The organism is Campylobacter sp. BCW_4321, from assembly GCF_001763075.1.
Lineage (GTDB): Bacteria > Campylobacterota > Campylobacteria > Campylobacterales > Campylobacteraceae > Campylobacter_D > Campylobacter_D jejuni.
On the sequence record NZ_MJYA01000060.1, the window covers coordinates 115,183 to 172,203 of the forward strand.

Below are 57,021 nucleotides of genomic sequence, written 5' to 3' on the forward strand. Positions count from 1 at the left end.
CTTTTGTGATTTATGTGAGCTAGAGCTTTCTGAATTTTCCTTAAATGTAAGAAAGCTTGATAATAATTTCAAAGTCTATTCTTTTTATAAATACCATGAGATACAACACTTGCTTCACTCTAAACATTATTTTTATGGTTATTTCGTTTATAAAATGCTTGCTAAATTAAGTTTTGCAAAATTTAAAGATTTTTTTGATCCTAGAATGACAATTAATGTTATAGCTTTAGATGATAAGGTTGAAGATATGCTTTATTCACATTCTGCTATTTTAGCTAGATATCTTAAAACAAAATTTGTAAAACCTGTTTTTAATATTTTAAAAGCACAAAATCATATTAAATATTCTGGAAAAAGTTTAGAATTTCGTCAAAAACATAAAAGAAATTACAAACTCTTAAAAACCATTCACGAACCTGTAATTTTAGTAGATGATATTGTAACGACTGGTTCTAGCCTTTTGGAAGCTAAAAAAGTTTTAGAAGAAAATAAAATTTCTGTACTTTTTGCTCTTGTTTTAGCTGATGCAAAAGTTTAATATGCTATAATCAAAACTTTGAACTAATAGAAGGATTTTTATGGAGAATATTTTTAGCAAAGATTCTGATATTGAACTTGTAGATATAGAAAATTCTATAAAAAGTAGTTATTTAGACTATTCTATGAGTGTTATTATAGGTCGTGCTTTGCCTGACGCAAGAGATGGTTTAAAGCCTGTTCATAGAAGAATTTTATATGCTATGCAAAATGACGAGGCAAAAAGTAGGACAGATTTTGTCAAATCAGCCCGTATAGTGGGTGCTGTTATAGGTCGTTATCACCCACATGGAGATACAGCAGTTTATGATGCTTTGGTTAGAATGGCTCAAGATTTTTCTATGAGATATCCAAGTATTACAGGACAAGGCAACTTTGGATCTATAGATGGCGATAGCGCTGCTGCGATGCGTTATACTGAAGCAAAAATGAGCAAACTTTCTCATGAACTTTTAAAAGATATAGATAAAGATACGGTCGATTTTGTTCCAAATTATGATGGTTCAGAAAGTGAACCTGATGTTTTACCTTCTAGGGTTCCAAATTTATTACTAAATGGTTCAAGTGGTATAGCTGTAGGTATGGCGACAAACATCCCACCTCATAGTTTAAATGAGTTGATAGATGGAATTTTATATTTGCTTGATAATAAAGATGCAAGCTTAGAAGAGATTATGCAGTTTATCAAAGGTCCAGATTTTCCAACAGGTGGAATAATTTATGGTAAAAAAGGTATTATAGAAGCTTATCGCACAGGGCGTGGTCGCGTGAAAGTGCGCGCTAAAACTCATATTGAAAAAAAGACAAATAAAGATGTTATTGTTATAGATGAGCTTCCTTATCAAACCAATAAAGCTAGACTTATAGAGCAGATTGCAGAGCTTGTTAAAGAAAAGCAAATTGAAGGAATATCTGAAGTAAGAGATGAGAGTAATAAAGAAGGAATCCGCGTTGTTATAGAGCTTAAACGTGAGGCTATGAGTGAAATTGTTTTAAATAATCTATTTAAATCTACCACTATGGAAAGTACTTTTGGTGTGATTATGTTGGCAATTCACAATAAAGAACCTAAAATTTTCTCTTTGTTAGAACTTTTAAATCTTTTCTTAACCCATAGAAAAACAGTTATTATTAGAAGAACGATTTTTGAACTTCAAAAGGCAAGAGCAAGAGCTCATATTTTAGAAGGTCTTAAAATTGCACTTGATAATATAGATGAAGTGATTGCTTTAATTAAAAACAGTTCTGATAATAATACCGCAAGAGATTCTTTGGTAGCTAAATTTGGTCTTAGTGAGCTTCAAGCCAATGCTATTTTAGATATGAAACTGGGTCGTTTAACAGGACTTGAAAGAGAAAAAATCGAAAATGAACTTGCAGAATTAATGAAAGAAATTGCAAGACTTGAAGAAATTTTAAAAAGTGAAACCTTGCTTGAAAATTTAATTCGCGATGAATTAAAAGAAATTAGAAGTAAATTTGATGTGCCACGTATTACTCAAATTGAAGATGATTATGATGATATTGATATTGAAGATTTGATTCCTAATGAAAATATGGTTGTAACTATTACGCATCGCGGTTATATTAAGCGTGTGCCTAGTAAACAATATGAAAAGCAAAAACGAGGCGGAAAAGGAAAATTAGCCGTTACGACTTATGATGATGATTTTATAGAAAGTTTCTTTACGGCAAATACACATGATACGCTTATGTTTGTAACAGATCGTGGACAGCTTTATTGGCTTAAAGTTTATAAAATTCCTGAAGGCTCAAGAACGGCTAAAGGAAAAGCAGTGGTAAATCTTATCAATTTACAAGCTGAAGAAAAAATCATGGCTATTATTCCAACCACGGATTTTGATGAGAGTAAATCTTTATGTTTCTTTACTAAAAATGGTATTGTAAAGCGTACAAATTTGAGTGAATATCAAAATATCAGAAGTGTAGGAGTTAGAGCGATCAACTTGGATGAAAATGATGAGTTGGTAACTGCTATTATTGTTCAAAGAGATGAAAATGAAATTTTTACCAGTGGTGGTGAAGAAAATTTAGAAAATCAAGAAATTGAAAATTTAGATGATGAAAATTTTGAAAATGAAGAAAGTATAAACACACAAGGTAAAATGCTCTTTGCAGTAACCAAAAAAGGTATGTGTATCAAATTCCCACTTGCCAAAGTGCGTGAAATCGGCCGTGTAAGTCGTGGGGTGACGGCTATTAAGTTTAAAGAGAAAAATGACGAATTAGTAGGTGCAGTTGTTGTAGAAAATGATGAGCAAGAAATTTTAAGCATAAGCGCAAAAGGTATAGGAAAACGCACCAATGCTGGAGAATATAGATTACAAAGCAGAGGTGGTAAGGGTGTAATTTGCATGAAACTTACAGAAAAAACTAAAGATCTTATTAGCGTAGTTATAGTAGATGAAACTATGGATTTGATGGCTCTTACAAGTTCAGGCAAGATGATACGTGTTGATATGCAAAGTATTAGAAAAGCAGGGCGTAACACAAGTGGCGTCATCGTTGTTAACGTGGAAAATGACGAGGTGGTTAGCATCGCTAAGTGTCCTAAAGAGGAAAATGATGAGGATGAGTTAAGCGATGAAAACTTTGGTTTAGATTTGTAATAAGTTTAAAGTTGGAACGCTTATTGCTTTTTATTTTACTAATTACAATATTTTGAAGGTGTAAAAATGAAAAAAATTTATTTTATGCTAGCAATAGCAGGAATTTTCGCTGGTTGTGTACCAAGTGCAAACAGTGCAACTAAAAATTCAAGTGCAAATAGCACTGCTCCATCTCAAGATGTTATCGTGCAAAAAGTCGATAAAGATGATGTGCGTGATATTATCAGAGAAGAAAAAATGTTGGCTCCAGATGCTAGCGAAACGGAACTTAGTTTTACAGCAGTTGGTGAAGGGATTGCTCCGATGAATACAGTTTCTACTGCTCAAGCCCTAGCTTTAGCAAAAAGAGCAGCGATTACAGATGCTTACAGACAGCTTGCAAGTAAGCTTTATGGTGTGAAAGTGAATGGTAAGGATACTGTAAAAGATGCAATGCTTAGAAGTTCAACTATTACTGCGCAAGTAAATGGTTTGATTAAAAATGCAAGTATTATTGATGAGAATTTTAATCAAGGGCTTTATAGAGTAAACTTAGAACTTAAAATCGATGCAGACAAGTGGAAAGAATTGTTTGCTTATTAATCTTTCTTAGCTTTAAGCTTTTTGCCCAAGATGAATTTATTTTTTGGGCAGAGCTTTCTAGTAAAAATTTCATTCTCTTTCATCAAAATCGAAATTTATCCTTAGCAATGACGCAAAGTGAAAATGTTGAAGAACAATGGGTATGTGAAATTTCTTATAGTGATCAAGATTTAAAAGTTTTACCTCGAACTTCTTTAGGATTGATTGATGATAATATGCCAAAAACAATTAAATTTAATTTTTTAAATTCTCATAAAGATGAGTTAAGTGATTGCTTTATAGGAGCTAAAATCAGTGTTAAGGATATTGTTAATACTGACTTATTACGTGCTCAAAGTGAAACCTATGTTAAAATTTTACCCTTGCGTTTTACCGTGGAATTTGGCGAACAAAATGCGATAATTTATTATCTTAAAAAAAAGTAAATTCAAAATTAAGCGCAAATTGGATACTATAGCAGAAATTTTTTAAAAGGTTTAGGATGAATTTAGTCATAGTAGAAGATGATATTAATATGCGTAAATCCTTAGAAATTGCATTAGCAGAGTATGAAGAATTTAATATTAAATCTTATAAATCTGCCACTGAGGCTTTAAAAAAAATAGATGAGAATACAGATTTGATTATTACAGATATTAATATGCCAGGAATTGATGGCATAGAATTTGTTAAAGCCTGTGAAAATAAATATGATTTTATTATTATGACAGGAAATGCTACTTTAAACCGTGCTATAGAAGCGGTTCGTTTGGGAGTAAAAGATTTTCTAACCAAGCCTTTTGATGTTGATACTTTAGTCGAGGCTATTAAGCGTGCTAAAATCATAAGAGAAAAAACAGCCGATAAAAAAAGCAAAAAAAATGAAAAAAAAGAAGAAAATAAAGATTTTTTTTCAACTTCTCCTAATTTAGAAAAAACATTAAATTTAAGTCAAAAAGCGGCTAAAACTGATGCCTCTGTAATGTTTTTTGGAGAGAGTGGAGTAGGAAAAGAGGTATTTTCTCGTTATATTCACACTCATTCTAAACGCTCTAATAAGCCTTTTGTTGCTATTAATATGGCAGCCATTCCTGCAAATTTGATTGAAAGTGAGCTTTTTGGTTTTGAAAAAGGTGCTTTTACTGATGCCAATGCAACTAAAATAGGGCTTTTTGAAATGGCTAATGAGGGTACTTTGTTTTTAGATGAAATTGGCGAAATGCCTTATGAAATTCAAGCCAAACTTTTAAGAGCTTTGCAAGAAAAAGAAATCACACGACTTGGAAGTACGAAAAACATCAAAATAGATGTAAGAATTATCAGTGCAACTAATGCAAATTTAGATGAAAAAATAAAAAATGGCGAATTTCGTTCAGATTTATATTATCGTTTAAACACTGTTCCTATTAATATTCCGCCTTTAAGAGAGCGTAAAGAAGAAGTTTTGGGTATAGCTCAAAAGGTTTTAGAAGATACTTGTAAAGAATATGATTTTAAGGAAAAACAGCTCAGCCAAGAAGCTAAAAATGCTTTACTTGAATATGATTTTCCTGGTAATATTAGAGAATTAATATCTGTTGTACAAAGAGCTTGTATTTTAAGTGAAAATGATGAAATTTCAAGTGAAGATTTGTTCTTAGAAGCTAGAAGTATAAAAAAAGATGTAAAGAATTTAGAAAAAGAATTGATTTGTGAAGTTCTTTTAAGTGTAGATTATGACAAGGATCAAGCTTCTCAAATTTTAGGTATGGATATAAAAATTTTAAATGAAAAAATTAAAAAATATCAAATAAAGGATAAGTAATGTCAAAAAAACAAAAAATAGCCATTGTGGGTGCTACTGGTGCGGTTGGGGAAGAGCTTTTAAATGTTTTAGATGAACTTGATTTCCCAGTGGAAAGTATTTTACCTTTAGCAAGTGCAAAAAGTGTAGGTAGTGAAGTAGAATTTAAAGGCAAAGCTTATAAAGTCAAAGAACTTACTGAAAATGTATTTAAAGAAAATCCTATTGATATTGCTTTTTTTAGCGCAGGTGGAAGTGTGAGTGAAAAATATGCTAAATTTGCAGCAGAATCTGGTGCTGTTGTTATTGATAATACAAGTCATTTTAGAATGGAAAAAGATGTTCCTTTGGTGGTTCCTGAATGCAATCCTGAGGATATTAAAGATTGGAAAAAAACAGGGATTATTGCTAATCCAAATTGTTCTACCATACAAATGGTGCAAGTTTTAAAACCTTTAAATGATGCATTTAATTTAAAGCGTGTTGATGTAAGTACCTATCAGGCTGCAAGTGGAGCAGGAAAAGAAGGAATGCAAGAATTGGTCGAAGCCATGCAAAGTTTTTTTGCTTTTAAACTTGATGAGTTTAAATCTCAAACTTTTCCTTATACTTTAGCACTTAATCTTATTCCACAAATTGATGTTTTTATGGATAATGATTACACCAAAGAAGAACTTAAAATGGTCAATGAAACTCAAAAAATTTTACATAAAAATTTAGAAGTTTCAGCAACTTGTGTAAGAGTACCTGTTTTAAGAAGTCATAGCGAAGCCATTACTATGCATTTTGAAAAAGAAATAGATGTAAAAAAAGCTAAAGAAATTTTAGAAAAAGCACCAAGTGTTGTTGTCATAGATGATCCTAAAAATAAAAAATACCCTATGCCTTTAATGACAAGTGATACTAATGAAACTTATGTAGGAAGAATTCGCGCTGATGTGTATGATAAAAAAATACTCCATCTTTGGTGTGTGGCAGATCAAATTCGTGTAGGTGCTGCAACAAATGCTGTGCGTATTGCGCAAAAATGGTTAGAATTAAAAAATAAATAAGGAAAAAAATGTTAGAGAAAATATTTGAATCTTTACTTGTTAGAAGTCGTATTGTTACAATTTTACCCGTAATTTTTGGTTTAATTGGAGCTTTTGTATTGTTTTTTATTGCAAGTTATGATGTTTTAAAAGTTATATTTTATACTTATAATTATTTTTTTGATGCAGGTTCTAATGTGGATTTGCATGAGGATGTGGTGGCTTTAATTATAGGAGCTGTTGATCTTTATCTTATGGCTTTAGTTTTGTTTATTTTTTCTTTTGGAGTTTATGAGCTTTTTATCAGCGAAATAGAAGAATTTAAACAAACAAAACAAAGCAAGGTTTTAGAGGTGCATAGCTTAGATCAATTAAAAGACAAGCTTGCAAAAGTTATCATTATGGTCTTAGTGGTAAATTTCTTTCAAAGGGTTTTGCAGATGAAATTTGCTACTCCTGTGGATATGGCTTTTCTTGCTGGATCGATTTTAGCTCTTTGTGTAGGACTTTATTTTTTACATAAAGGTGGTCATTAACAAGGATTATCTTTTTTTGATATAATCGTTTTTTGTGTTTAAAGAATAAAAATGAAAAAAATATTTTTAATTGGTATGATTTTAAATCATTTTGTTTTTGCAGCTCCGTTAGATGAAGTCTTTAAAGATATAGAAGTTTCAGGGACTGTTCGTTATCGCTATGATATTAAAAAAGAAAAAAAATACAATAAAAAAACACATAGATATCAAAATAAAACACAAACGGAAATTACAATAAAATAAGGAAAATCATGATTATACGATGGTTGTTTATTAGTTCAATATTTGTTGTTGCGCTTTTTGGTATTAACTTGAAATCATTTTTTACTTATACCTTTGATGCAAATAAGCAATATGATATGGAAAAAGCGAAGGCTTTGTATTTTCAAAATAAATGCAATACTTGCCATGGAGATAATGCTGAAAAGAGTGTTATAGGATCTAGAATTTTAAAAGATATGTCTCCTGAGGATATTAAAGGAGCTTTGATAGGTTATACTCTTGATAGTAGTAGCTCTACAACAGCTTCTCAAATGGCTTTTTATGCTAGAAATTTAAGCCACGAGGATATAGATAATATTATTGCTTATATTAAAGGTGGAAATTTTGCTCTTGATTTGCAAGTAAAAGACCTTCTTGAAGAAGAACCTGCGCAAAAAACAAAACATAATATATTTCTAAAATAAAATGTAAAAACTATAATTAAAAGGAATGCTATGAAAAAACTAACTTTAACTTTAAGTGTTTTAACTATGGTAAATTGCTTATATGCTAAGGATATTAATATAGGAGTAGTTTTACCTTTAACTGGAACTGTGGCAGCTTATGGGCAAGATGTTTTTAACGGAATTGAACTGGCTAATAAGCTACAACCAAAACTTTCAAATGGAGATGTTATTAAACTTATCACAATAGATACAAAAGGAGATAAACTTGAAACTTCAAACGGAGTTAATCGTTTAATAGCAACAGATAAAGTCCTTGGGATTATTGGTGAAGCTACAACTCCAAATACCATTCAAGCTATTTCTATAGCAGAAGAGAAAAAAATTCCTCTAATAGCTCCAGTGGCATCTGGAGATAAATTGCTAGATAAAAAGAAATATGCAAGTAGAGTTTGTTTTAAAGACAGTTTTCAAGGAGATAAATTTGCTACTTATGTATCTAAGGATTTAGGGCTTAAAAATGCCGTTATCATCATAGATCAAAGCAATGTTTATTCTTTAGGTTTGGCAAGAGCTTTTGAAAATTCTTTTAAGAATAATGGTGGGAAAATTATAAAAAAACTTGTTATTAATTCAGGAGATAAAGATTTTAGAGCTGTGGTTTCTCAACTTAAGAGTTTAAAGCCTGATTTTGTTTATATGCCTATTTATCATCCTGAAGCTGCTTTAATTGCGAGACAAGCAAGACAAATTGGTTTTGATAAACTTTTAGCAGCAGGAGATGGTGTTAATAATCAAACTTTTATAGATCTTGGCGGAAGTGCTGTTAATGGAGTAATTTTCACTGATAGTTTTGATTATAACAATCCATCTACACAATTAGGAAAAGATTTTGTTGCAGCTTATGAGAAAGTTAAAGGAACAAAAGAACTTCCAGCATTTTCGGCTATGGGTGCTGATGCGTATTTTGTAATGTTGAATGCTATGAATGCTTGCGTTGATAATCTTAGCAGTGAATGTATTAATAGCAAAATTCATCAAACTAAAGATTTTCAAGCTGTTGGTGGTGTGATTAGCATAGATGAAAGCGGTAATGCTATTCGTTCTGTTGTGATTAAAGAAATTCAAAATCAAAAACAAAATTATAAAACAATTATAAATCCATAATTATTAAAATAAAGGTAGAGAATGAAAAAAAGTTTAATTTTAGCAAGTATTCTAAGTTTAAGTTTAAGTGCTGCGGAAGTCAAAATAGGAGTTGTTTTACCGCTTAGCGGAGCTACTGCAGCATATGGACAAAGTGCACTAGAAGGGATTAAACTTGCAAATTCAATGCAATCAACTTTAAGTAATGGAAATAAGGTTTCTCTTGCTATTATTGATACTAAGGGTGATAAATTAGAATCTTCGAGTGGAGCAAATCGTTTAATTTCTCAAGATAAAGTTATAGGTCTTATAGGGGAAATGGTTACTGCTAATACATTGCAAGTTATGCGCGTAGCAGAAGATAATAAAATTCCATTGATCGCTCCTGCTGCAACTGGTGATAGATTGCTTGATAAAAAAATATATTCTTCTCGAGTATGTTTTATGGACAGTTTTCAAGGTTCATCTTTAGCAAAATATGTTTTTTCAAAACTTAATTACAAAAGTGCTGTTATTGTAGTAGATCAAAGCACTGACTATTCCTTAGGTTTAGCAAAAGCTTTTGAAAAACAGTACAAGTCTAATGGCGGTCAAATTCTTAGAATTTTAAGAGTTAATTCAGGTGATAAAGATTTTAGAGCTATTGTAGCTCAAGTTAAAAGTTTAAATCCAGAATTTATTTTTTTACCGCTTTATTATAGTGAAGCTTCTTTATTTGCAAGACAATCAAAACTCGCAGGTTTAAATATTCCTATGGGCTCTGCAGATGGAGTTGCTGATCAAACTTTTATTAGTTTAGCTGGAGATGCAAGCGAGGGTTATATTTTCACAGATAGTTTTGATGCTAATAATCCAACTACAAAATTAAGCAAAGAATTTATCAGTGTTTATGAAAAGGCTAAAGGAACAAAAGAAGTTCCAAATTTTTCGGCTATGGGTGCTGATGCGTATTTTGTAATGCTAAATGCTATGAATGCTTGCGTTGATAATCTTACTAGTAAGTGCGTCAATGAAAAAATTCACCAAACTAAAAATTATCAAGGTGTTTCTGGTGTTATTAGCATTGATCAAACAGGAAATGCAACTCGTTCTGTAGTGGTTAAAGAAATTAAAAATCAAAAGCAAAATTATAAAGATATTATCAATCCTTAAAGGAAAAATAGAAAGATTATGGATTCTACTTTATTTTTACAACAACTTGTTAATGGGCTTAGTTTGGGTAGTATGTATGCTCTTATTGCTGTTGGCTATACTATGGTTTATGGTGTGTTAAGACTTATTAATTTTGCTCACGGCGATATTATGATGGTTGGTGCTTATGCAGCTCTTTTTTGCATGACTAACCTAAATGTTCCTTTTCTAGGAGCTTTATCTTTAGCAATGATTTTTGCTGCCTGTGTTGGAATGGCTACAGATAGAATTGCTTATAAACCTTTAAGACAGGCTCCTAGAATTTCATTGTTGATTACAGCAATTGGTATTAGTTTTTTCTTGCAAAATCTTTTTAATATGCTTTTTACTTCAACACCTAGAACTTTTACACCGCCAAGTTATTTTGAGGAAAGTGTTAATTTTGGTGGAGTGATAACAACTTATGGTTCTTTAATGGTTCCTGCTCTTACATTTGTTATTTTAATAGCAGTGTTATGGATTTTGTATAAAAGCAAATATGGTATAGCTATTCGTGCTTTAGCATTTGATATACAAACAGTAAATTTAATGGGTATAGATGCAAATCGTATTATTGCTATAGTTTTTGCCCTAGGTTCAGCTTTGGCAGCAGTTGGAGGTGTTTTTTGGGCTGCAAATTATTACTCTGTTGAACCTACTATGGGAACTTTAATAGGTTTGAAAGCTTTTGCTGCTGCCGTTTTAGGAGGTATAGGTTCTGTAGTAGGTGCAGTTTTGGGTGGACTTATTATAGGATTTACTGAAGTTGTTGTTGTGGCTTTTTTCCCAGATTTATCAGGCTTTAAAGATGCATTTGCTTTTATTTTTTTGGTGTTTATATTGTTATTTAGGCCTACGGGAATTTTAGGTATAAATTTTGAAAAGAGTAGGTTTTAATGATGGTTAAAATTAAGGTTTCACATTTAATCTTTTTAATTGCTTCAATTATTTTTATTTTCATTTCTCCTTATATTTTTGGGGACTATGGATTAAATATTGTTAATCAAATTGCTATTTTTATTATTTTGGCTGTGAGTTATAACCTTATTAATGGTGTAACTGGACAATTTTCACTAGAACCCAATGGATTTGTTGCAATTGGAGCTTATGCAGCTGCTTTAGTTCTTTTAAGTGCTGATGCAAAAAATGATCAGTTTTTTTTAGATGGTCCTAGTTCTTTTATTTTAGCTATCCATTCAAATTCCTTTATTCTAGCTTTAATTGTAGCTGGAATTTGTTCATCTTTGCTTGCCCTGATTTTAGCTTTTGCTGTATTTCGCGTGAGAGGGGATTATTTAGCTATTGTAACTTTAGGCTTTGGAATAATTATTAAAATAGCTGCTATTAATTTTCCTTCTATTACTAATGGCTCAAGAGGACTGGTAGATATTCCACAATTTTCCACGATCTATTGGACAGGTGGTATTGCTATTGTAGCGGTTATTTTAATTTTAAATATAGTTTATTCTAAATATGGTCGTGCAATGAAGGCTATAAGAGATGATGAAGATGCTGCAAGTGCTATGGGAATAAATACTTTTTGGATAAAAACTTTAGCTTTTGGCACTTCAGCATTTTTAGAAGGCGTAGGTGGTGGACTTTTAGCTTGTCTGTTGACTACCGTATCTCCAACTCAATTTGATTTTTTACTTACTTTCCAACTTTTGATTATTATTGTTTTGGGTGGACTTGGTTCTACTACAGGTGCTATCATAGGTGCGATATTGGTTATTGGTGGAAGCGAGTGGCTTAGATTTTTAGATGAGTTAAATATAAAAATAGATTCTTTAAATCTTGATATCCAATCAACACCAGGACTTAGAATGGTTGTTTTTTCTATTGTTCTGATTTTAGTAATGCTTTTTGCAAGAAAAGGCATAATGGGTTATTACGAGTTGAGTGATGTGATTAGAGGGATTAAAAAGCGTTTTAAAAGGAGTGAAAAATGATTTTGGAATTAAAACAAATTTCAAAAAGTTTTGGTAGTGTTAAGGCTATTAATAAAACTTCTTTTAAAATCAATGAGGGTGAAATTTTTGCTTTAATTGGACCTAATGGGGCTGGTAAAACAACTCTTTTTAATATTATCACGGGTAACTATAAACCTACTTCAGGTTCGGTTGAATTTCTAGGAGAAAGAATTGATCACTTAAAACCTCATAAGATTGTGCATTTAGGAATAGCTAGAACATTTCAAAATATTAGACTTTTTTCAAGTATGAATGTGCTTGAAAATGTTCTTATTGGTTTTAATAAACAAATGAAATATAATATTTTTGAAGCCTTTTTGCATTTAGGGCGTTTTGGAAAAATAGAACAAGTATTTAAAGAGAAGGCTTATGCAATATTAGAAGAACTTGGTATTGCAGAATTTGCTCATGAAAAGGCTACTAGCTTAAGTTATGGGCAACAAAGAAAAGTTGAGATTGCAAGAGCAATGGCTACTCAGCCAAGATTGTTATTGCTTGATGAGCCAGCCGCTGGGATGAATAGCTCCGAGAGCGATGAACTTGCTGAGCTCATTTTTAAATTACGAAAAGATTATAAAATTAGCGTTTTGCTTATAGAGCATGACATGAAATTTGTAAATAAATTGTGTGATCGCGTATTGGTGCTTGATTATGGAAAAACAATTTTTGAAGGTAAACTTTGCGATGCTGTAAATCATAAAGAAGTAATTGCTGCGTATTTAGGGGATTTTGATGCTAATAGTTAAAGATTTGCATGTTTATTATGGATTAATTGAAGCTGTTAAAGGGATTGATTTTAAAGTGGAAACAGGTCATATTGTTTCTCTTATAGGTTCAAATGGAGCAGGTAAAACTTCAACTTTAAATGCGCTTTTAAACTCAGTTAAAAGAACTGGTGGGGTTAATTTCTTAGGTTATGATACTAAAAGGCATTTAACTCATACTTTAGTTCAAAAAGGTATAGCTTTAGTTCCTGAAGGAAGACGTGTTTTTATCAATTTAAGCGTAGAGGAAAATTTAAAAATAGGTGCTTTTAATAATGCTGAAAATTATGAGCATTTAAGAGAGCAAATGTATAAACTTTTTCCAAGACTTGCAAGCAAAAAGCATGCTTTAGCTGGAACATTGAGTGGAGGGGAAGCGCAAATGCTTGCGATTTCAAGGGCTTTAATGAGTGAACCAAAACTTTTGATGTTGGATGAGCCTTCTTTGGGACTTGCTCCAAAGATTGTGGGTGAAGTTTTTGATATTATTGTGCGTTTAAAAGAAGAGGGTATAACTATTCTTTTGGTAGAGCAAAATGCTTATTCTGCATTAAAAATAAGTGATTACGCTTATGTTTTGGAAAATGGTCGCATTGTAATGGAAAACGAGGCTAAAAATTTAATAGGTGATGATGAGATTAGAAAGAAATATTTAGGGCTTTAAAATTTAAAGGAAAAAGAATGAAAAATATAATAAAAAGCATAGGGGATTTAAAAGTTTCGGTTGTATTGTTTTTGCTTTTTGCGCTTTTTTGTGCTTTGGCAACTTTTATTGAAAGTGCTTATGGAACTCCTACGGCTTGGGCAATGGTTTATGATACTTTTTGGTTTGAATATATACAACTTTTACTTGGTATTAATTTACTATGCGGGATGTTTCGTTATAAAATGTTTGGGCTTAAAAAATTGCCTTTAATGATTTTTCATATTTCTTTTTTATTTATTTTAGTGGGTTCGGCAATGACAAGATATGCTGGTTTTGAAGGTATTTTACCTATTAGAGAGCATACTCAAAATTCACTTATAGAAAGTTCTAAGACTTCTTTGCGCATTTCTGCTATAAAAGATGGAGAACGCTATAGTGCGGTTAATGATCGTTATATAGGAAATTTGCCTTTTGCTAATTCTTTTAAACTAAAACTTAATTTAGGTGATGATCAAGCTGTATTAAAATATAAAGATTTAATCTTAAATGCTCATTATACTTATAAAGAAAATAATAATTCTGATCCTTTATTGGTTTTAATGCTTTCTCAAAAAGGATCTCAAGGTGTTGATGTTAAATTTGAAAAAGGTGAAGTTAAGAATATAGAAGGGGTTAACTTTGCTTTTATGAATGATAATGTTAAAGCACCTTTTGTAAAAATTGACGAAAATTTAACTTTAAGTTCAAGTGAAAACTTACATTTTCTAAGTATGTTAGATGGACAAAATTTAGACCTTAAAATTGGAGAAAAGGCAAATGCTAAGGAAAGAAGGCTTTATGAAATTAATGATATTAGTTTTGTAGTTAAAGCTGCTTCTTTGCATGCGCAAGAAGCTTTAGAAGGCTCCAATAGACCTCAAGATGAAAGTTTTTGGTTATGGTTTAAATCTGCTTGGTTAGAAGTGGGTAGAACTATGTTGATTTCTACTTTTGGCGAGCCTCAAAATTGGAAAAATTCTTTATTATTACATTTTAAAGATTTTGCTTTAAGCAATGAGAATAAAAACTTAGAATTAACTGGCTCTAATGCTTTAAAATTAGAATTAAGCTATAAAAATGAAAGTAAAGAATTTTATATTTTTGAATATAATAAACCTATTATGATAGAACTTGCAGGTCAAAAATTCTTTATTTCTTGGGCACTTTCTTATGAACAATTGCCTTTTGATATTTATTTAAGAGATTTTGTATTAGATCGTTATCCAGGTTCTATGTCTCCGGCTTCTTATGCAAGTGAAATTACCGTAAAAAATAATAATGAAAATTTTAATTATAGAATTTTTATGAATAATGTTTTAGATTATGATGGCTATAGATTTTATCAAAGTTCTTATGATCAAGATGAAAAAGGGACTGTTTTATCTGTAAATAAAGATCCAGGCAAAATACCAACTTATATAGGTTATTTTTTGCTTTGTCTTGGAATGTTTATGAATTTTTTAAATCCTCATTCTAGATTTAGAACTTTGGCAAGATTAATCAATAAAGACACTTTAAAACATACAAGTGTGATTATTTTTATTTTATTGCTATCTTTTGGTTCTGAAAAGACTTTTGCTCAAGATTTAAATTCAACCTTACCTGTGGTAAATACTAATCATGCTAAAGCTCTTGCTACTTTAATAGTTCAAAAATCAGCAGATGGAAGAATGGTGCCTTTTGATACGCTATCAAGAGAAATTTTAGAAAAAATTCATCAAAGCGATAGCTATAAGGGTCAAAATTCTAACGCTGTTATGCTTTCCATGCTTGTTGATGTAAATAAATGGCAAATGGAACCTTTTATTTTAATGCCACAAAATCAAGCAGTTCGTGATGCTATTGCAAATATTTTAGAAATTCCTAGCGCTAAATATATTTCTTATAAAGATTTCTTTGATGAGAATAATCGCTATAAACTTCAAAAATATGTTGAAAATGCAAATCGTAAAAACCCAAATGCAAGAGGAGTTTTTGATAAGGAAATTATAAAACTAGATGAAAGAGCTAATGTTGTAAATTTAGTTTTTAGTGGTGAATTATTTAAATTTATTCCTGTTCAAAATAATCCAAATAATGTTTGGCTTGCACCTTTTTCTGCTGTAACTACTCTTAAGGGGGATGAAGGGCATATTGTTTGGGCTTTAATACAGAATTATTTTAGTGCCGTGGAAAATGCTTTTAAAGATGGCAATTGGACTAGAGCTGATGAAGGCTTGAAATTTATCAAAGAATATCAAGAAAAAATAGGATATAAAGTCATGCCTAGTAAAACCAAGGTTGAAATGGAAATTTTTTCTAATAAGGCTGAAATTTTCGTTAAACTCGCTCCTGTATATTTAATTGCGGGTTTTTTACTTTTGATTCTTGTTTTTTCTAAAATGGTCATACCGAATTTAAAAATCTCTTTTATATTTAAAGTGGTATATGTTTTAAATGTTTTAGCTTTTGTAATTCATACATTAGGTCTTGGACTTCGTGCTTATTTATCAGGTCATGCTCCATGGAGTAATGGCTATGAAAGTATGGTGTATATAGCTTGGGCATTGTCTTTGTCGGGTATATTTTTCTCTAGAAAAAGTCCTATAGCCTTGTCATTAACTTCTATTTTATCCGGTGTTGTATTAATGGTTGCACATTTAAGCGAAATGAATCCGCAAATTACAAATCTTGTTCCTGTGCTCAATTCTTATTGGCTTAGTATTCATGTATCTGTTATTACTGCTAGTTATGGATTTTTAGGACTTTGTGCCTTACTTGGTATCTTTACACTGTTCTTAATGTGTTTTCTTAAGAAAGATGGAAAATATAATCTTAATATTTTGAGAAATATTACAGAGGCTACAAGAATTAATGAAATGGCAATGATTTTTGGACTTTGTTTGCTTACTGTAGGAAATTTTTTAGGTGCAATTTGGGCAAATGAAAGTTGGGGGAGATATTGGAGTTGGGATTCTAAGGAAACTTGGGCTTTGGTTAGCATTTTGGTTTATGCAGCAATTTTGCATCTTAGAATGATTCCAAAATATTGTAATCAATTTGTGTTTGCTTTATGGAGTATGTTTGCTTATTGGGTTATTATTATGACTTATTTTGGAGTAAATTACTTTTTAACAGGACTTCATTCTTACGCTGCAGGCGAAGCGGCTCAAATTCCTAATTATGTTTATTGGGGATTTGCGTTGATGGTGGTTTTAGCTCTTTTTGCAAGAAGGAATCGAAATTTTGTGGGCAAACTTTAAATGAGCCATATTTTTTTGGTTATTTTTTGTGCTGCTTTAGCGCTTTTATTGTTTTTAGGCATAATTGCTTATCTTATTACAAGTGATGGCAAAAAAACAGTTAAAAAGCAAAAAACTAGCCAAAAGCAGCATGTAGCTGAAAAGACTAAAAAATTTGATACAGACTTAGATAAAATGATAATTGCTGCTTCCGATGTTAAGCTAACAGATGTTGAATTAAAAGAACTTGCCAAACTTTATGTGCAGACACATAAACTTGGTTCAAAAACTTCTAAAGAATTAGATGAAGCAACAAAAAAGAAACTAGAATTTGTTTCTGCTTTGGCTGCAAATATTAATGCAAGTGCACAAACAGTCAGTTACTTAAATAAAGAACTTAAGAAAATTTCTGGATCTTACAAAAAAGAAATTGATGCTTACGAGCATATGGGATTAGCTAAAAGAAAAATTAAAGAAGATAAATAATATGGTGCGCTCAAGAGGATTCGAACCTCTGGCCTTTTGAACCGCAATCAAATGCTCTATCCAGCTGAGCTATGAGCGCAAAAATAAGTTAAAATTATATATAAATATTCTTAAAATAAGCAAAATTTTGCTTATTTTGTTTGTTTTTTGGCTTTTTTACCTTCATCTAAATCAAATTCTTTAGTCTTTTTTGAATGATAAAATATAAAACCCACAATCAAAATACAGCAAATCAAAGAAAAAATATAAAGTGTACCATAAGGGCTATCTTTAAAAAAAAGATTATTAGTATTCATTCCAAAAAATCCTACGATCAAATTTAAAGGCAAGAAAATAGAAGAAAGTATACTTAAAAGATAAATACTTTTATTCATTTTTTCATTTTTAATTGCACTTGTTAATGCATAAAGAGTATCAACTCTTGCTAGATGTTCTTTGGTGTTTTTGCTTAAGATGCCGATGGATAAATTTAAAATTTTTAAATGTTTTTTGTATTGTGCTTGTTCACTAAGCAAAAGACTGAAAGCTTCACTTAGAAGATTAATTTGCTTTAGATTTTTGTTGATTTTTTGTCTTAACACAAAGGATTTTTTGTAAAAATTTTTAACAAAACCACCTTTTAAGATAATACCTTCTTTGTGTTCTAAAAGGTTTTGAAAATGAGTATTTTGTACTTTAAAATCTTCTAAAATGGATTTAATAAAATTTGAAAATTCTTCTATGCTAGAAAGCTTAAATTCTTCATTTTGAAGTTTATAAATTTTTTCATCATTAAAAAGCCAAGTTTCCAAATTTAATCCCACGTAAACAAAAATTTTTTGTCCATAAATTTCGCTATAGAAAGTTTCTAAATTCTTTGCTTGCAGGATTTTTTTTAGATTTTCGTGTAGCTCTAGCATTTTATTTGCCTCTTAAGTGATAAAAATTTCTTTTAAATTGCGTAAAAGAATTGTTTAAAATTGCCTCACGCATCTTTCTTGCAAGTTCAAGATAATAATGTAGATTGTGTAAACTTGCCAAACGAAAAAAAGTAAGTTCTTTAGCTTTAAAAAGATGGTTTAAATAACCCCTTGAAAAATTACGACAAGTATAACATGAGCAAGTAGGATCTATGGCTTCATGATCGTTGATAAATTCTGCTTTTTTGATATTAAATTTTCCAAAACTTGTGAAAAATGTTCCATTTCTTGCATTTCTAGTTGGCATCACACAGTCAAACATATCTACTCCTCGCTCAACATTTTCCACCAAATCTTCAGGCGTTCCTACACCCATTAAATATCTTGGACGATTTTCATCTAGATAAGGGTTTAAGTTTTGTACTGTTTCATACATCAAGGCGTTTTCTTCGCCCACGCTAAGTCCACCTATAGCTAAACCATCAAATGGCATTTCGTTTAAACTTAAAGCACAACGCTTTCTTTCTTCATAATTTGTACCACCTTGGATAATACCAAAAATATTTTGCCCTATACCTATACCTTTATTTTGCATACTTTTATGATAAGCAATAGCCTCTTTTGCCCAAAATATAGTACGATCAACAGAAATTTTAACCCTTTCTTTGGTTGCGGGTAGAGCTACTAAATCATCTAAAATCATCATAATATCAGAGTTAAAATCATATTGAGTATCTAAAACACTTTTTGGAGTAAAAAGATGACGACTCCCATCGATGTGACTTTTAAATTCTATGCCTTCATTAAAATGTTTGGAATTTTTACTTAAAGAAAAAGCTTGAAAACCACCACTATCGGTTAAAAAACTTCTATCAAATTTCGTAAAACCATGCAAACCTCCAAAATCTTTTACCACTTTGGAAGTTGGACGCAAGTACATGTGGTAGGTATTTGCTAAAATAATTTTTGCATCAAGCTCGTTTTTTATATCATTAGCATCAAGACTTTTAACCGCTCCTACTGTGCCAACAGGCATAAAAACAGGGGTTAAAAAAGTGCTGTGTGCGGTAGTGATTTCACAAACCCTTGCCATTCCATCTTTATGCTTTAATTTAAATTCCATTTGTTATAATTTCCTTTTTGGAGTTTAAAATGAATAATATTTTAATTATAATAGACGGTATTTTAGCAAAGCATTTCTTAGAAAGGCTTTGTTTTGAAAAAGGCTTAGGTTACTTTTTTACAGTAGTGTGTCAAAATAGTGAAAAAAATAACTTAAATATTTCTAGTGAGTATATTGACTTGCATTATTTTGATCCTACAAGCACAGCGCGTCTTGAAAATATTATGAGTAAAGATTTTAAACAGGCTTTTATTTATATGCAAGATGAATTTGAAACTAAAAAAAGTTATGAGGCTTTGCGTTCTTTAAATCCAAATTTAGAAATAGAAATAATGGATTTTTGGGGGTTAAGTGTTAATGATACTCATGCAAATTTAGCTGATGCTAGAATGACTTTAAGTCGTAGATTTATGGATTTTTTACCAGATATTGCTTTAACAGCTCAGTATATAGGGCTTGGGGTTGGAGAGATTATGGAAGTAAAAATTCCAGCAGGGTCTATTTTTGCTTATAGGCACATAAGTTCAATACAACAAAAAAGGTGGCGCATAGTCCTTATTTATAGAAATTCTAAGATTTATTTTGTAAAACCATCTTTTGTTTTAGAGCCAAATGATAGCATTTTGATCGTTGGAGATCCTGTTGTTTTACAAAGTATTTTTCATAATATAAGAGGCAAAGCAGGGCAATTTCCTATGCCTTTTGGAAGTAATGTTTTTGCTTTAATTGATATGAAAAATATGAATCAAAATATGCAAGAAAGAGTGCTTGATACTACTTTAAAATTAACTCAAAAAAGCAATGCAAAAAGATTTTTTATACATGTTATCAATCCTAAATTAGGGGTAATGTATGAAAAATTAAAAAAACTTTCTGAGAATAAAGAAGGTGTTTTTTTTGATTATTTCAACACGGATTTTAAACAAATTTCCACATGGTTGCAAAATAATGATATAGGATTAGTTGTAACCGATATAAAAAATTTTGAGAAAGAAAAACAAGCTTTTTTTGATTTAAAAATTCCTATTATGAAGGTGGGTGAAGCTTCTTTTGATGAGCTTAAAGAAGCGATTATTTTAAGTGCCGATGAGAGTGAACTTGAAAATAATGCAAATGTCATTACTGATTTAAGTAAACAGCTTGATTTTGGAGTTATTTTATATTATTATAATCCAAATTCTCAAAATACTACAGATATGGAGGAGTATTTTAGAAGTTTATCTAAGCTTTATGATAAAAATATACAAATTATTAATAAAAATGATGAAAACCCTCTTTTAAATTTGCAATATCGCGAAGATTTGTTACAATTTGTGAGTTTTCAAAAAGAATTACTAAATAGAGATTTTGGCAGAAATTTAAGTACAAATTTAAATAGGCATTATTATAAAATGAGACAAAATTACCAACTTTTCATACCAGTAGAATAAATAATTAATTAAATGTGATAGAATAAACGCAAAAAGAGTAGTTCAATGCAAGTAGAAGTTAAGTTAAAAGAAAATGCTTATAAGGTTTATATTGATGAACTTGAAGAATTAAAATTTGATAGTAAGGTTTTTATACTTTCAAATCCTAAGATTTCAGGTCTTCATTTGAAAACATTACTTTCTAAAATTAAGGCAAAAGAAATTTTTATTGCTACTGTAAAAGATGGTGAAGAATATAAAAATTTAAGCACCATAGAAGAAATTTTAAACCAAATGTTTAATTCTAAATTGGATAGAAAAAGCGTGCTTATAAGTTTTGGTGGTGGCGTGATTAGTGATATGGGCGGATTTGCTGCTAGTATTTATCAAAGAGGTATTGATTTTATAAATATTCCTACTACACTTTTAGCTTGCGTTGATGCAGCAGTAGGTGGAAAAACAGGTGTTAATAATAATTTTGGTAAAAATCTTATTGGCACTTTTTATCAACCTAAAGCTGTATATTGTGAGAGTTCTTTTTTAAAGACTTTGAGTTCTAGGGAACTTGCTGCAGGTATGGCTGAATTTATTAAAATGGCGACAATGTTTGATGATAGTATACTTGATTTTATAGAAAAAATTGATGAAAAAAGTTTCTTAAATGCTACTTGCGAGAATGAAATTTTTACTCAAATTATAGCAAGAAGCATAGAACTTAAATCAAGGGTTGTTGAACAAGATGAAAAAGAATCAGGGCTTAGAATGCTTTTAAATTATGGTCATACTTTTGCTCATGTTATAGAAAATTTTACAGATTATAAGCTTTATTTACACGGAGAAGCGGTGGCTATAGGTATGGTTATGGCAAATCAATTGGCTTTAAATTTAAGGCTTTTGGATAAAATGCAAAGTCAAAAAATAAAAGATATTTTACTTAAATTCAGTTTACCAATATCATATAAAATCAACAATGTAGATGAATTTTATGAAGCTTTTTTCATGGATAAAAAAAGCTCTAATAAAAAAATCAATTTTGTCCTTGCTAGTCCTTTGGGTAAGGGTTTGATAAAAGGTGATATTTCTAAAGAAGATATAATTGCAACTTTAAGAGAATTCCAATGAAAAAAATTATTATTTTAACCTTTTTTGTTGTTTTTGCTTTTGGTGATGTAAATCGGACTATTATTAATAATATAAATGAGAAAATTAATACTTTAAATACTGTAATCAGTGCTAGTATTTGGAATATACGTTATGAAAATTTTATAAAATATCAAGATATAAATGATGAATTAATCATTTTAAATCTTAATTTAAAAAAGACTTCCGATATTCACCAACAAGAAGAACTTAAACGCAAGATAGCAAATTTAGAAGAGCAATTGAGCTTGCTTAAAGAATACAAAGATTTAAATTTTGCACAAAGTCTTAGCGCCCCTGATAATATAGAAACTTTATCTAAGCTTACTAATCCTTTGGCTATTATAGGAGCTTTTTCTCATATTAAGAAATTAAAAGGAGAAAAGGAAGAATATATATTTAAATTTAATGATTTTAAAAATTTAGTAGATAAAATTAGAGAAAAAAACTCAGAACTTAAAGAATTGGTTGAGCTTAAACCAAGTGTTGAGAATATAGAAGCTTTAAAAGCTTCGGATAAAAAATTAGAAGAATTTGAGCAAGCTTTAAATTTTGCTAGTGTTTCTTATTCTGTTTATGAGAAAAAAATTGATGAAGAGCTTTCTCGAGTAAGTGCTGAGATTAAAATTCAAAGCTTAAGGGCTGTAAATATACTTGTTGCTATTGTTATTGTTATAGCTATAGCTTTTATGTTGAAATTTATTGCTAAAAAATATATTAAAGATAGTGAAAGATATTATACCGCTACGAAGATTATTAATTTTATTAATATAAATATTATTTTTCTTATTTTGCTCTTTGCTTATATAGAAAATATTACTTATCTTGTAACTATACTTGGTTTTGCTTCTGCAGGCTTAGCTATTGCTATGAAAGATATGTTTATGTCTATGCTTGGATGGTGTGTGATTATTTTTGGTGGAAGTTTTAGAGTAGGAGATCGTGTAAAGGTTTTTCAAAATGATACTACCTATATAGGAGATATTATAGATATTTCTTTTTTACGCATTACTCTTTATGAAGAGCTTACGCTTGAAACTTATAGTAAACATCGTCGCAGCGGACGTATTATATTTATTCCTAACAACTATGTTTTTACAAATTTGCTTGCTAATTATACTCATCATGGTATGAAAACCGTGCTTGATGGCATTGATATAAGTGTTACTTTTGATAGTAATCTTGATAAGGCGCAAGAAATTGTGGAAAATATTGTTACACGCCATGCCAAAGGTTATACTGAGCTTGCTAGAAAAAATATAGCTCGTTTACAACATGAATATAGTATTAAAAATCCTAAAGTGGAGCCAAGGTTTTTTATGTTTTTTGAACATTGGGGAATGCGAATTTCTGCATGGTATATGACCAATGCTTATGCGGCTTTGGTATTAAGAAGTACGATTAGCAAAGAGATTATAAAAGAATTTAATAAGCATAAAGATATAAAAATTGCTTATCCATCGCAAAATTTATATTTGGGAAATTTAAATCAAAATCATTTTGAACAACATCATGAAAATATGCATTTTCATGCAAGGAATAAAGATTGAAAGAAAAAGTTTTTTTTAAAACCTTTGGGTGTCGCACAAATATTTATGATACAGAGCTTTTAAAAAGTTATGTGAAAGATTATGAGATTATAAATGATGAGAATAAGGCACAAATTATCGTTGTAAATTCTTGCACGGTTACAAATGGAGCTGATAGCGGGATAAAGTCTTATGTAAATACCATGCAAAAAAAAGGCATTAAAGTTATACTTACAGGTTGTGGTGCTGTAAGCAAAGGTAAGGAGCTTTTAGATAAAAAGCAAGTTTTTGGAGTGCTTGGAGCGTCAAATAAAGATAAAATCAATGAATTTTTAGGAGCAAAGACAAGTTTTTATGAACTTGGAAATTTAAATTTTATTGATAAAGATATAGTTTGTGAATATGAAAATCATACCAAAGCTTTTGTGAAAATTCAAGAAGGTTGTGATTTTGCTTGTTCTTATTGTATTATCCCTAGCGTGAGGGGAAAATCAAGAAGTGTGGATGAAAAAGCTCTTTTAAAACAGGTTGAAATTTTGGGAGCTAATGGTTATAGTGAAATTGTTTTAACAGGGACTAATATAGGTTCATATGGGCTTAAAAATGGCACAAGTTTAGGCAAGCTTTTGCGGAAAATGGGACAAATTTCAGGTATAAAACGCATAAGGTTAGGTAGTTTAGAACCCGCACAAATTGATGAGAGTTTTTTAGAAATTTTAGATGAAACTTGGCTTGAAAGGCATTTACATATTGCATTGCAGCATACAAGTGAAAAAATGCTTCGTATAATGCGAAGAAGATCGCATACGGATAATGATTTAAAGCTTTTTAATACTATAGCAAGCAAAGGATATGCTTTAGGGACGGATTTTATAGTAGCTCATCCAGGTGAGAGTGAAGAGCTATGGCAAGAAGCTTTGAAAAAATTTAAAGAATTTCCACTCACTCATATTCATGCTTTTATTTTTAGTCCTAGAAACAACACGCATTCTGCTACCATGAAGGATGTGATAAATGGAACTTTAGCTAAAGAAAGGCTAAACACTTTAAAATCCATAGTAGAAAAAAATAATTATGAATTTAGGAAAAAAAATCAAGTTTCACTTGAAGTTTTGATAGAAAATCAAAAAGATGGTTTTTTTGAGGGTTATGATCAGTTTTTTAACAAGATCAAAATTAAAAGTGATAAAGATATAGCTAAAGAATGGATTGTTATATCTGAATATGAAGTGCAAGAAAAGTCTAACTTTGCAATTTTAAAAGGCTAGATAATGAAAAATAAAAAGATAATTTTAGCATCTTTTATGGTTTTATGTATGCTTTTGGGAATTTTATATTTTAAAAATGAACCTAAATATATAGATGAAAATCTTTATCAAAGTCTATTAAGCCAAAATTTAATCCAAAAAGCTGTGATTGATAAAGACGAAATTTGGCTTAAGGCAGAAGGTGAAAATTACGTAATTATAAAAGATGGCATAGATATAAAAACACTTTTAGCAAAAGTTCCTATAGAGGTTAAAAAAGATAACACGCTTTGGGTGTTTTTTATTTTACTTGTTTTTATTATCGCACTTTTTATAAGTCTTGGTTATTTTGCCCGTAAAAAAGAATTGGCTAAATATCCTATATCAAATAAGAATCACATTCAAGCTCAAAATTCAAATATTAATTTAGAAAGTTCTCATATAAAACCTGTGATTTCAGATATTACTTTTAATGATGTAGCAGGTGTTGATGAAGTTAAAATGGAACTAAGCGAACTTGTAGATTTTTTACAAAATCCTAAAAAATATAAAGAATTTGGTGTAAAAATGCCAAAAGGTGTTTTAATGGTAGGCCCACCAGGTGTAGGAAAAACATTGATAGCAAAAGCAGTTGCAGGAGAAGCAGGGGTGCCATTTTTTTATCAAAGTGGTTCAAGTTTTGTTGAAATTTATGTAGGTATGGGTGCAAAAAGAGTTAGAGAGCTTTTTTCAAAAGCTAAAATGATGGCTCCTAGTATTGTTTTTATCGATGAAATAGATGCTGTAGGTAAAGCAAGGGGAGAAATGTCAAATGTTGAAAGAGATAGTACTTTAAATCAACTTTTAACCCAAATGGATGGTTTTGAGGACAATAGCGGGGTTATAGTTATAGCTGCGACAAATAAAATCGAACTTATGGATTCTGCTTTATTGCGTTCAGGGCGTTTTGATAGGAGAATTTTTTTATCTTTACCTGATTTTAAAGACAGACTTAAAATTTTAGAAATTTATATGAAGGATAAAAATAATAATGTTAATTTAAATAAAATCGCCAAAGCAAGCGTAGGTTTTAGTGGAGCAGGACTTGAAACTTTGGTCAATGAAGCGGCAATTAATGCTTTAAGAAGAAATAGTGCTTTAGTTGAGGAAAGTGATTTTTATGCTGTATTAAATAAAGTTCTTTTAGGCAAGAAAAAGATTTTAAGTTTTAATGATGAAGAGAAGAAAATTCAAGCCACTTATCAAGCTGCAAAAGCTTTGAGTGCGTATTATTTTGACATAGGATTTGAAAAAATTACTCTCATTGAAGATCGTTTTAAAGAATATGAGCATAATATAAGATCAAAATCAGAGCTTATTAATCGTATAAAAGTTTATTTGGCTGGTTCTAGAGCTATGAAATTAATTTACAATGAAAGTTATACCAACTCGCAAGATGATTTTTTAAAGATTAAAGAATTGCTTGATTATATGTTGAGTTTTGATATGTTAGAAGAGTCAAATTTAAATGAACAAAAAAAAGAAATGGATGAATTTTTAAATTCTATGAAGGATAAAATTTTAAAATTATCAGAGCTTTTGCTTGAAAAAGAAAAGATAGAACATGATGATGTTAAAAATATAATGCAGATTTGATTATATTTTAATCATCAATTTCTTTGTGCAAGATAGTTCCATTAAAATCTATAAGAATTTTTACATCGTTATCAAATTTAATCTTGTAATGGTTGATTTTTCTTTCGATTTCTCTAGCTTTTGTATTTGGAAATTCGTTTTTAATGATATTAGCTAAATTTTGAGGTAAAAAATCTAGTTCAAAAGGAAAGGCTTTATTTTCAATTTCTTTCCAAGCTCCATCTATGTCAAATTCAAGTTCTGTCCCATCGCTAAGATAGACTTCATAGGAATTTTTGTCTTTTTGTACAATCCCTATAGGTGCTTTGAAATTATGTTGTAAAAATTCTTTAGAAACACTTGGCAAATTATCAGCAGAAATTATTATATCAGCGTTTAAAGATAAACTTAAAATAGTAATAATACTTAAAAATTTAATTTTCAATATTTTTCCTAATTATTTTTTAGTAAAATTGTAAAGAATTTATGTGAATTTTATGTGAATTTTAAGACAATATTATAAAAAATAAAGGTTTTATACTTTGCTTACAATTTTTTTAATTTTTTTAAATATTTTATGTTATTTTTTGATTTCTTATGATTATTACAATATCCTTGGTTTGAATATTTTATTTTTTAATGGAGCTTATTGGCAACTTTTAAGTTCAATATTTTTACATGGAAATTTAACTCATCTTATATTAAATATGATAGTTTTACTTCAATTTGGGCGTATATTAGAAACTTATTTGGGTGCTTTGCGTTTTATTTTTATTTATTTTATTGGCGGGTTGTTATGTTCACTTTTAAGTGTTTTTTATGTGTATTTTGATTTTAAATATTTTGGAGAAAATATAAATGTCATAGGTGCTAGTGGTGCAATTTGTGTTTTAATGGGTTTTTATGCTGTTCTTGATAAAAATAGCACAAAAGGACTTATAGTGGCAATTTTACTTATGAGTTTTGCGCCATTGCTTATGGGGGTAAATGTTGCTTGGTATGGTCATATTTTCGGGTTTATATGTGGTTATATTTTAGCTAAAATAAAAGAGGTAAAATGAAAAAAATTTATATTATAAGACATGCAAAAGCAAGTAAGAGAGGAGATATCGATGATTTTGAAAGAAAGCTTACTAAGAGTGGAAAGGAAGATTTAAAAAAACTTTTTAAAAATCTTGCCTTGCATGAAATTCATCCTGATTTAGTGTTATCAAGTCCTGCTGTTAGAACCGCTAAAACAGCGAAAAAAATAGCCAAATTTTATAATTTTGATAAAAATAAAATTTGTTTTGATGAAAGATTGTATCTTTGCAATGTTGAAAATTTGCTAAAAATTTTGCAAGATATTGATGATGAGTTTAACGAAGTATTTTTAGTGGGTCATAATCCTGGTTTAATGGAGCTTGGAGAGTTATTAAGCTCGCTATGTTTAGCTTCTTTTCCAACTTCTTCTATCTTGTGTTTAGAATTTGATATTAAGGAATTTAAAAATTTAAAAAAACATAGCGGAAAATTAGTTTTTTTTGAACATGTGCGCAAGTTAAAAGAAGAAAAAGATTTGGGTTTTTAGTAAGAGATTGACTCTTACTTCCAACCTTCTATATAATTTTTTAGTTTTCTTCCTACTTTAGGGTGTTTGAGTTTTTTTATAGCTGAGCTTTCTATTTGTCTCACTCTTTCTCGAGTGACATTAAGCTCTTTCCCAATTTCTTCTAAGGTTCTATCGCTTTCATCATCCATTAAGCCAAAGCGCATTCGAATTACCGCTTTTTCCCTATCGTTTAATTGATCTAAAACTTCATCAATTTGTTCTTTTAAATCATCCTTTAAGATATGATCCATTGGAGAAAGTGAATTTCTATCTTCAACAAAATCTCCAAATTTACCATCATCTTCATTTCCTATTGGAGCTTCAAGGGAAATTGGTTCTTTTGTGATTTTAATGACTTGTTTAACCTTATCTACGCTTAAACCTACTTCTTTAGCTATAACACTGACATCAGGTTCTTTTCCATCTTTTTGCAGATGTTCGCGGATAATTTTGTTAATTTGATTGATGGTTTCTATCATGTGGATTGGAATTCTTATGGTTCTTGCTTGGTCAGCTATAGCCCTTGAAATAGCTTGTCTGATCCACCAAGTTGCATAAGTGGAAAATTTATAACCCCTTTTGTATTCAAACTTATCCACAGCTTTCATTAAACCTATATTTCCTTCTTGAATAAGATCTAAGAAAGGTAGACCACGATTTGTGTAGCGTTTAGCTATGCTTACAACAAGACGCAAGTTTGATTTTGCCATTCTTCCTTTTGCTTCATCAGAGATTTTTTTACCGCGTTTAATTTGCTCTAAAATTTCTTTTAAACGTGATTTTTCAAGATCAAAGCTTTTTTCACTAGCTTCTTTAGTTTGAAATAGTTTTTTAATTTCCATATAAGTGCTTACCATGGTTGTTTCTAAAGCTCGCTCTGTGATTTCTTCTTTGCTCAATTTTGTAATATCTTTTAAAATATCTGCATGGCGTTTTTTAAGTTCATCAGAAAACATAGGTAAGCGGTATTCTAAACGCTTAAGTTCTTTGTCAAATTCTTCATCACTTTTTAGTGCAGTTTCCATTGATTTTACGATTTCACTAATAAGTTTTGAAGTAGGGCCTAGATCCATTAATTTTTCTTTTAAAATATTTTTTTTGAATGCAATGCTTAATTTATCTAAAAGCTCATCTCCACTTTCCTTGTCTTTGGATGTTTTTAGCCAATCTTTTTTAGCTTTTTCTAGAGCTTTAAATTTTTCTATAACTTTTAAAGTTCTTTCATCTTCTTTTTTGCTGTTTTTTTTAGTATTTTCTTCATCTGTTTCTAATTCTGTTTCGTTTTCTTCATCTTCGTCTATATCAAGTTCATCAAGTTTATCATCATTTTTTTCTTCATCGTCAAAGCTTTTAAATAATTCTTTTACTCTTCTTTCTCTGTTTATTAAAGGTTCTTTATAATCTAAAATAAAATCTATCAAATAAGGTACAGAACAAAAAGCATCAATGATAATATCTTCACCAAGTTCTATTTTTTTAGAAATTTCAATTTCTTCATCTTTGTTTAATAAAGCAATTTGTCCCATTTCTCTTAAATACATACGAACAGGAGAGTCTGATCTGCTCCATTCTAATAAATCGTTTTCATTGGCTAAATCAAATTCGTTCTCAAGGCTTGTATCTTGGAGTTTTTGTTTTTCTTCTTGAAGTCTTTTTGCATCTTCTATGTTTTTCATTTGTGCAATTTCAGCTGCTGAAAAAAGTTGCACTTTGTGTTTTTTCACTAATGCTTGCACTTTTTTAGCGGTTGATGCACTTGGTTGTTTTGTAAGATATTTTACCAATTTTTCATATGTGATATAATCTTTTGCATTTTCTTGAAATAATTCTTCTAATTCAGCTTCTTGAGTTTTGGCGTTCATTGATTATCCTTGAAATTTATATAAGCTTTAGATTTTATCTAAAAATTGCTTAACTTTCTATATAAATCGGTTATTATGCTTATGATTTAAATATTTTTTCAAATTTTTCTAAAGCTCTGTTAAAATTATAATTTTTTCTTTTTAAGGTATAAAATTTACGCTTTAGGTTGATATTTTTTAACTTGATTTCATAAAGTGTTGAATTTTTTAATTCTTTTTCTATGCTTTTTTTGGAAAAAATAGAGATTGCTTTTTTTTGTAAAACAAGTTCTTTAATCGCAGCCATTCTATCAAGCTCAAGAAAAATATTAAGCTTTTTTGAGCTTGCACCAATTTCATTTAAAAATTTATCCCTTAAGCCTGAGCCTACTTCTCTTAAAATCCACTTTTGTTCTAAAAGTTCATCGATATAAAATTCTTTTTCATTGAGTTTTTTATCACTTGTGGCTACTATAAGTTCATCATCTTGCCAAAAATTTATTTCTAAATTTTCATACTCCACTAAAGCTGGATCAAGTTCTGCTTCAATGATTGCAAATTCTATATTTCCGTTTTTTAGCAAATTTAAACATTCTTTTGAATTCTGCGTTTGAGAGTGAATTTCTATGTTTTTAAATTCTGCTTTAAAATCAAATAAAATAGGAGCTAAAAAATGTTCAGAAATGCTTTGAGTTGAGGCTATTTTTATTTCCCCTAAGAGCATGCTTTCGTCGTTTAATTTTTCTAAGCTTTGGTAGTAGGCTTGTATAATTTTTAACCAATTTTTTCCTAGTTCTAAAGCTTTTGGTGTAGGTAAGAGTTTTTTTCCAAGTCTTTCAAATAAAATGCCATCAAATTTATTTTCTAAATTTTTAATTACTATTGAAACATTAGGTTGAGTTATGGAAAAATTGTTGGCTGTATGAGTTGGACTTTGAGTGTTTAAAAGATCTAAAAATATTTCCATATCTTTGATTTTCATGAGTGATTCCTTTATTTAATAAAAAAAAATTATTATAAAAATTAAAATAATATATTTTTATAATTTTAATAAAAAAAATATAATAACACAAAATTTAGAAAAAGGAAAATAAATGAAAACAAGTTTTTTAGCACATAGCATGGCTATAGTGCGTTCAAATTTTAAGGGTTTGCTTTTTACTGCTTGTATAGTGATTTTTGCTATGTATTTTTCTAGTGTTCAAAGTATCAAAGATACTACTCATTTGGCAGCGACTGCTTTTGCTATCATCATAGGAGTGTTGCTCTCTCCTTGGTTTTTTAAATACCAACATCATTTTCAAGCTGGAGTGCATTTTAGTGCAAAAAAGCTTTTAAGACTCGGTATTGTTTTATATGGTTTTAATATTACTTTAACTGAGCTTTTAAGTGTAGGGTTGAAAGGGTTTTTACTTTCTGCTATAGTGATATTTTTTGTTTTTATTATTGCTTTATTTGTAGGGATGAAAATTTTTAAACTCGATAAAGAAACTTCTATGCTTGTTGGAGCCGGAAGTGCGATTTGCGGTGCGGCAGCAGTTTTAGCGTTGGAGTCAAGTTTAAAAAGTGATCCTTTTAAAGGAATTTTAGCTGTAGGTACGGTGGTGATTTTTGGACTTGTGTTTATGTTTTTGTATCCTATAGCTTTTTCTTTAAATCTTTTTCCTTTTTTTGATCAAAATGCTATGGGGGTTTTTATGGGGGCTACTTTGCATGAAGTGGCAAATGTTGCAGGTGCCGCTGAAATGGCAAAAGATATGGCAGGATTTGAGCAAGGTGCTTCTAATGTTGCAGTGATTATAAAAATGATGAGAGTGATTTTACTTGTGCCTTTTTTGCTTATAGTGACTTATTTTTTTGCTAAAAATCAGCATTCAAGCAGTGGAAAAACTGCAAAAAGTATCACTATCCCTTATTTTGCTTTTGCATTTTTAGGTATGATAGTTTTAAATACTTATCTAGCAAGTAAAGAAAATATTTTAGGTATTGCTACGAGTGATATTATTTCTTTAGGTAAAACACTTTGTACTTTATGTATTGTTTTTGCTATGGCAGCTTTAGGTTTACAAATTGACTTTAAAAAATTTTTAAAGAGTGGCTCTAGAGTATTTGGTTTGGCTTTTGTTTTAGGGCTTGTTTTGATTTTTGGAGGATATTTTTTAACTTTAACTTTTAAAGATATACTTTGGTAATAACAATTATTTTTTGAAAAAATTTATTTTTATTAATCAAGTGATAATATAATTGTTTTTGTTTAATAAAATCTCATTTTGAAGGAGTTAAAATGAAAAAAATTGTTTTAAGTATTTTAAGTTCTTGTTTATTAGCATCTGCTTTAAGTGCCGTATCTTTTAAAGAAGATAGTTTAAAAATATCTTTTGAAGGGTATAAAACTAAGGATATGGTAGGAGTAGAAGGTGAATTTAAGAATGTAGAATATAAATTTTCTAAAAATACAAAGGATTTTGCAAGTTATCTTAAAGGAGCTAAAGCTACTATAAAGCCAAGTAATGCTTTTATGGGTGAAGGCAATGATGTTATAACCAATAATATCACAAAAGTGTTTTTTCCTGCTTTATTGGGAAATGCAGATATTAAAGTTGTTTTCCAAGATGTGATTGTAGGTGAAAACAAAGGCGTTATTTCAGCAAAAATTACCATGGATAAAAAAAGTACTATTGTACCTTTAACTTATACTATCAAAGATAATAAATTTGAAGCTAAAGGGCAGCTTGATTTGCATACTTTTAAAAATGGTTCTAAAGCATTAAAAGCATTAAGTGATGCTGCTCCAGGACATGGTGGAATCTCTTGGCCTTTGGTTGATATCAGTTTTAATGCTGATTTAGCAGAATAAAAAGTAGCCTTAGGGCTACTTTAAAATACAGTATTTTCTTAAATTATTTTCAAAAATTTCATAATTTTTTATATTTTCAAGTTCTTGATAAATTTCACTGCCTTTCCATAAAATAAAAATTGTATTTTCATCTTTTAGATTTTTGCAAATTTCAAGCAAAGGCTTGACATCCATTAAGGCTCTTGAAGTGATGATATCGGCTTTAAAGGTATTTTTACACTCTTGAACTTTTTCTTTGTAAATATGTAAATTTGAAAGTTCGCATTCTATTTTTAGTGTCCGCAAAAAGGCAGCTTTTTTGGGATTGGGTTCGAAAAGATGAAAATTGCTTTGCAGTAAAAAGGCTAAAAATACAGCTGGAAATCCTGCACCACTTCCTATATCGGCAATATTTTTTGCTTTAGAAAAATCATAAAAATCTAAAATTTTAATACTATCAAAGATATTTTCATCTATATTTTTTAAATGAGTAAGATTGTGAATGCGGTTAAATTTAGATAATAATTCTTTATAAATTTTTACCTTTTCTTTAAAGTTTTTTAAATCGTAGTGTTGTAAAAAATCATAATCTTTAAAAATCATTTATTTAAGATGTCCCATTTGAGTTTGTTTTATGTTTAAATATTCTACATTAAAACGGTTAGGTTCTATTAAAATCGGTATGCGTGTGATGATTTTTTCCTTAATGGACTCTAGTTTCTCGGGATTATTTGTGAGTAAATTAACCTTAGAAATTTCATAGTGTTTGAGTATAAATTCTACAATTTCATAAGTTCTCTCATCGGCTTTAAAGCCAAGCTGATGATTTGCTTTAATCGTATCAAAACCTTTATCTTGTAAAGCATAAGCATTAACCTTGTTAAAAAGTCCTATACCTCTTCCTTCTTGTCTAAGATAAATCACCATTCCGCCATTTTTGTCTATATATTTTAACGAAAATTCAAGCTGTTCTCCACAATCACATTTTAAACTTCCTAAAGCATCTCCTGTTAAGCACTCTGAATGAATTCTTAGATTGAGTGTGTCTTTTGGAGTATTTTTAAATATACATAAATGTTCTTTATCATTTTCTTTAAAACTTTGTATTTGGAAATTTCCCCATTTGCTAGGTAAATTCGCAATTTCTGAAATTTTTATTTTCATTTACTACTCTCTATAATCAAATTTATGTTAAGATTTTAGCAAAAAAAGGACAAAAAAATGTTTAAAAGATTTAGAAGATTAAGGCTTAATGAAAACTTAAGATCTATGGTAAGGGAAAATTCTTTAAGCGTGAATGATTTGATTTATCCGCTTTTTGTGGTTAGTGGAACGGGGATAAAAAAAGAAATTTCTTCTATGCCCGATGTGTTTCAAATGAGTTTAGATGAAATTTTAAAAGAGTGTCAAAATGTAGTCAACTTAGGTATTAAAGCTATTATACTTTTTGGCGTTTTAGAAAATGAGAAAAAAGATAGTTGCGGAAGCGATGCTTTAGATGATGAAGGGCTTGTTGCAAGAAGCATAAGAGAGATTAAGAAAAATTTTCCAGATCTTTTTGTAATTAGCGATCTTTGTTTTTGTGAGTATACAGATCACGGGCATTGTGGGATTATCGATCCAAAAACAAAAAGCGTGGATAATGATGCCACTTTAGAAATTTCAGCCAAACAAGCCTTAGTTCACGCAAGAGCAGGGGTAGATATGATAGCACCTAGTGGAATGATGGATGGTATTATCACTACTTTGCGTAAAGCTTTAGATAAGGAAGGTTTTGAAAATTTGCCTATAATGGCGTATTCTACTAAATTTGCATCAAGTTATTATGGGCCATTTCGAGATGTAGCAGAGTCAGCTCCAAGTTATGGAGATAGAAAAAGCTATCAAATGGATTTTGCTAATGGTAAAGAAGCTTTAGAAGAAAGCTTAGAAGATGAAGCACAAGGAGCTGATATTTTAATGGTAAAACCCGCTCTTGCTTATCTTGATGTAATTAAAGAAATATCCCTTTATTCTAACTTGCCTTTGTGTGTTTATAATGTAAGCGGAGAATATGCTATGCTAAAGGCAGCTAAAAATGCGGGAGTGATTGATTATGAAAAAATCTTATATGAAACTATGATAGCTTTTAAAAGAGCAGGGGCAAAGCTTATCATCACTTATCATGCCAAAGAATTAGCTAAAATGTTAAAAGGAGAAAAATGAAACATTTTTTAACTTTAAGAGATTTTTCTAAGGAGGAAATTTTAAGCCTTGTAAATCATGCTAGCGAGCTTAAAAAAGAGCCTAAAAAACTTTTACAAGATAAAACTTTAGCAATGATTTTTGAGAAAAATTCTACAAGAACAAGAATGGCTTTTGAATTAGCCATAACAGAGCTTGGCGGAAAGGCTTTATTTTTAAATAGCAATGATTTACAACTTAGTCGTGGCGAGCCTGTAAAGGATACAGCTAGGGTGATAGGGGCGATGGTTGATTTTGTGATGATGAGAGTCAATAAACATGAAACTTTACTCGAATTTGCAAGATATTCTAAAGCCCCTGTGATCAATGCTTTAAGCGAGCTTTATCACCCTACTCAGGTTTTAGGAGATTTGCTTACTATCAAAGAATGGAATAAGATGCAAAATGGTATAGCAAAAGTTGCTTTTATCGGAGATAGTAACAATATGTGCAATTCTTGGCTTATTGCGGCTGCGATTTTGGGCTTTGAATTTAGTATAGCTATACCAAAAAACTATAAAATTAGCCCTGAAATTTGGGAATTTGCTATGAAACAGGCTTTGATTTCAGGAGCCAAAATTTCCTTAAGTCATGATAAATTTGAAGCCTTAAAGGATAAAGATGTAGTCATCACCGATACTTGGGTTTCTATGGGTGAAGAGAATGAAAAAGAACGCAAGATTAAAGAATTTGAAGGATTTATAATCGATGAGAAGGCTATGAGCGTTGCCAATAAAGACGCGATATTGCTTCATTGTTTGCCTGCTTATAGGGGTTATGAAGTGAGTGAAGAAATTTTTGAAAAACATGCAGATGTGATTTTTGAAGAAGCAAGAAATCGCCTTTATGTGGTAAAAGCCTTGCTTTGCTTTTTGGATAATCAGAGAGGAAGAGAATGAAAGAGCTAGAAAAGTATAGCATTTGCTTAAAACGCATTGATGAATTTAGTCAAAATCTAGGAATAAAGAAAAAAGATAGAACGATTTTTAAAATGAAGCAAAGCGAGAATGAAAACGAAAAATGTTTAGTTCTTGAAAATGGAAGTTTTGATTCTCCTGAGCCTTGGTTTGTGATTGATGAAAACGATGAAATTCACACTTTGCTTTCTTTACAAAGTCTTAAGAATATACTTGAAAGTTTAAAACAAAGTCAAAAAGAGAATTTTGAATTGCGTTTAGAAAAGGCGATTTATCAACAAATTCCTGTAGATTTTAACGATGTTTGGACGGTTGCTATGGATGAGATCAAGCAAAAGGCGCAAAATGGCACCATGGAAGTTAGTATTGATCTTGAAAAATTAATTTCTAAAATCAAACAAAAGCATCCAAATTTATTTGTAGATATGCAAGCGATGATAGAAAGGGTAAACCAAAATGAGAGATTATAAAGCTTTTGTAAAATACTCTAAAGCAGGACCACGCTACACTTCTTATCCTACAGCAGTAGAGTTTAATGCAAATTTCAAATACGAAGAATATATAGAAATTTTAAAAAAGCAAGATAGATCTTTATCGCTTTATTTTCATTTACCATTTTGTAGGAGTGCCTGTTATTTTTGTGGTTGCAATGTTATTTATACAGCCAAAGAAGAGAGTAAAGAAAGATATTTAACTTATATTTTTAAAGAGCTTGATATTTTAAGTACTATTTTAGATACTAAAAGAGAAGTGGTGCAAATGCACTTTGGGGGCGGAACTCCAACTTTTTTTAGTGCTAAACAACTTCAAAATTTGATTTTAAAAATCAGATCTATTTTTAGAAATTTTTCTAAAGATGCAGAGATTAGCTGTGAGATCGATCCGCGTTTTTTAAATGACGAACAAGCCACAGTTTTAACACAAAATGGCTTTAATCGTATCAGCTTTGGAGTGCAGGATTTTGATGAAAAAGTTCAAAAAGAAATTCATCGCATCCAGCCTTTTGAATTAACACAAAATGCTTTAAATCTTGTAAGAAGTAAAGGCATAAAGTCTGTAAATATGGATTTAATTTATGGTTTGCCTTATCAAAATTTACAAAGCTTTACACAAACTTTAGAAAAAGTTATGCTTTTAAATCCTGATCGTTTGGCGATTTTTAATTACGCTCATGTGCCTTGGCTTAAGAAAAATATGAGAAAATTTGATGAAAATACCTTGCCAAGTCCTGATGTTAAACTTGAAATTTTAGAATTTTGTGAGAATTTTTTGAGTAAAAACGGCTATAAAATGATAGGTATGGATCATTTTGCAAAAGAAAATGATGAGCTTTTTAAAGCTTTAGAAAATGGAACTTTACATAGAAATTTCCAAGGTTATACTACTAAAGGTGGTGCTGATTTAGTCGGTGTTGGGCTTACAAGTATAGGCGAAGGACAAAGACATTATGCGCAAAATTTTAAAGATATGTCAAGTTATGAGGCTGCATTAGATAGAGGAGTTTTGCCTTTTGAAAGAGGCGTAGCTTTAAGCGATGATGATGAGCTTAGAAAAGCAGTGATTATGGAGTTAATGGCAAATTTTAAGCTTGATATCAAGTCAATAGAAAAAGAATTTTGCATTGATTTTCAGGAGTATTTTAAAGAGGATTTAAAAGCTTTAGAAGAATACAAAGATTTTATTAATTTTGATGAAAATTTTATCAAAGTCAATGAAACAGGTGTTTTGCTTATAAGAAATATTGCTATGTGTTTTGATGCTTATATGAAAAACATTAGTGAAGATAAAAAAGTATTCTCAAAAACGGTGTAAGATGAAATTTAGTCAAATAAGTGATGCTTGTGTTAAATGTGGCAAATGTATACCTGTTTGTACTATACATGAAGAAAATCGCGATGAAATTACCAGTCCAAGAGGATTTTTAGATCTTTTATCTGCTTATAAAGAGGGAATTCTAGAACTTGATAAAGAAGCTAAGAAAGTTTTTGAATCTTGTTTTTTATGTACCAATTGTGTTGAAGTGTGTCCAAGTAAATTAAGAGTAGATAATGCCATAGAAGAAGTTCGTTATGACATAGCTAAAAAATTTGGTATAGCTTGGTATAAAAAACTTATTTTTTTCTTTTTAAGAAGACGCACAATTTTAGATTTGGTAGCTAAGCTTGGCTATGTGTTTCAAAGTTGTGCGTTTAAAATTCAAAATGAGAATGAAAATACAGGTATGAAGGCAAGATTTTCCATGCCTTTTGTTAAAAAGGGAAGATTACTTACAAGTTTTAATAAAAAAAGTTTCTTAAATTCTAATCCAAAATTTATCAATAATGATGGAGAAAAAACAATAGGTTTTTTTGTAGGTTGTTTGGCGAATTATTTTTACATAGATACGGCTAATGCAGTGCTTAAAATCACTAGGGAATTAAAAATCAATGTGGATTTGATGAAAGAACAAGTGTGTTGTGGAGCGCCGCAATTTTTTACGGGTGATTTTAAAAGTGTTGAAGTTTTGGCTAAAAAAAATATTGAGTATTTTGAAAAAAAATTAGAAAAATTAGATGCTATTATAGTTCCTGAGGCCACTTGTTCGGCTATGTTAAAGATAGATTATGAACATTTTTTTATAATGCAAAATGATTTAGACTGGGCAAAACGCGCAAAATGTGTGTCATCTAAGATATATATGGCTAGCGAGTATTTTTATAAATTTACTTCTTTGGAAGAAATTTTAAAAACAAAAAATAAATTTAATTATAGCATTACTTATCACGATCCTTGCCATGCAAGAAAAATGCAAGGGGTTTTTAAAGAGCCAAGAGAACTTTTAAAAACAAATTATCATTTTGTGGAAATGAGTAATTCTAATACTTGTTGCGGTTTTGGCGGGGTGAGTATGCAAACGGATTATTATGATAAAGCCTTAAGTGTAGGGCTTAAAAAAGCACAAATGATCGATGAAAGTAAGGCTAGTGTGGTAAGTGCCGAGTGTTCAGCTTGTAGAATGCAAATTTCAAATGCATTAGAACAAAATTCAAGTAAGGTTGTTTTTGCTAGTTCTTTAGAGCTTATAGCAAAAGCTTTGTGATGATGAAGATAGTATTTAAAGGCAAAAGTTCTGAATATGAAATTCAAAGATCGTGCTTTTGTGTTGATGCTTTTGTGATTAAAGATAAGATTGAAGAACGAGATGGTGTTGATTTTATCACTTCAAATATAGAGCTTTTGGAATTTAGTGATGACAGTTTTACTTTTGAAGAAATTGTAAAACATTTTAATATTTGTAATAGTGAAGATATGATTATCGTTGAAGATTTTGACATGAAATCAAACAAAGATAATCAAAACCAAGAAGATAATATAAAACATGACATCTTAAAATCTGAAAAAATAATACATGAAAACACAAAACAAATAAGTATGCAATTTAAAAATTTAAAATTTTTTTCAAGAATTTTTAAAAATGAAAATTTTCTTTCTGATTTTAAAGAAAGCAAGCAAGAAGTTGTTGTTATCAAAAAACATGAAAAACTTGAAATTTTTAAAAATTTATCTCAAGAAGATCAAGAAATTAGCTTTGTTAAAATTGAAATTTTAAATTATGATAGTAATGAAGATAGTTTAAGTTTTAATCTTGATATATTTCCAAGCGGTATGAGCTATAAGTATGGAATTTTAAAAGGTTCTATGCATATTATTTTACAAGGTAAAACTTCTAGTACGATGCTTTTTCCGTTTTTAAAAAGCATGATTTATAAAAATAAAAGCGAAAATTCAAGTGAAAAAATTTTTACTTTAATGATAAATCAGAAAAAACACTATAAACTTATCGCAAATCTTTCTTAGTTTTATTTTATTATATTTTCTATATTAGAGCGATTTTTTTCAATTAAAGAGCGATTTTTTTGAGTTGTTTCTTTAAGATCGGCTATATCTTCTTTCATGTTTTGTATGTTTTGGTTGAGTAATTTTATCTTTTTTTCATAGCGAGTAACGATGATAAAGACTACAAATAAAAATATAATAATCAAAAAAATAAATGCTAAAAATTCCATATTTTTCCTTTTTAAAACTAGATTTTGAAATATATCATTTAAATACTTCAAAAAACTTTTATGGGTTTTTATTTTGTATTTTAGTTTTTTTATCTTTAAACTTATATATAAATTTTCAAAAAGTAACAAAAAAATATATAAAAAAATAATTAAATTAAAAAAATAATCAAAGATAATAAATATCTCATTTTTTTATGTTATATTTTAATAAATATCCAAAAAGGATTTTAATATGGAAAAATCACTTTTATTTCATTTTAGACGCATTGGGGTTGAATTTATTATTTTTAGTGTTTATGCTGTTTTTAGTATCTCTTGGGCAGCAACAGGGTCTTTAATGCCCTTGATTTCAAATGATCTTGCTCTAAATACTCAGCAAGCTACTTTAATCACTAGTATGATAGTAGTTGCGAAAATTTTTGGTGCTTCATTTACTGCTTTTTTGGTTTATAAATTCGGATTAAAAAAGGGATATTTTTTAGGCTGTATTTTAATGAGTTCGGGTATCTTTTTAAGTTTTGTAGATAGTTATAGTGGTATTTTGATTATAAGATTTTTAACAGGGCTTGGTTCAGCTTGTGCTTTAGTTTGTTTAGTGCCTATTGCACAACAATGGTTTGAAAAAAAAGCTTTACATTTTGTAATTAGTTTTAATATGACTTCAAATTTGGTAGGCATTACCCTAGGACTTGTTTTAGCTGAAAGTATCTCAAATTATTTTGGAAATTGGAGAGATTCTTTATCATTTTATGCTTGGATTAATTTGATTTTATTGATTTTGTGGCTTTTTGTAGGTAAAGATGAGAATAAAAAAGAAGAAAAAAAGAATAATGCAAAAGATCTTATTTATGCTCTAAAATCTCGTGTTACTTGGGGTATGATTATTTTTTACATAGGGCCTATTTTATTTTTAAATTCTCTTTTTACTTTTTTACCAACTTTTTATGCGCAATATGCGGGTTTTAGTAAAGAATTAGCTGATTTTGCTAAAAAAGAAATTCCAGCCTTGGCTAATTTTGCTATTATTTTTGGTCCTTATCTTGGATTATTTTTTAAAAGAAAAAATATTTCTTTTAAAATAATGCTATTGTCTGGAGGAGCGTGTATTTTTATATGCGGATTTTGTATGTTGTTTTTACAAAATTTAGTATTGATACAGATTTTTGCTGTGTTATCAGGCATTTTTTATTCTATGTGGTTTCCATTTTTCTTTAATCTACCTTCAGAATTAAAAAATTCTAATCCAAATCAAACTGCTTATATTATGAGTGCTTTTTGGAGTATTACCTTTGTTATACTATCATTTAACCTATGGGTAGTATCTTGGAGTGTTGATAAAACCCATAGTTTTACTTTGGGTTTTGTTTATATTTTTGCTTTGATTTTTATTTCAGCGATCTTAGCACAATTTGTTTTACCTAGAAGAGAAAATTTTATATAAGGAGAAAAATAGAATGAATTTAATTCCAGAAATACTAGACTTACAAGGCGAATTTGAAAAAATTCGTCATCAAATTCATGAAAATCCTGAGCTTGGTTTTGATGAATTATGTACTGCAAAATTAGTGGCGCAAAAATTAAAAGAATTTGGTTATGAGGTTTATGAAGAAATAGGAAAAACAGGTGTTGTGGGGGTTTTAAAAAAGGGAAATAACGATAAAAAAATAGGACTTCGTGCAGATATGGATGCTTTGCCTTTACAAGAATGCACAAATTTGCCTTATAAAAGCAAAAAAGAAAATGTAATGCATGCTTGCGGTCATGATGGACATACTACTTCTTTATTGCTTGCTGCAAAGTATTTAGCAAATCAGAATTTTAATGGCACTCTAAATCTTTATTTTCAACCTGCTGAAGAGGGTTTGGGTGGTGCTAAGGCAATGATAGAAGATGGATTGTTTGAAAAATTTGATAGTGATTATGTTTTTGGATGGCACAATATGCCTTTTGGTAGCGATAAGAAATTTTATCTTAAAAAAGGTGCGATGATGGCTTCTTCGGATAGTTATAGCATTGAAGTTATTGGAAGAGGTGGTCATGGAAGTGCTCCAGAAAAGGCAAAAGATCCTATTTATGCTGCTTCTTTACTTGTGGTGGCTTTGCAAAGTATAGTATCTCGCAATGTTGATCCTCAAAATTCAGCAGTTATAAGCATAGGAGCTTTTAATGCAGGGCATGCTTTTAATATCATTCCAGATATTGCAACGATTAAAATGAGTGTTAGAGCATTAGATAATGAAACTAGAAAACTAACTGAAGAAAAAATTTATAAAATTTGTAAAGGTATTGCACAGGCTAATGATATAGAGATTAAAATCAATAAAAATGTTGTTGCACCAGTGACTATGAACAACGATGAAGCTGTGGATTTTGCTAGTGAGGTTGCAAAAGAATTATTTGGCGAAAAAAATTGTGAATTTAATCATCGTCCTTTAATGGCAAGTGAGGATTTTGGATTTTTTTGCGAAATGAAAAAATGTGCCTATGCTTTTTTAGAAAATGAAAACGACATTTATTTACATAATTCTAGTTATGTTTTTAATGATAAGCTTTTAGCTAGGGCTGCAAGTTATTATGCGAAGCTAGCTTTAAAATACTTAAAATAAAAACTAATCTAGAATTTCAAGCACAATTTCTTCCTTTAAACCTTTGATTTGAATTTCTTTGAGTTTTAGGTTTGAAGGAAGGTTTGCTAAAAGCTCTTTATTGTTTTTTACTTGGTTTTTTGCACTTATGGAGAGTAAAATTCCCCTATAAGCTTTAGCAAAATGACTGATGACTTTACCATTTTTTACAAATTTATAGGTATAAAATTTCTTTTTTGGGGTATAGAATTTATCATAAAATCCTGCTCTAAGGTCAAGTATTTCTTCATTTTCCAAGTATTCATCTAAGGCTTTACTAAAATGTTCTTTATAAAATTTCTCTATGGCAAAATTTCCTATTTTAGCCCCTTGCTTGAATTTATAAAAGGGTAGGGTATCATTAGCTCTTACAACGCCAAAAAGATTAGAAAATATAAGAGTATTTTCTAAAATATAAGCTTGACTTTTTTTATCTAAAGCTTTAAAATTAAGATATTCATAACTTACCCCAGTATAAAGCAATATAGCTTCTTGAGTGGGAGCTTGTTTTAAATTGTGTTTAAATTTATCAATTTCATTTTCATTTTTAATGCCAAAAAGTTCTTGTAAATTCTGTAAACTTGCGTTTTTGATAAATTCTTCATAATGCTTTAAAGCTTTTATTCTATAAGGAAATAATTCTTTAAATATAAATGAGTTTTCATTGATAGGATTTTTTACGCAATTTTCATTTTTGCTTTCACTAGGGGAGAATAAAATTTTCATTTTAGCCTTTTTTTGTTAATGTTATGAAACATTAAGAGCAAAGAATTTAATCTTGCTTTTAATGTTTTTGAAGTTTTTATCATTTTAAAATTTAAAACGACGCTCCGCCCATTAACATAGAAAACATGATAAATGGAAGTATAATTTTTAACGCTTCTGTGGCGTCTTGATTGTTGATGCTTAGTTTTTCTATGCTGTCGATTCCTTGTGTGCTATAGTCACTAACAGGGATGTTTTTAAATTTTAAATCAAGATTGAGTTTATAATCATCATTTTGAGTGATATTGTTTAAAATAGCTAAAGCTTTATCAAAGATTAATGTTTGTTCTTCATTTTGACTTTGAGCTTTTAAGGTTTGTAAATTTTCCTTAGCAGTTGCTATATAGCTACTAAATACGCCTTCGGTTTTAAGAGTTGAATCAATTTTAAAATTATTTAAGATGATGTATTTTTGGATTGTATTGCTAAAATCTGAAGCTTGTTCGTAGTTTGCTATATTAAGAAGTTCATTGATAGCTTGTTCATCCATAGCTAAAGTTTGAGTGTTAAATTTTATACCCTTAGAATCAAGGTAATTAAGTAGATCTTCTTTTAGATTTATATTTAGATTTGTATTGAAATTTAATTTTGCGTTATAAAATTTTATATTAAGATTATCTAGATAATTGTTTTCTTGTTTGTTTATGGAGTTATCAAATGATAAAGTATAAGAATCCGAGCTTAATTTATTGATAAAAGAGCTGATTTTTGGATCTTGTTGAAATAAGCTTGCATTGATGTCACTAACAACTTTTTCTCCAAGTTTAAAATCTTCAAAAACCAAATTTGATTGTATGCTTTTTTGGTTTTTAAAAAGATCGTTGTAATATTCTTTAATGTTAATTGATGTATTTGCTTCGCCTTTGTAAATTTCATTTGAGCGAATTTTGATATTTTTTGCTTGAAATAGTTCTTGATACTCATCGTTGTTATCTTTTGCAAGAGTTTTGAAATTTGAACTTAAACACGCTATAAAATCACCATCTGCATTGCATTTAAAATCAGAAAATTCAATCTTTATTCCAGAATCCTGAGAAAGGTTTGCAATTTCTTGTTTAACTGTTTGATTTAGTTGATTTTCATATTTTTTAACTGTTTTTTCATCTATGGAATTTCCGCAAGCTGAAAACAAAACAGCTATTCCAATAGAGAGAAAAATACCTTTTTTCATAGTTTTCTCCTTAAAAATTTTAAAACAAAGATTATATCTTTTTTTACTTAAAATTTAAACAATGCTAAAAGAGAGTGTGAGATTAATTACATTTTTACACATAGGAAAATCTTTTTAGTTTGTTTCAAATGCATTATTTATAATTTTAAGTATAATTAACTTTGCAATTATTATATATTTTTGCAATAGCTTTAAGCTTATTTTTAAAGAAAGGAAATGTATGAAAAAAATACTTCTAAGTGTTTTAACGGCCTTTGTTGCAGTAGTATTGGCTGCTTGTGGAGGAAATTCTGACTCTAAAACTTTAAATTCTCTTGATAAGATCAAGCAAAATGGAGTTATTAGGATTGGGGTATTTGGCGATAAACCACCTTTTGGTTATGTGGATGAAAAAGGAAACAATCAAGGCTATGATATAGCTTTAGCTAAACGCATAGCAAAAGAACTTTTTGGCGATGAAAATAAGGTGCAATTTGTTCTTGTTGAAGCTGCAAATAGGGTTGAGTTTTTAAAATCAAATAAAGTAGATATTATTTTGGCTAATTTTACTCAAACTCCAGAAAGATCTGAACAGGTTGATTTTTGCTTGCCTTATATGAAGGTAGCTTTAGGCGTAGCTGTGCCAAAGGATAGTAATATAACTAGCGTAGAAGATTTAAAAGATAAAACTTTACTTTTAAACAAAGGCACAACAGCGGATGCGTATTTTACGCAAAATTATCCTAATATTAAAACTTTAAAATACGATCAAAATACTGAAACTTTTGCCGCTTTGATGGATAAAAGAGGCGATGCTTTAAGTCATGATAATACCTTGCTTTTTGCTTGGGTGAAAGATCATCCTGATTTTAAAATGGGTATCAAAGAGTTAGGTAACAAAGATGTTATCGCACCAGCAGTTAAAAAAGGTGATAAAGAACTTAAAGAATTTATCGATAATTTGATCATTAAACTAGGCCAAGAGCAGTTTTTTCACAAGGCTTATGATGAAACTTTAAAAGTTCATTTTGGAGATGATGTTAAGGCTGATGATGTAGTGATTGAAGGTGGAAAAATTTAATAAAGGGCTTTTTGCCCTTTAGTTGATTTAGGATAAAATATGCAAAAAAAATACAAAAATATTATTTATGCTTCTTTGGGTGGAATTTTAGAATTTTATGATTTTGTGCTTTTTGCTTTTTTTTTGGATATTTTTGCTAAGGTATTCTTTCCGCAAAATGATGCTTTTTGGATGCAGATAAATGCTTATATAGCCTTTGGTGCTGCTTATTTAGCGCGTCCTTTTGGTTCTATTGTGATGGCACATTTTGCTGATAGATATGGAAGAAAGAATATTTTTTATATTTCTATGCTTTTGATGGTTTTGCCTAGTTTTGCTTTAGCTTTTTTGCCAAGTTATGAAAGTATAGGTATATTTGCTACTTTGATTTTATTCACTATTCGTATTTTGCAAGGTTTAGCCGTTGGAACTGAGGTGAGCGGAGCTTGGATTTATGTGAGCGAATTTGTCAAAGGGTGCCAAATTCCTTTAGCTCTTGGTTTTATTTCAGCGACTTTAACCATAGGTTTATTGCTAGGAAATATTGCCACTTTAGGCATAAGATCTTATTTTACCCCAGAAGAAGTTCAAAGCTATGCTTGGAGAATTCCTTTTATCATAGGAGGATTTTTTGGAATTTTAGCTTTGTTTTTAAGAAATAAACTCAGCGAAACTCCAGAATTTATAAAAGTTCAAAATGAAAAGAAAATTTTAAATTTTCCATTGTTTGAAGCTTTAAAAACTCATAAAATGAGTATGCTTGTTTGTTTTTTAATGACTATGGTTTTAACAAGCGGTGTGGCAACTTTGATGATTTTGCCTAAGTATTTTGAAAGTCTTTTAGCTATGAGTAAAACTTCTGCTTTATGGGTGCAAAATTTTGCTATTTTAGCGGTGATTTTTGGAGCTTTATTTCAAGGTTTTTTAGCAAGCAAATGGGGAAGCTATAGGATTTGTTCTATTTTTAGTATAGCTTTTATTATTTTTGGTGTGCTTTTTAGTTTTTATGATGAGAATTTTTTATTTTATTTTTTACTGGCTTGTTTTGCACAAGGTATTATTACTTTCGCGCCTGTTTTTATGACGCAAATTTTTAAAAGCGAACTTAAATTTAGCGGGCTTAGTTTTGCTTATAATATTTCTTATGCGATTTTAGGTTTTTTAACCCCTTTTATAGTCAATGCTTTTTATAAAGAGTATTTAGGTATTTATCTTGCTATAGTGGGATCTTGCTCCTTGCTTTGTGTGTTTTTGTTAAAACGCGTTTTTGCAAGAAGCAAGATTAAAGAATTAAGCATTGTCTTTTAAAACTTCAAAAACAACCTTAGATATTTTTTCAACTGAAGCGATTTCGCAATGCTCATCAGTTGAATGAGGATTATGGATATTTGGACCTATAGAAGCGCATAAAAGCTCTTGTTTTTTCTCTATAATGCCACACTCAAGCCCTGCATGGATAGCTGAAACTTTGGCATTAGGCGATACTTTTTTAAGCGCTTTAAAAACCATGTCGCTAAGTGCGTTTGGTTTGCCTTCCCAAGGTGGATAGAAATTAAAACTTCTTACTTTAAAATCAAAAGCCTTGAAAAATTCTAAAGTTTCAAATTCTACTTGCTTAAGTCCATCAAGTATATTAGATCTTGCAAAAAGTGCGAATTTGATTTGTTTATCTTGCATTCTTAAAGTAGCTAGGTTAATGCTTGTTTGAATTATACCTAGATTTTCATCATAAGCTCTAACTCCATGAGTAAAAGAATTTATAAGGCTTAAAAGTTTGTTACTTTGATCGCAAATTTCAAATTCACCTTCTTCTTTAAAATCGCATTTTATCCAGTTATTGCTCTTTACTTCATTTTTAAAATGCACTAAAGCTTTGGCGTGTTTAGGTATAGAATTGATTCTTTCTCCACCTTCAAAAGAAATGATTTCTCCTTTATTTTCTTGTATGAATTTAGCCATTTCTTTGATGGAGCTTTTTTCGTTGCGTACGATATTTATGCCTGAGTGTCCACCTTTAAAATTTTGCGCGCAAAGCTCATAAATTTTACCCTTTTTTCTAAGGGTATTAAAAGGCAAGCTAGCTTCTATATCTACTCCACCTGCACAGCCTATCATGATCTCATCATCGCTTTCATGATCTAAATTTAAAAGCATTTTAGATTCTAAAGTGTGCTCGAGTGAATTCACTCCCATGAGTCCTACTTCTTCATCGTTTGTAAAAAGACACTCTAAATTTTCAAATTCAGCCATAGCGCTCATCATGATGGCTATACCTATACCATTATCCGCGCCAAGACTTGAATTTTTGGCTCTTAAAAAGCCATTTTCTTCATAAACTTCTAAGTTTGGTGCATCGCCCATACAGACCATATCATAATGGCTTTGTAAGCAAATTTTTGGTTTGCCTTTTATGGCACGGATATTTCCTGCTTTATCTACACTCACTTTAAAGCCTTTATCTTTAGCATAAGAGCTTAAAAATTCTTTCATTTGTTCTGTTTCATAACTGCAATGAGGAATTTTACATAATTGTTTAAAATTTTCTATAACATTTTGCATTTTATCTCCTTTGTTTTGATAAAATTATGGCATATTTTTTAAAATTTAAAGGCAAAATGATTAAAAAATGAGAATAAATTATAAAAAATTATTTAATTTAAGAAAATTACTAAGTGATCCAAAAAAACTTTTTTCTGTATTAATTTTTACTCTTGTAGTTGTTTTTATCCAGAATTATATTGCCCAAAATTCTAGTTTTGAAGGAAAAGTAGTTAGAATTATTGATGGAGATACTATAGAAGTTAATCATGAAAACAAACTCGCTAGAATAAGATTTTTTGGTATAGATGCACCAGAACTTAAGCAAAGTTTTGGAAAGCAATCAAAAGAAGCTTTAAGTAGAATTTTAAGCGGTAAACAAGTTGAAATTATTTATAAAAATAAAGATACTTATGGTAGAATTGTTGCTATTGTAAAGCTTAATAATGTTGATATTAATCAATTTTTAGTAAGCAAAGGCTATGCTTGGGCTGATACTTACTATAGTAATGCTTATATTAAAGAACAAGAAAATGCTAAGAAAAATCATTTAGGTCTTTGGAAAGAGGGTAATCCTATAGAGCCTTATAAATGGAGAAAACACAATAAATTCTAAGGAAAAACATGAAAAAATATACTTTAATGATACTATTAGTTTTAGGAATTTCTGGATGTTTTGTAAATGAAAGAGGAATTTCAAATCGTTTTTATGATGATTGCAAAGAATATTATGATGGAAGTGGAACTTATCATAAGGATTGCCCAAAGAATTGGGTGGATATTAAAATGACTCCTTGATTATTTTCCACCCACAGAGGCCATTAATGCAGCTGCTACGGCTTCTGGATTGTTGATTTTGGCACCTTGTTCTTGATTTTCTGTAGGTTTAACAGTATTAAGTGGCGGACGCTTGAGTTTAAATATATGCTCATCAGTGCTAACAACTTGTATCGTTCCTTCAAACATTTTAATTTCTTTAACATGCCCGACCACTTTTACATCTCTTTTTTTGGAGGTTTCGTCAAAAAGTGCATGAGCTTCAAGTTCTAAAACATCGCCTAATTTAAGCGGAGCATAAAAAAAACATTTTGATCCAATAATCACTGAAAATTCTTTATTGATAGAGGCTTGTGCTACATAGTTTGCTGCAGCGAAAATAAAGGCATCAAAAATCAATCCTTGATCATCTGCTACCATTTCGCTTGTGGTTATTAAAATTGATTTGGCATAGTTTTTATCAATTTCTATAATGGTTCCAGCAAGCGAGGTGTTTAATTCAGGACAAGTGAGTAATTCTGCTCTAACACGAGATATATCTTCTGCAGATGCGTATTCTTCAAGTTGTGCATATTCTTCAAAATTATCTTTTTTTGCCATATCTAACCTTTAAATTCTACTTATCTACTTCAAAATATCTAAAATTCAATATCGGCAAAAAATAAAAAGAATTTATATTTTAATGCGTATATAAACTCTTTTGGGTGCTTCATAGCCTTCAATGGTAAGATTTTTATCCTTTGGATCTAAGAAATTTTCCAGCGAAAAAGAGTCTATCCATTCTGTTTTTCTTTGTTCGTTTTCATCGGTTTTTTTTGTAGCCAAAACTTCAAATTCTTTAAATCCTGCTCTTTCACACCAGTTTTTTAATGCACTAATGCTTGGTACAAAATAAATATTTGGAATTTTAGAATAAGTTTTATTAGGCACAAGAGCGATTTCTCTCTCATCTTCTATATACATGGTATCTAAAAAAACAACTCCATTTTTATTAAGTCCTGCTTTTAAATCTTTTAGCATTTTTATAGGATCACTTCTATGATAAATCACCCCAAGACAGAAAATCACATCAAATTTCAAGCCATAGCTTGGAAGATCTTCTACGCCTAAAAGTTCGTATTCTATAGGAGTTTTAGCTAAAGCGTTAATGAGTTCAAATTGCAAACGGTATTTGATAGAAGGATCAAAACCTATGAGTTTTGCAGGATTAAATTCAAGCATTTTAAACATATAATAACCATTATTACAGCCTATATCAGCAACGCATTTTTGAGAAATTTCGTTCATAAAAGGCTTTAAAATATTAAATTTAATAAAACTTTGCCATTCTGTATCGATGAAAAGATCGTCTATTTTAAAAGGACCTTTTCTCCATGGTTTAAGTTCTTTTGTTATAGCTAGGATTTCATCTTTGGCTTGAGAATTTGTAGATAAATTTACACTATCATCTAAAGAAAAATTACAAGCAAGATTGAGAGCTTTAAGTTCTTGAATTTTAGCGTATAAAGGGTGATTTAGAAATTGTTTTTTGAGTAAATTTTCTTGCATTTTTATCCTTGACATTTGCTTTTAATGCTAAATTATAACATTAAAAGCTTTTATGGCAATATAAATCTCATATGTATTAAATATTTGATCAAAAATAAATTTTTAAAAACTCAAAATACTTCCCAAAACTCACATAAGCTTTAGAACTATAATCATCATTTTTATAAAGCTTTAGCTAAATCAAGCTTAACATAAAAATTTCCTGTTTTATTATAAAGCAGTTGCAAATCATAGGTATCCATATAGTTTGTTTCACTTACTCTATATAGTTTAGAAACATTCTCACACCAAGAATAACCTATATCATAAAAAGGAGTGATATAAAAATCTTTCAAAGGAGTAGTCATTCTAAGTCCAAAGCTAGCTACTACAGCATTATCTCTATCTTCATTATTATAAACCCTTACTCCATAAGGACCTACTAAAGATATAGTTTTACTATTATCTAGTATAAATAGATTCATTAATAACTTGTTGATAATTTAAGCTAAAAAGATGAGTAAAGGTATCATTAAAGAAATAAGTATTGTTAAGATTGACATTAAGTTTAGCAAATTTTCAAATTCTACTCCATCTACTTTGCTTGTTTCTATACCTCATTAAGAAATTCATGCGTTGATTGCTTTTAGAACTGCTAAGATTTTTATATGAGTATCTTTAGGTTTAAGATAAAAAACTGAACTAAGTTCTCCTTGTTCTAATATAAGTTTATTATAACTTGCATTAGCATAATCGGTTTTTGCTATGATTAAAAAAGGAAGTGCTCTAACTGTTTTTATTACTATGATTAGCTGTATTGACACTATTAAAAGAAAGAACTTTATCTTCTCTCATATCAGAAGCAAGTAAATAATGTTTAAAATTTAAATCGTTTATATTTATAATATTAACTTTAGTATTGTTATAAATTAAAGTAATATTGTTAATATCATGTTTAGAACTCTTAGAATAATAATTTATACCTTGGGGTTTTTATAAGTAGAATTGGTTTTATCATAAAGTTTGTTATCATTAAAATAATACTCTGGAATATTGAAATTTCGATTGTCTGTAGTATTTGCTTGAGTGACTAAAAGCATTGATGCTTAAGAAGGTAACAATAGAAAGTTTAAAACAAAATTTCTCTACACCCCTCCCCGTGAAGTTAAAAAGCTTAATGGCTGGCATAGATATCCTTAAATATTGATTATTATATTTTAACTATTTAACAATATCTGTAAATATTATCAAAAGAAAGCGTAATTATAATATTCTTAAGTATATTAATTATAAATAAAATATTTAAATAATATTAATAATAAAAAAGTTATTTTTTAATTTTATTTTTTATAATATATATTTAATATTATTAAAAAGCTTTATTAAATTAATATTGGACGGAATTTTAATATAAGCTAAAAAGCGATATCAAAGAATTTCCGTTGTATAATCTAATGTTTTTTAAATGTAAAATATTTTTTAAGGTAAAGCGATGAAAATGCGTGTGTATTATGAAGATACTGATGCGGGTGGAGTGGTGTATCATAGTAATTATTTAAAATTTTGTGAGAGAGCAAGAAGTGAAATTTTTTTCAATAAAAAAGTAGATATTTTTGATGCGTCTAAGGGACATTTTTTGCTTGCAAAAGCAAATTGCAATTTCTTAAAACCTGCAAAACTTGGAGATATAATAGAGATTAAAACAAAAATTTTAGAAGTCAAAAATGCTTCTGTGGAAATTTCACAAGAAATTTATAAAGATGAAATTTTGCTTTTTAAAATGGAATTAACTTTAGCTTTTATTAAAAACGAAAAACCAGCTAGAATGGATATGCAGTTAAAAAAGCTCTTTGAAGAATTATTTTAATTCTTCAAAGCTTGCTTGTTTGCCTTGCATAAGACGCACTTTGTAATCAACTTGAGAATTTTTGATTTTCTCATCAAATAAACTTTCACTTTTTTTATTTAAGAATTCGGTATAAAAGTAATCAACTCCTATACTAGTGGCATAAGCAATCCAGTTATAATCTATACTTTGATTAAAAATTTCATTAAGATAGACTAAGTTATCATCGTGGTTATTGATAGAATTAGCAATGATGAAATTTTCTCTATCTCCTTGTTGTGTTAAACTTAAAAATGTTGGATTATAGTTGATTTGAGTGGATAAAAGCACATAAGGATGAATGTTATAAATTCTTAGTTGAGAACTTGCTAGAGCTGTTTTGATCAATGGAGTGTTAAAAAATATTGAGGCATTATTAACTCCGCCTTGTGATCTTAAAAGTCTGCTAAAATCAAGCTTCTCGCCTTCTATGGTATATATTCTAGCATTATTATTTTGAGCAAGAATTCTTGAATTTAGATTGCTTGATAAGGCAGAGCCATCGCTAAATATTGCGATATTAGCATTTGATTTGCTTAAAAGTGTGGTAATTTGAGCATCATAGTCAATACTTCCAAAAATAATATTTTGATTTGAAAATTGTATGTTGTTTTTATGGATGGTCGGTATAAAAATTTTCATATTTCCTGAGTAATTTTTCAACTCATTGGCACCTTTTAGAGTAAATCCAGCTATGGCATACTGATATCCTTGAGCTTGTGCTGCATCAAGCGCGGCTCGAATTTTATCACTATCTTCTGTGCCAGTTAAAAAAACTTTTACTTTGATTTCAGCTCTTTGTCTTAAAAGATAGGCTATGCTTGAATTTATTATAGTATTTGAGTAGCTTTTTATGGTTTTTTCTGGGATAATTATCGCAAGTTTAACAGAAGTAATTTTTTGAACATTTTTTTCAAAATCAGTAATGGAATTTAATAATTTTGCATAAACATTAGATAAAAATTGATCGTTTTGATCTGCAAATTCACTTAAAAAACTAAGATACAATCTTGATTCTAAAAGATCAAAAAGACAGTTTGCGTTGCATTCTTGAACGCTTAATTTAGGATAAAAATTTTCAACAGGTTTTACATCGACTAATTTTTGCTCTTTTGCACTAAGCAAAAAGCAAGATAAGAAAAATATTAAAAATATTTTTTTCATAAAAATCCTTTAATTTTTTTTAAATCTTGTATGAAATTTTTTTCATAACTTGGATTTTTTTCTATAAAATCTAAATCATAACTTGGCATTATGAAAAAATTTTTATAAGCAAAAACTTCACCTTTTAAAATGTGATAATCTTTAAATCCCAAGCTTTTAAATGTGTATTCTCCTAGACAAAGTAAAAAAGCAGGTTGAATCAGTTTTAGTTCGTTCCAGAAAAATGGTAAGCAAGATTGTAGCGAAAAATCATCAAATTTTCCATTACAAAAACATTTAAATAAATAAGAAAAATAAAAATCTTCATCGCAAAGCCCTAAAATTTGATAAATATAGTGTTTTAATTTTTCACCTTTTTTTGAATTAAGTAAAATTCCACTTTCATTTTCACTCTTTTGCCCAAAAACATCAAGAATTAGCAATTTGACATTTTTTATTTTAGGTTCCATAAGACTAAATTTTCTTGTTTTGGAAAATTGACATAAGGCGCAAGATGAAACAAGTTGTTTTAATTCTTGAAAATTTTGTGCTTGTTCAAAGCGGTTTATATGTGTATCAACAAAGTTAAATCCCATAGCTTTTAAATAATAAAGACTTCTTATCATAAATCACACAATTTTTCTAAATTTTCTCCACTTAGACGATAATTTCTCCATTGTTTAAGATGTTTAGCGTTTAAACTTTCATAAAAATTAATACCTAAAATATTATCATTTAAGCAAACCCAGTCGAGTCTTTTTAAATTTTCTTTTTTGCAAATTTCTCCTAAAAATTTAAAAACAGCTTTTCCATAACCTTTTTTACGAAAATTTTCTCGTATATAAATATCTTCAAGATAAATTCCACCGCTACCCCAAAAAGATGAAAAAGTATAAAAATAAATCATGTAGCCTATAGTTTTTTCATTTTCTTTTAACAAAAAAGCACGAGCAAATTTATTTTTTAGTAAAGAATGTTCCAGTTTTTCTTTCGTGCATTGAAGAAAATCTAACATATCTTCGTATTTTGCAAATTCTATGATCATTTCTTGTAAAATATCTAAATCTTCTTGTCTTAAATCAATAATTTTAAATTCTGACATTTTTAACCTTTTAAAAATAATTTCAAAATTTATCAAAAGAATTTAAAAATTACTCTTAATTAAAAGCAATTTATAAGTAAGATTAAGATAAAATACAAGTTTATTTTATAATTTTTTAAGGAAAAATCAAATGAAAAGAACTTATCAGCCGCATGGCACTCCAAGAAAACGCACTCATGGTTTCCGTGTTCGTATGAAAACTAAAAATGGTCGCAAGGTGATCAATGCAAGACGCGCTAAAGGTAGAAAAAGACTTGCTGTGTGAAAAATTTTGATAAATTTAGCACAAACGAGGAATTTTCATCTGTATATAAAGTAGGTAAAAAATGGCATTGCGAAGGTGTGATCATTTTTTATCTGAATAGTTATGAAAAAAAAATAGCAGTTGTTGCTAGTAAAAAAGTTGGAAAAGCAGTGGTTAGAAATCGTTCAAAACGAATTTTAAGGGCTTTGTTTGCTAAGTTTGAAAGATATCTTCAAGATGGCAAATATATTTTTGTAGCTAAAAATGAAATCACTGAACTTTCTTTTTCTAGGTTAGAAAAAAATCTAAAATGGGGATTGAAAAAACTAGAATGTTTCAAATGATATGCCTAAAAATACTCCGTTTTTATCAGAAATTCTTAAGCCCTTTAAAACCCGCTGCTTGTAGGTATTATCCTAGTTGTTCTGAGTATGCACTTTGGCAGTTTCAAAAAAAGAATTTTTTTCTAGCTTTTTTTTCTACTTTTTTTAGAATTTTAAGATGTAACCCTTTTTTTAAAGGGGGATTTGATTATCCTAGAGTTTCTAAAAATTTTTATCCTATGAATTTATGTTTTAAGCCTATATTTTTAGCAAAAAAACAACTTTGTTTTTTATACATACCTTATAAAAATAAAAGTTTTTATCTTATAAAAATCATCTTTAAAAGGACAAATCAGTGAATAATTCAAATAATATTTTTCAGCAAAAGCGTATACTTTTGGCTGTTGTGATTTCTTTTTTATTTTTTGTTGTTTATGATTATTTTTTCATTCCAAAGCAACCTTTAAAAATAGAACAAAACATTACACAACAAAATCAACAAAACACAAGCATAAATAACACTCCTAATATACAAAATACCACCACAAATACTCCAAGTGCGGCTTTAGTTTCGCAAGATAGTGTGATATCTAAGGTTCAAAGCAAACATTTTGAAGCACAAATTGACTCTTTTGGTAGAATTTCTGCTTTTTATTTAAAAGATAAAAAATACCAAAATGAGAAAGGGGAATTTATAAATCTTGTTAGCAAGGAAAATAGTCCTTATCCTTTAGAAATGCGTTTTAGTGATCCAAGTATTAACTCAGAGGCTTTTAAATTTCCTTATATTGCTAACTCTAGCAATCTTTTTGTTGATGAAAATGGAAGTCAAGTTTTAAAACTCACTCAAAATCTTTCCGGATTGAAAATCGAAAAAGATATTACTTTTTATCCAAAAGGAAATTATGAGATAGAAGTTAAACTCAGCAAAAATGCAAATTATTTTATAAGTCCAGGATATCGTCCAAATATTGCCGTAGATAGTTATACAGTTCATGGTGCTTTGGTAATGGATAATAAAGAAACCATCGAAACTTATAAAGATGGAGATGTAGAGAAGGATGAAAGTGCTAATAATGTCGTAATGACTTCGGCTTTTGATAGATACTATGCAACTTTCTTTTATAATTTTGATAAACCTTTAAATGTGGCAATCAGCAAGGATGCTAATAAAAACCCTATAGTTTTTGCTTATAGTGATAATGAATTTAAAGCAGGGGGTTATATAGGTTCTAAAGAACATGTGATTTTAAGAAGTATAGATCCACGCCTTGAAGCAGTTGTTGAATATGGTTGGTTTACTTTTATTGCTAAGCCTATGTTTGAGTTTTTGAATTTCTTACATCAGTATATAGGAAATTGGGGTTGGGCTATCGTTGTGATGACTTTAATTGTGCGTATTATTTTATTCCCACTAACTTATAAATCTATGATTTCTATGAATAAACTTAAAGATCTTGCTCCTAAAATGAAAGATATTAGAGAGCGTTATAAAGGCGATCCACAAAAAATGAATATGCACATGATGGAGCTTTATAAAAAACATGGTGCAAATCCTATGAGTGGTTGTTTGCCTATACTTTTACAAATTCCTATTTTCTTTGCTATTTATCGCGTTTTGCTTAATGCTATTGAGCTAAAAGCAGCTCCTTGGGCGTTTTGGATACATGATTTATCGGTAATGGATCCTTATTTTATTTTGCCTATTTTAATGGGTGCAACGATGTTTTTACAACAACTTATCACACCTATGACTATACAAGATCCTATGCAAGCTAAGATTATGAAATTTTTACCAGTGATTTTTACTTTTTTCTTTATCACTTTCCCAGCAGGACTTACGCTTTATTGGTTTGCAAATAATCTTTGTTCTTTGGTTCAACAATGGGTTATCAATAAAATATTTGCTAAAGAACATCACAAAAAAACAAGTGGAGCATGAAAAATGAAAATCGAAGCCATTGATCTTCAAAGTGCCTTAACAGAAGCTTCAAGAAGTTTAGAATGTTCTGTGATGGACTTAGAATATGAGATTATTCAGCATCCAAGAAAAGGTTTTTTTGGATTTGGAAGAAAAAAGGCAATTATAGAGGCTAAAGCAAAAAAAAGGATTTTGAAAAAAAATCCTAAAAAAGAATTTACAAGTTCAAAAAATCACAAACCAGAAACACATGAGCCAAAACAAGAAAACAAGATTGAAATAAAAAATGAAAAAAATAAAAGTCAAAAAGAAAAATACATAGTAAAAAGTGATGAAATTTTTGATAGTTTTCATCGAGAAAG

60 protein-coding genes, 1 tRNA gene and 2 pseudogenes (2 of these 63 cut by a window edge) are annotated in these 57,021 nt (G+C 29.5%); 44 read left to right on the forward strand and 19 right to left on the reverse strand.

Annotation, left to right across the window (positions count from 1 at the left end; all coding sequences use genetic code 11):
- The 17 genes from AJN58_RS07000 to AJN58_RS07080 all read left to right on the forward strand — a co-directional run.
- Nucleotides 1-538: the 3' portion of a ComF family protein gene (locus tag AJN58_RS07000; protein WP_002880738.1), read on the forward strand. 38 nt of this gene lie to the left of the window's left edge; only the last 538 of its 576 coding nucleotides appear in the window; its start codon lies beyond the left edge, outside the window; it ends in the stop codon at nt 536-538.
- Nucleotides 539-578: 40 nt separating this feature from the next.
- The gene (gene gyrA / locus AJN58_RS07005; RefSeq protein ID WP_002880737.1) at nt 579-3,167 is read left to right on the forward strand and encodes a DNA topoisomerase (ATP-hydrolyzing) subunit A; all 2,589 of its coding nucleotides are present in this window, start codon (nt 579-581) and stop codon (nt 3,165-3,167) included.
- 66 nt (nt 3,168-3,233) lie between these two features.
- Nucleotides 3,234-3,749, forward strand: a complete 516-nt coding sequence (gene flgP, locus AJN58_RS07010) for a flagellar assembly lipoprotein FlgP (protein ID WP_002852972.1) — start codon at nt 3,234-3,236, stop codon at nt 3,747-3,749.
- Complete coding sequence (gene flgQ, locus AJN58_RS07015; RefSeq protein WP_002880735.1) at nt 3,725-4,174, forward strand: flagellar assembly protein FlgQ; 450 nt, start codon at nt 3,725-3,727, stop codon at nt 4,172-4,174. The genes flgP and flgQ overlap by 25 nt, the downstream gene beginning before the upstream one ends.
- A gap of 56 nt (nt 4,175-4,230) precedes the next feature.
- Nucleotides 4,231-5,532 carry a fla regulon two-component system response regulator gene (gene flgR / locus AJN58_RS07020; RefSeq protein WP_002880734.1) on the forward strand — a complete coding sequence of 434 codons (1,302 nt, stop codon included), beginning with the start codon at nt 4,231-4,233 and terminating at the stop codon, nt 5,530-5,532.
- Nucleotides 5,532-6,563, forward strand: a complete 1,032-nt coding sequence (locus AJN58_RS07025; RefSeq protein WP_002880732.1) for an aspartate-semialdehyde dehydrogenase — start codon at nt 5,532-5,534, stop codon at nt 6,561-6,563. The genes flgR and AJN58_RS07025 overlap by 1 nt, the downstream gene beginning before the upstream one ends.
- A gap of 8 nt (nt 6,564-6,571) precedes the next feature.
- Nucleotides 6,572-7,078 carry a YqhA family protein gene (locus AJN58_RS07030; protein ID WP_002852919.1) on the forward strand — a complete coding sequence of 169 codons (507 nt, stop codon included), beginning with the start codon at nt 6,572-6,574 and terminating at the stop codon, nt 7,076-7,078.
- A 51-nt stretch (nt 7,079-7,129) separates the two neighbouring features.
- Nucleotides 7,130-7,321, forward strand: a complete 192-nt coding sequence (locus AJN58_RS07035; RefSeq protein ID WP_002853004.1) for a mini-MOMP protein — start codon at nt 7,130-7,132, stop codon at nt 7,319-7,321.
- Between the two features lie 8 nt (nt 7,322-7,329).
- Complete coding sequence (locus tag AJN58_RS07040) at nt 7,330-7,764, forward strand: c-type cytochrome (RefSeq protein ID WP_002853959.1); 435 nt, start codon at nt 7,330-7,332, stop codon at nt 7,762-7,764.
- A gap of 30 nt (nt 7,765-7,794) precedes the next feature.
- The gene (locus tag AJN58_RS07045; protein ID WP_070233090.1) at nt 7,795-8,910 is read left to right on the forward strand and encodes an ABC transporter substrate-binding protein; all 1,116 of its coding nucleotides are present in this window, start codon (nt 7,795-7,797) and stop codon (nt 8,908-8,910) included.
- A 21-nt stretch (nt 8,911-8,931) separates the two neighbouring features.
- On the forward strand, nt 8,932-10,041 hold the full coding sequence (locus AJN58_RS07050; RefSeq protein WP_070210231.1) for an ABC transporter substrate-binding protein: 1,110 nt from the start codon (nt 8,932-8,934) through the stop codon (nt 10,039-10,041).
- Nucleotides 10,042-10,059: 18 nt separating this feature from the next.
- Nucleotides 10,060-10,956, forward strand: coding sequence for a branched-chain amino acid ABC transporter permease (locus AJN58_RS07055; RefSeq protein WP_002881774.1), 897 nt, complete (start codon nt 10,060-10,062; stop codon nt 10,954-10,956).
- Nucleotides 10,956-12,008, forward strand: a complete 1,053-nt coding sequence (locus AJN58_RS07060; RefSeq protein WP_044779199.1) for a branched-chain amino acid ABC transporter permease — start codon at nt 10,956-10,958, stop codon at nt 12,006-12,008. The genes AJN58_RS07055 and AJN58_RS07060 overlap by 1 nt, the downstream gene beginning before the upstream one ends.
- Complete coding sequence (locus tag AJN58_RS07065; protein WP_044779200.1) at nt 12,005-12,775, forward strand: ABC transporter ATP-binding protein; 771 nt, start codon at nt 12,005-12,007, stop codon at nt 12,773-12,775. The genes AJN58_RS07060 and AJN58_RS07065 overlap by 4 nt, the downstream gene beginning before the upstream one ends.
- On the forward strand, nt 12,762-13,457 hold the full coding sequence (locus AJN58_RS07070; protein WP_002881782.1) for an ABC transporter ATP-binding protein: 696 nt from the start codon (nt 12,762-12,764) through the stop codon (nt 13,455-13,457). Before AJN58_RS07065 ends, AJN58_RS07070 begins: the two co-directional genes overlap by 14 nt.
- A gap of 17 nt (nt 13,458-13,474) precedes the next feature.
- Nucleotides 13,475-16,720: a cytochrome c biogenesis protein gene (gene ccsA / locus AJN58_RS07075; protein WP_070233091.1), complete on the forward strand. Its 3,246-nt coding sequence runs from the start codon at nt 13,475-13,477 to the stop codon at nt 16,718-16,720.
- 15 nt (nt 16,721-16,735) lie between these two features.
- A complete protein-coding gene (locus tag AJN58_RS07080) occupies nt 16,736-17,185 on the forward strand; it encodes a hypothetical protein (protein ID WP_074470042.1) in 450 nt (149 codons plus the stop codon).
- A 2-nt stretch (nt 17,186-17,187) separates the two neighbouring features.
- Here AJN58_RS07080 and AJN58_RS07085 read toward each other — a convergent pair.
- From AJN58_RS07085 to tgt, 3 genes are all read right to left on the reverse strand, one after another.
- Nucleotides 17,188-17,264 (reverse strand) — tRNA-Arg (locus AJN58_RS07085).
- Nucleotides 17,265-17,316: 52 nt separating this feature from the next.
- Nucleotides 17,317-18,084 (reverse strand): magnesium transporter CorA family protein, encoded by a 768-nt coding sequence (locus AJN58_RS07090; protein ID WP_002861747.1) that lies wholly within the window; start codon nt 18,082-18,084, stop codon nt 17,317-17,319.
- 1 nt (nt 18,085) lies between these two features.
- A complete protein-coding gene (gene tgt / locus AJN58_RS07095) occupies nt 18,086-19,207 on the reverse strand; it encodes a tRNA guanosine(34) transglycosylase Tgt (protein ID WP_002861746.1) in 1,122 nt (373 codons plus the stop codon).
- A 29-nt stretch (nt 19,208-19,236) separates the two neighbouring features.
- Here tgt and AJN58_RS07100 point away from each other — a divergent pair, with 29 nt between their 5' ends.
- From AJN58_RS07100 to AJN58_RS07120, 5 genes are read left to right on the forward strand one after another with little or no spacing between them, the layout of a single operon-like run.
- Nucleotides 19,237-20,637 (forward strand): COG3400 family protein, encoded by a 1,401-nt coding sequence (locus tag AJN58_RS07100; RefSeq protein WP_070233092.1) that lies wholly within the window; start codon nt 19,237-19,239, stop codon nt 20,635-20,637.
- Between the two features lie 45 nt (nt 20,638-20,682).
- Nucleotides 20,683-21,738 (forward strand): 3-dehydroquinate synthase, encoded by a 1,056-nt coding sequence (gene aroB / locus AJN58_RS07105; RefSeq protein WP_070233094.1) that lies wholly within the window; start codon nt 20,683-20,685, stop codon nt 21,736-21,738.
- The gene (locus tag AJN58_RS07110) at nt 21,735-23,306 is read left to right on the forward strand and encodes a mechanosensitive ion channel family protein (RefSeq protein WP_044793978.1); all 1,572 of its coding nucleotides are present in this window, start codon (nt 21,735-21,737) and stop codon (nt 23,304-23,306) included. Before aroB ends, AJN58_RS07110 begins: the two co-directional genes overlap by 4 nt.
- Complete coding sequence (gene mtaB / locus AJN58_RS07115) at nt 23,303-24,553, forward strand: tRNA (N(6)-L-threonylcarbamoyladenosine(37)-C(2))-methylthiotransferase MtaB (RefSeq protein ID WP_002861742.1); 1,251 nt, start codon at nt 23,303-23,305, stop codon at nt 24,551-24,553. Before AJN58_RS07110 ends, mtaB begins: the two co-directional genes overlap by 4 nt.
- A gap of 3 nt (nt 24,554-24,556) precedes the next feature.
- Entirely contained in the window at nt 24,557-26,167 is a 1,611-nt protein-coding gene (locus AJN58_RS07120; RefSeq protein ID WP_053872295.1) for an AAA family ATPase, read from the forward strand.
- A gap of 7 nt (nt 26,168-26,174) precedes the next feature.
- Here the strand turns inward: AJN58_RS07120 and AJN58_RS07125 are convergent, their stop codons facing one another.
- Nucleotides 26,175-26,591: a PepSY-like domain-containing protein gene (locus AJN58_RS07125; RefSeq protein ID WP_004305692.1), complete on the reverse strand. Its 417-nt coding sequence runs from the start codon at nt 26,589-26,591 to the stop codon at nt 26,175-26,177.
- A gap of 97 nt (nt 26,592-26,688) precedes the next feature.
- Here AJN58_RS07125 and AJN58_RS07130 point away from each other — a divergent pair, with 97 nt between their 5' ends.
- Nucleotides 26,689-27,207, forward strand: a complete 519-nt coding sequence (locus tag AJN58_RS07130; RefSeq protein ID WP_044779210.1) for a rhomboid family intramembrane serine protease — start codon at nt 26,689-26,691, stop codon at nt 27,205-27,207.
- Nucleotides 27,204-27,716, forward strand: a complete 513-nt coding sequence (locus AJN58_RS07135; protein WP_002861738.1) for a SixA phosphatase family protein — start codon at nt 27,204-27,206, stop codon at nt 27,714-27,716. Before AJN58_RS07130 ends, AJN58_RS07135 begins: the two co-directional genes overlap by 4 nt.
- A gap of 14 nt (nt 27,717-27,730) precedes the next feature.
- Here AJN58_RS07135 and rpoD read toward each other — a convergent pair whose 3' ends face one another.
- Together rpoD and AJN58_RS07145 are read right to left on the reverse strand one after the other, a co-directional pair.
- Nucleotides 27,731-29,599, reverse strand: coding sequence for an RNA polymerase sigma factor RpoD (rpoD, locus tag AJN58_RS07140; RefSeq protein WP_004305698.1), 1,869 nt, complete (start codon nt 29,597-29,599; stop codon nt 27,731-27,733).
- Nucleotides 29,600-29,678: 79 nt separating this feature from the next.
- A complete protein-coding gene (locus AJN58_RS07145) occupies nt 29,679-30,560 on the reverse strand; it encodes a LysR family transcriptional regulator (RefSeq protein ID WP_002932884.1) in 882 nt (293 codons plus the stop codon).
- Nucleotides 30,561-30,672: 112 nt separating this feature from the next.
- On the opposite strand from AJN58_RS07145, the gene AJN58_RS07150 reads away from it, so the two are divergent.
- Both AJN58_RS07150 and AJN58_RS07155 read left to right on the forward strand, forming a co-directional pair.
- On the forward strand, nt 30,673-31,770 hold the full coding sequence (locus tag AJN58_RS07150) for a YeiH family protein (protein ID WP_044779211.1): 1,098 nt from the start codon (nt 30,673-30,675) through the stop codon (nt 31,768-31,770).
- 92 nt (nt 31,771-31,862) lie between these two features.
- A complete protein-coding gene (locus AJN58_RS07155; protein WP_002861734.1) occupies nt 31,863-32,435 on the forward strand; it encodes a hypothetical protein in 573 nt (190 codons plus the stop codon).
- Nucleotides 32,436-32,450: 15 nt separating this feature from the next.
- On the opposite strand, the gene rsmG is transcribed toward AJN58_RS07155, so the two are convergent.
- Nucleotides 32,451-33,017, reverse strand: coding sequence for a 16S rRNA (guanine(527)-N(7))-methyltransferase RsmG (gene rsmG / locus AJN58_RS07160; RefSeq protein ID WP_004305702.1), 567 nt, complete (start codon nt 33,015-33,017; stop codon nt 32,451-32,453).
- Entirely contained in the window at nt 33,018-33,578 is a 561-nt protein-coding gene (gene ribA, locus AJN58_RS07165) for a GTP cyclohydrolase II (protein ID WP_053872889.1), read from the reverse strand.
- 57 nt (nt 33,579-33,635) lie between these two features.
- Here ribA and hemB point away from each other — a divergent pair, with 57 nt between their 5' ends.
- From hemB to AJN58_RS07195, 6 genes are read left to right on the forward strand one after another with little or no spacing between them, the layout of a single operon-like run.
- The gene (gene hemB / locus AJN58_RS07170; protein ID WP_044779212.1) at nt 33,636-34,619 is read left to right on the forward strand and encodes a porphobilinogen synthase; all 984 of its coding nucleotides are present in this window, start codon (nt 33,636-33,638) and stop codon (nt 34,617-34,619) included.
- Nucleotides 34,616-35,536, forward strand: a complete 921-nt coding sequence (argF, locus tag AJN58_RS07175; RefSeq protein ID WP_004305704.1) for an ornithine carbamoyltransferase — start codon at nt 34,616-34,618, stop codon at nt 35,534-35,536. The genes hemB and argF overlap by 4 nt, the downstream gene beginning before the upstream one ends.
- Nucleotides 35,533-36,024 carry a DUF2603 domain-containing protein gene (locus AJN58_RS07180; protein WP_044779214.1) on the forward strand — a complete coding sequence of 164 codons (492 nt, stop codon included), beginning with the start codon at nt 35,533-35,535 and terminating at the stop codon, nt 36,022-36,024. Before argF ends, AJN58_RS07180 begins: the two co-directional genes overlap by 4 nt.
- A complete protein-coding gene (hemN, locus tag AJN58_RS07185; protein ID WP_002861729.1) occupies nt 36,011-37,366 on the forward strand; it encodes an oxygen-independent coproporphyrinogen III oxidase in 1,356 nt (451 codons plus the stop codon). The genes AJN58_RS07180 and hemN overlap by 14 nt, the downstream gene beginning before the upstream one ends.
- 1 nt (nt 37,367) lies before the next feature.
- Nucleotides 37,368-38,633, forward strand: coding sequence for a (Fe-S)-binding protein (locus tag AJN58_RS07190; RefSeq protein WP_070233096.1), 1,266 nt, complete (start codon nt 37,368-37,370; stop codon nt 38,631-38,633).
- On the forward strand, nt 38,630-39,391 hold the full coding sequence (locus AJN58_RS07195; RefSeq protein ID WP_074470038.1) for a DUF5416 family protein: 762 nt from the start codon (nt 38,630-38,632) through the stop codon (nt 39,389-39,391). Before AJN58_RS07190 ends, AJN58_RS07195 begins: the two co-directional genes overlap by 4 nt.
- A gap of 2 nt (nt 39,392-39,393) precedes the next feature.
- On the opposite strand, the gene AJN58_RS07200 is transcribed toward AJN58_RS07195, so the two are convergent.
- Nucleotides 39,394-39,600, reverse strand: coding sequence for a membrane protein (locus AJN58_RS07200; protein ID WP_002853356.1), 207 nt, complete (start codon nt 39,598-39,600; stop codon nt 39,394-39,396).
- Between the two features lie 232 nt (nt 39,601-39,832).
- On the opposite strand from AJN58_RS07200, the gene AJN58_RS07210 reads away from it, so the two are divergent.
- Both AJN58_RS07210 and AJN58_RS07215 read left to right on the forward strand, forming a co-directional pair.
- Nucleotides 39,833-41,041 carry a CynX/NimT family MFS transporter gene (locus AJN58_RS07210; protein ID WP_070233101.1) on the forward strand — a complete coding sequence of 403 codons (1,209 nt, stop codon included), beginning with the start codon at nt 39,833-39,835 and terminating at the stop codon, nt 41,039-41,041.
- A 13-nt stretch (nt 41,042-41,054) separates the two neighbouring features.
- Nucleotides 41,055-42,206: a M20 aminoacylase family protein gene (locus tag AJN58_RS07215; RefSeq protein ID WP_044779510.1), complete on the forward strand. Its 1,152-nt coding sequence runs from the start codon at nt 41,055-41,057 to the stop codon at nt 42,204-42,206.
- Between the two features lie 3 nt (nt 42,207-42,209).
- On the opposite strand, the gene AJN58_RS07220 is transcribed toward AJN58_RS07215, so the two are convergent.
- Both AJN58_RS07220 and jlpA read right to left on the reverse strand, forming a co-directional pair.
- The gene (locus AJN58_RS07220) at nt 42,210-42,950 is read right to left on the reverse strand and encodes a YaaA family protein (protein WP_070233103.1); all 741 of its coding nucleotides are present in this window, start codon (nt 42,948-42,950) and stop codon (nt 42,210-42,212) included.
- 91 nt (nt 42,951-43,041) lie between these two features.
- Complete coding sequence (gene jlpA / locus AJN58_RS07225) at nt 43,042-44,160, reverse strand: lipoprotein adhesin JlpA (RefSeq protein ID WP_070276548.1); 1,119 nt, start codon at nt 44,158-44,160, stop codon at nt 43,042-43,044.
- A gap of 220 nt (nt 44,161-44,380) precedes the next feature.
- Between jlpA and AJN58_RS07230 the strand changes: the two genes are divergently transcribed.
- Both AJN58_RS07230 and AJN58_RS07235 read left to right on the forward strand, forming a co-directional pair.
- Nucleotides 44,381-45,220, forward strand: a complete 840-nt coding sequence (locus tag AJN58_RS07230) for a cysteine ABC transporter substrate-binding protein (RefSeq protein ID WP_070233108.1) — start codon at nt 44,381-44,383, stop codon at nt 45,218-45,220.
- A gap of 39 nt (nt 45,221-45,259) precedes the next feature.
- Complete coding sequence (locus AJN58_RS07235) at nt 45,260-46,507, forward strand: MFS transporter (protein ID WP_044779505.1); 1,248 nt, start codon at nt 45,260-45,262, stop codon at nt 46,505-46,507.
- Here AJN58_RS07235 and AJN58_RS07240 read toward each other — a convergent pair.
- On the reverse strand, nt 46,490-47,758 hold the full coding sequence (locus AJN58_RS07240; RefSeq protein WP_044779504.1) for a M20/M25/M40 family metallo-hydrolase: 1,269 nt from the start codon (nt 47,756-47,758) through the stop codon (nt 46,490-46,492). The two genes, AJN58_RS07235 and AJN58_RS07240, sit on opposite strands and share 18 nt — an antisense overlap.
- Before the next feature lie 67 nt (nt 47,759-47,825).
- On the opposite strand from AJN58_RS07240, the gene AJN58_RS07245 reads away from it, so the two are divergent.
- Both AJN58_RS07245 and AJN58_RS07250 read left to right on the forward strand, forming a co-directional pair.
- Nucleotides 47,826-48,353: a thermonuclease family protein gene (locus AJN58_RS07245; RefSeq protein WP_070233110.1), complete on the forward strand. Its 528-nt coding sequence runs from the start codon at nt 47,826-47,828 to the stop codon at nt 48,351-48,353.
- A gap of 8 nt (nt 48,354-48,361) precedes the next feature.
- Entirely contained in the window at nt 48,362-48,535 is a 174-nt protein-coding gene (locus AJN58_RS07250; RefSeq protein WP_044779503.1) for a hypothetical protein, read from the forward strand.
- Here AJN58_RS07250 and AJN58_RS07255 read toward each other — a convergent pair whose 3' ends face one another.
- The 4 genes and pseudogenes from AJN58_RS07255 to AJN58_RS10375 form a co-directional block, all read right to left on the reverse strand.
- Nucleotides 48,536-49,114 (reverse strand): hypothetical protein, encoded by a 579-nt coding sequence (locus tag AJN58_RS07255; protein WP_002873190.1) that lies wholly within the window; start codon nt 49,112-49,114, stop codon nt 48,536-48,538.
- A gap of 72 nt (nt 49,115-49,186) precedes the next feature.
- Nucleotides 49,187-50,077 carry a tRNA 5-methoxyuridine(34)/uridine 5-oxyacetic acid(34) synthase CmoB gene (gene cmoB / locus AJN58_RS07260; RefSeq protein ID WP_074470040.1) on the reverse strand — a complete coding sequence of 297 codons (891 nt, stop codon included), beginning with the start codon at nt 50,075-50,077 and terminating at the stop codon, nt 49,187-49,189.
- A gap of 73 nt (nt 50,078-50,150) precedes the next feature.
- Nucleotides 50,151-50,620, reverse strand: a pseudogene (locus AJN58_RS07265) (ShlB/FhaC/HecB family hemolysin secretion/activation protein); the annotation flags it as partial.
- A gap of 39 nt (nt 50,621-50,659) precedes the next feature.
- A pseudogene (locus AJN58_RS10375) lies at nt 50,660-51,229 on the reverse strand (hypothetical protein); the annotation flags it as partial.
- A gap of 304 nt (nt 51,230-51,533) precedes the next feature.
- Between AJN58_RS10375 and AJN58_RS07275 the strand changes: the two are divergent.
- Nucleotides 51,534-51,908, forward strand: coding sequence for a YbgC/FadM family acyl-CoA thioesterase (locus AJN58_RS07275; RefSeq protein ID WP_002871461.1), 375 nt, complete (start codon nt 51,534-51,536; stop codon nt 51,906-51,908).
- On the opposite strand, the gene AJN58_RS07280 is transcribed toward AJN58_RS07275, so the two are convergent.
- From AJN58_RS07280 to AJN58_RS07290, 3 genes are read right to left on the reverse strand one after another with little or no spacing between them, the layout of a single operon-like run.
- Nucleotides 51,900-53,090, reverse strand: a complete 1,191-nt coding sequence (locus AJN58_RS07280; protein ID WP_070233116.1) for a hypothetical protein — start codon at nt 53,088-53,090, stop codon at nt 51,900-51,902. The genes AJN58_RS07275 and AJN58_RS07280 overlap by 9 nt on opposite strands.
- Nucleotides 53,087-53,695: a uracil-DNA glycosylase family protein gene (locus AJN58_RS10170; protein WP_070210213.1), complete on the reverse strand. Its 609-nt coding sequence runs from the start codon at nt 53,693-53,695 to the stop codon at nt 53,087-53,089. The genes AJN58_RS07280 and AJN58_RS10170 overlap by 4 nt, the downstream gene beginning before the upstream one ends.
- A complete protein-coding gene (locus AJN58_RS07290) occupies nt 53,692-54,171 on the reverse strand; it encodes a GNAT family N-acetyltransferase (protein ID WP_002867426.1) in 480 nt (159 codons plus the stop codon). Before AJN58_RS07290 ends, AJN58_RS10170 begins: the two co-directional genes overlap by 4 nt.
- A gap of 130 nt (nt 54,172-54,301) precedes the next feature.
- On the opposite strand from AJN58_RS07290, the gene rpmH reads away from it, so the two are divergent.
- The 5 genes in view from rpmH to AJN58_RS07315 are tightly spaced (at most 3 nt apart) and all read left to right on the forward strand, a layout consistent with a single transcriptional unit that may run on beyond the window.
- Nucleotides 54,302-54,436, forward strand: a complete 135-nt coding sequence (gene rpmH, locus AJN58_RS07295) for a 50S ribosomal protein L34 (RefSeq protein WP_002776864.1) — start codon at nt 54,302-54,304, stop codon at nt 54,434-54,436.
- Nucleotides 54,433-54,759 carry a ribonuclease P protein component gene (rnpA, locus tag AJN58_RS07300; protein ID WP_002853349.1) on the forward strand — a complete coding sequence of 109 codons (327 nt, stop codon included), beginning with the start codon at nt 54,433-54,435 and terminating at the stop codon, nt 54,757-54,759. Before rpmH ends, rnpA begins: the two co-directional genes overlap by 4 nt.
- Complete coding sequence (gene yidD, locus AJN58_RS07305; protein WP_002865962.1) at nt 54,756-55,097, forward strand: membrane protein insertion efficiency factor YidD; 342 nt, start codon at nt 54,756-54,758, stop codon at nt 55,095-55,097. Before rnpA ends, yidD begins: the two co-directional genes overlap by 4 nt.
- The gene (gene yidC, locus AJN58_RS07310; RefSeq protein WP_002861707.1) at nt 55,094-56,680 is read left to right on the forward strand and encodes a membrane protein insertase YidC; all 1,587 of its coding nucleotides are present in this window, start codon (nt 55,094-55,096) and stop codon (nt 56,678-56,680) included. The genes yidD and yidC overlap by 4 nt, the downstream gene beginning before the upstream one ends.
- Before the next feature lie 3 nt (nt 56,681-56,683).
- Nucleotides 56,684-57,021 carry the 5' portion of a Jag N-terminal domain-containing protein gene (locus tag AJN58_RS07315; protein WP_070210211.1) on the forward strand. 481 nt of this gene lie beyond the right edge of the window, so the window shows 338 of its 819 coding nt (coding positions 1-338); it begins with the start codon at nt 56,684-56,686; the stop codon falls past the right edge of the window.

Bases quoted from the DNA above. Each gene is read 5' to 3' on its own strand.
- AJN58_RS07245 (WP_070233110.1), top strand. From the start codon at position 47,826: ATGAGAATAAATTATAAAAAATTATTTAATTTAAGAAAATTACTAAGT.
- AJN58_RS07100 (WP_070233092.1), top strand. From the start codon at position 19,237: ATGAATAATATTTTAATTATAATAGACGGTATTTTAGCAAAGCATTTC.
- flgR (WP_002880734.1), top strand. From the start codon at position 4,231: ATGAATTTAGTCATAGTAGAAGATGATATTAATATGCGTAAATCCTTA.
- AJN58_RS07215 (WP_044779510.1), top strand. From the start codon at position 41,055: ATGAATTTAATTCCAGAAATACTAGACTTACAAGGCGAATTTGAAAAA.
- hemB (WP_044779212.1), top strand. From the start codon at position 33,636: ATGTTTAAAAGATTTAGAAGATTAAGGCTTAATGAAAACTTAAGATCT.
- argF (WP_004305704.1), top strand. From the start codon at position 34,616: ATGAAACATTTTTTAACTTTAAGAGATTTTTCTAAGGAGGAAATTTTA.
- cmoB (WP_074470040.1), bottom strand. From the start codon at position 50,077: ATGTCAAGGATAAAAATGCAAGAAAATTTACTCAAAAAACAATTTCTA.
- AJN58_RS07040 (WP_002853959.1), top strand. From the start codon at position 7,330: ATGATTATACGATGGTTGTTTATTAGTTCAATATTTGTTGTTGCGCTT.
- AJN58_RS07190 (WP_070233096.1), top strand. From the start codon at position 37,368: ATGAAATTTAGTCAAATAAGTGATGCTTGTGTTAAATGTGGCAAATGT.
- AJN58_RS07220 (WP_070233103.1), bottom strand. From the start codon at position 42,950: ATGAAAATTTTATTCTCCCCTAGTGAAAGCAAAAATGAAAATTGCGTA.
- aroB (WP_070233094.1), top strand. From the start codon at position 20,683: ATGCAAGTAGAAGTTAAGTTAAAAGAAAATGCTTATAAGGTTTATATT.
- tgt (WP_002861746.1), bottom strand. From the start codon at position 19,207: ATGGAATTTAAATTAAAGCATAAAGATGGAATGGCAAGGGTTTGTGAA.
- AJN58_RS07290 (WP_002867426.1), bottom strand. From the start codon at position 54,171: ATGTCAGAATTTAAAATTATTGATTTAAGACAAGAAGATTTAGATATT.
- AJN58_RS07240 (WP_044779504.1), bottom strand. From the start codon at position 47,758: ATGCAAAATGTTATAGAAAATTTTAAACAATTATGTAAAATTCCTCAT.
- AJN58_RS07060 (WP_044779199.1), top strand. From the start codon at position 10,956: ATGATGGTTAAAATTAAGGTTTCACATTTAATCTTTTTAATTGCTTCA.
- AJN58_RS07110 (WP_044793978.1), top strand. From the start codon at position 21,735: ATGAAAAAAATTATTATTTTAACCTTTTTTGTTGTTTTTGCTTTTGGT.
- AJN58_RS07280 (WP_070233116.1), bottom strand. From the start codon at position 53,090: ATGAAAAAAATATTTTTAATATTTTTCTTATCTTGCTTTTTGCTTAGT.
- AJN58_RS07200 (WP_002853356.1), bottom strand. From the start codon at position 39,600: ATGGAATTTTTAGCATTTATTTTTTTGATTATTATATTTTTATTTGTA.
- ccsA (WP_070233091.1), top strand. From the start codon at position 13,475: ATGAAAAATATAATAAAAAGCATAGGGGATTTAAAAGTTTCGGTTGTA.
- AJN58_RS07255 (WP_002873190.1), bottom strand. From the start codon at position 49,114: ATGGCAAAAAAAGATAATTTTGAAGAATATGCACAACTTGAAGAATAC.
- AJN58_RS07065 (WP_044779200.1), top strand. From the start codon at position 12,005: ATGATTTTGGAATTAAAACAAATTTCAAAAAGTTTTGGTAGTGTTAAG.
- AJN58_RS07055 (WP_002881774.1), top strand. From the start codon at position 10,060: ATGGATTCTACTTTATTTTTACAACAACTTGTTAATGGGCTTAGTTTG.
- gyrA (WP_002880737.1), top strand. From the start codon at position 579: ATGGAGAATATTTTTAGCAAAGATTCTGATATTGAACTTGTAGATATA.
- AJN58_RS07250 (WP_044779503.1), top strand. From the start codon at position 48,362: ATGAAAAAATATACTTTAATGATACTATTAGTTTTAGGAATTTCTGGA.
- rpmH (WP_002776864.1), top strand. From the start codon at position 54,302: ATGAAAAGAACTTATCAGCCGCATGGCACTCCAAGAAAACGCACTCAT.
- ribA (WP_053872889.1), bottom strand. From the start codon at position 33,578: ATGAAAATAAAAATTTCAGAAATTGCGAATTTACCTAGCAAATGGGGA.
- flgP (WP_002852972.1), top strand. From the start codon at position 3,234: ATGAAAAAAATTTATTTTATGCTAGCAATAGCAGGAATTTTCGCTGGT.
- AJN58_RS07090 (WP_002861747.1), bottom strand. From the start codon at position 18,084: ATGCTAGAGCTACACGAAAATCTAAAAAAAATCCTGCAAGCAAAGAAT.
- AJN58_RS07035 (WP_002853004.1), top strand. From the start codon at position 7,130: ATGAAAAAAATATTTTTAATTGGTATGATTTTAAATCATTTTGTTTTT.
- AJN58_RS07030 (WP_002852919.1), top strand. From the start codon at position 6,572: ATGTTAGAGAAAATATTTGAATCTTTACTTGTTAGAAGTCGTATTGTT.
- AJN58_RS07275 (WP_002871461.1), top strand. From the start codon at position 51,534: ATGAAAATGCGTGTGTATTATGAAGATACTGATGCGGGTGGAGTGGTG.
- jlpA (WP_070276548.1), bottom strand. From the start codon at position 44,160: ATGAAAAAAGGTATTTTTCTCTCTATTGGAATAGCTGTTTTGTTTTCA.
- AJN58_RS07145 (WP_002932884.1), bottom strand. From the start codon at position 30,560: ATGAAAATCAAAGATATGGAAATATTTTTAGATCTTTTAAACACTCAA.
- yidD (WP_002865962.1), top strand. From the start codon at position 54,756: ATGATATGCCTAAAAATACTCCGTTTTTATCAGAAATTCTTAAGCCCT.
- AJN58_RS07070 (WP_002881782.1), top strand. From the start codon at position 12,762: ATGCTAATAGTTAAAGATTTGCATGTTTATTATGGATTAATTGAAGCT.
- AJN58_RS07230 (WP_070233108.1), top strand. From the start codon at position 44,381: ATGAAAAAAATACTTCTAAGTGTTTTAACGGCCTTTGTTGCAGTAGTA.
- AJN58_RS07210 (WP_070233101.1), top strand. From the start codon at position 39,833: ATGGAAAAATCACTTTTATTTCATTTTAGACGCATTGGGGTTGAATTT.
- rsmG (WP_004305702.1), bottom strand. From the start codon at position 33,017: ATGATTTTTAAAGATTATGATTTTTTACAACACTACGATTTAAAAAAC.
- rpoD (WP_004305698.1), bottom strand. From the start codon at position 29,599: ATGAACGCCAAAACTCAAGAAGCTGAATTAGAAGAATTATTTCAAGAA.
- AJN58_RS07120 (WP_053872295.1), top strand. From the start codon at position 24,557: ATGAAAAATAAAAAGATAATTTTAGCATCTTTTATGGTTTTATGTATG.
- AJN58_RS07045 (WP_070233090.1), top strand. From the start codon at position 7,795: ATGAAAAAACTAACTTTAACTTTAAGTGTTTTAACTATGGTAAATTGC.
- AJN58_RS07050 (WP_070210231.1), top strand. From the start codon at position 8,932: ATGAAAAAAAGTTTAATTTTAGCAAGTATTCTAAGTTTAAGTTTAAGT.
- AJN58_RS07025 (WP_002880732.1), top strand. From the start codon at position 5,532: ATGTCAAAAAAACAAAAAATAGCCATTGTGGGTGCTACTGGTGCGGTT.
- AJN58_RS10170 (WP_070210213.1), bottom strand. From the start codon at position 53,695: ATGATAAGAAGTCTTTATTATTTAAAAGCTATGGGATTTAACTTTGTT.
- AJN58_RS07135 (WP_002861738.1), top strand. From the start codon at position 27,204: ATGAAAAAAATTTATATTATAAGACATGCAAAAGCAAGTAAGAGAGGA.
- AJN58_RS07235 (WP_044779505.1), top strand. From the start codon at position 45,260: ATGCAAAAAAAATACAAAAATATTATTTATGCTTCTTTGGGTGGAATT.
- AJN58_RS07150 (WP_044779211.1), top strand. From the start codon at position 30,673: ATGAAAACAAGTTTTTTAGCACATAGCATGGCTATAGTGCGTTCAAAT.
- AJN58_RS07180 (WP_044779214.1), top strand. From the start codon at position 35,533: ATGAAAGAGCTAGAAAAGTATAGCATTTGCTTAAAACGCATTGATGAA.
- AJN58_RS07155 (WP_002861734.1), top strand. From the start codon at position 31,863: ATGAAAAAAATTGTTTTAAGTATTTTAAGTTCTTGTTTATTAGCATCT.
- hemN (WP_002861729.1), top strand. From the start codon at position 36,011: ATGAGAGATTATAAAGCTTTTGTAAAATACTCTAAAGCAGGACCACGC.